Source organism: Desulfosporosinus metallidurans (assembly GCF_001936615.1).
Classification (GTDB): Bacteria; Bacillota; Desulfitobacteriia; order Desulfitobacteriales; family Desulfitobacteriaceae; genus Desulfosporosinus; species Desulfosporosinus metallidurans.
The window spans coordinates 57672-114915 of record NZ_MLBF01000012.1; the positions used below are offsets into that span (position 1 = coordinate 57672).

At 43.7% G+C, this 57244-nt stretch carries 47 protein-coding genes and 3 pseudogenes (1 of these 50 running past the window's edge); 22 read left to right on the forward strand and 28 right to left on the reverse strand.

Features of this window, described 5'->3' with window-relative positions:
* Nucleotides 1-2492 carry the 5' portion of a hybrid sensor histidine kinase/response regulator gene (locus DSOL_RS10090; protein ID WP_235838763.1) on the reverse strand. The gene continues 202 nt to the left of window position 1, outside the view, so 2492 of the gene's 2694 nt are visible here — the first part of the coding sequence; its start codon is at nucleotides 2490-2492; its stop codon lies off the left edge, out of view.
* A gap of 239 nt (nucleotides 2493-2731) precedes the next feature.
* On the opposite strand from DSOL_RS10090, the gene DSOL_RS10095 reads away from it, so the two are divergent.
* Complete coding sequence (locus tag DSOL_RS10095; protein WP_235838764.1) at nucleotides 2732-3820, forward strand: response regulator; 1089 nt, start codon at nucleotides 2732-2734, stop codon at nucleotides 3818-3820.
* A 478-nt stretch (nucleotides 3821-4298) separates the two neighbouring features.
* Here DSOL_RS10095 and DSOL_RS10100 read toward each other — a convergent pair whose 3' ends face one another.
* The 3 genes from DSOL_RS10100 to DSOL_RS10110 are packed head-to-tail and all read right to left on the reverse strand — an operon-like array spanning nucleotide 4299 to nucleotide 8417.
* Complete coding sequence (locus DSOL_RS10100; protein ID WP_075364740.1) at nucleotides 4299-5603, reverse strand: hypothetical protein; 1305 nt, start codon at nucleotides 5601-5603, stop codon at nucleotides 4299-4301.
* Nucleotides 5604-5608: 5 nt separating this feature from the next.
* Nucleotides 5609-6730 (reverse strand): DUF917 domain-containing protein, encoded by a 1122-nt coding sequence (locus tag DSOL_RS10105; RefSeq protein ID WP_345788374.1) that lies wholly within the window; start codon nucleotides 6728-6730, stop codon nucleotides 5609-5611.
* A gap of 7 nt (nucleotides 6731-6737) precedes the next feature.
* A complete protein-coding gene (locus DSOL_RS10110; protein WP_075364742.1) occupies nucleotides 6738-8417 on the reverse strand; it encodes a sigma-54 interaction domain-containing protein in 1680 nt (559 codons plus the stop codon).
* 391 nt (nucleotides 8418-8808) lie between these two features.
* Between DSOL_RS10110 and DSOL_RS10115 the strand changes: the two genes are divergently transcribed.
* The 4 genes from DSOL_RS10115 to DSOL_RS10130 all read left to right on the forward strand — a co-directional run bounded on the left by DSOL_RS10115 (nucleotide 8809) and on the right by DSOL_RS10130 (nucleotide 13807).
* Complete coding sequence (locus tag DSOL_RS10115; protein WP_075364743.1) at nucleotides 8809-10128, forward strand: purine-cytosine permease family protein; 1320 nt, start codon at nucleotides 8809-8811, stop codon at nucleotides 10126-10128.
* A gap of 105 nt (nucleotides 10129-10233) precedes the next feature.
* Entirely contained in the window at nucleotides 10234-11337 is a 1104-nt protein-coding gene (locus DSOL_RS10120; protein ID WP_075364744.1) for an S-methyl thiohydantoin desulfurase family protein, read from the forward strand.
* The gene (locus DSOL_RS10125; protein ID WP_075364745.1) at nucleotides 11337-12887 is read left to right on the forward strand and encodes a hydantoinase/oxoprolinase family protein; all 1551 of its coding nucleotides are present in this window, start codon (nucleotides 11337-11339) and stop codon (nucleotides 12885-12887) included. Before DSOL_RS10120 ends, DSOL_RS10125 begins: the two co-directional genes overlap by 1 nt.
* 89 nt (nucleotides 12888-12976) lie before the next feature.
* Nucleotides 12977-13807, forward strand: coding sequence for a nitrilase-related carbon-nitrogen hydrolase (locus DSOL_RS10130; RefSeq protein ID WP_075364746.1), 831 nt, complete (start codon nucleotides 12977-12979; stop codon nucleotides 13805-13807).
* Between the two features lie 59 nt (nucleotides 13808-13866).
* Here DSOL_RS10130 and DSOL_RS10135 read toward each other — a convergent pair whose 3' ends face one another.
* Nucleotides 13867-14769, reverse strand: coding sequence for a DMT family transporter (locus tag DSOL_RS10135; RefSeq protein WP_075364747.1), 903 nt, complete (start codon nucleotides 14767-14769; stop codon nucleotides 13867-13869).
* A gap of 380 nt (nucleotides 14770-15149) precedes the next feature.
* On the reverse strand, nucleotides 15150-15329 hold the full coding sequence (locus tag DSOL_RS10140; protein ID WP_075364748.1) for a hypothetical protein: 180 nt from the start codon (nucleotides 15327-15329) through the stop codon (nucleotides 15150-15152).
* A gap of 167 nt (nucleotides 15330-15496) precedes the next feature.
* Between DSOL_RS10140 and DSOL_RS10145 the strand changes: the two are divergent.
* Nucleotides 15497-15649: pseudogene (locus DSOL_RS10145) on the forward strand (amino acid permease); the annotation flags it as partial.
* Nucleotides 15650-15879: 230 nt separating this feature from the next.
* On the opposite strand, the gene DSOL_RS10150 reads toward DSOL_RS10145, so the two are convergent.
* From DSOL_RS10150 to DSOL_RS10185, 8 genes are all read right to left on the reverse strand, one after another.
* A complete protein-coding gene (locus tag DSOL_RS10150) occupies nucleotides 15880-16134 on the reverse strand; it encodes a hypothetical protein (RefSeq protein WP_075364749.1) in 255 nt (84 codons plus the stop codon).
* A 46-nt stretch (nucleotides 16135-16180) separates the two neighbouring features.
* Entirely contained in the window at nucleotides 16181-17320 is a 1140-nt protein-coding gene (gene nspC / locus DSOL_RS10155; protein ID WP_075364750.1) for a carboxynorspermidine decarboxylase, read from the reverse strand.
* Between the two features lie 10 nt (nucleotides 17321-17330).
* Nucleotides 17331-18530: a saccharopine dehydrogenase family protein gene (locus DSOL_RS10160; protein WP_075364751.1), complete on the reverse strand. Its 1200-nt coding sequence runs from the start codon at nucleotides 18528-18530 to the stop codon at nucleotides 17331-17333.
* A gap of 164 nt (nucleotides 18531-18694) precedes the next feature.
* Nucleotides 18695-19186 carry an EamA family transporter gene (locus DSOL_RS10165; RefSeq protein WP_083642438.1) on the reverse strand — a complete coding sequence of 164 codons (492 nt, stop codon included), beginning with the start codon at nucleotides 19184-19186 and terminating at the stop codon, nucleotides 18695-18697.
* A 180-nt stretch (nucleotides 19187-19366) separates the two neighbouring features.
* Nucleotides 19367-23776 (reverse strand): coiled-coil domain-containing protein, encoded by a 4410-nt coding sequence (locus DSOL_RS10170; RefSeq protein WP_075364752.1) that lies wholly within the window; start codon nucleotides 23774-23776, stop codon nucleotides 19367-19369.
* Nucleotides 23769-24470, reverse strand: coding sequence for a DUF6063 family protein (locus tag DSOL_RS10175; RefSeq protein WP_075364753.1), 702 nt, complete (start codon nucleotides 24468-24470; stop codon nucleotides 23769-23771). The genes DSOL_RS10170 and DSOL_RS10175 overlap by 8 nt, the downstream gene beginning before the upstream one ends.
* Complete coding sequence (locus DSOL_RS10180; protein ID WP_075364754.1) at nucleotides 24467-26077, reverse strand: hypothetical protein; 1611 nt, start codon at nucleotides 26075-26077, stop codon at nucleotides 24467-24469. Before DSOL_RS10180 ends, DSOL_RS10175 begins: the two co-directional genes overlap by 4 nt.
* Nucleotides 26078-26098: 21 nt before the next feature.
* Nucleotides 26099-27145 carry a hypothetical protein gene (locus DSOL_RS10185; RefSeq protein WP_075364755.1) on the reverse strand — a complete coding sequence of 349 codons (1047 nt, stop codon included), beginning with the start codon at nucleotides 27143-27145 and terminating at the stop codon, nucleotides 26099-26101.
* A gap of 434 nt (nucleotides 27146-27579) precedes the next feature.
* On the opposite strand from DSOL_RS10185, the gene DSOL_RS28805 reads away from it, so the two are divergent.
* Complete coding sequence (locus DSOL_RS28805; protein WP_235838766.1) at nucleotides 27580-27750, forward strand: hypothetical protein; 171 nt, start codon at nucleotides 27580-27582, stop codon at nucleotides 27748-27750.
* Between the two features lie 134 nt (nucleotides 27751-27884).
* Here the strand turns inward: DSOL_RS28805 and DSOL_RS10195 are convergent, their stop codons facing one another.
* Both DSOL_RS10195 and acs read right to left on the reverse strand, forming a co-directional pair.
* Nucleotides 27885-28370 carry a flavodoxin family protein gene (locus DSOL_RS10195; RefSeq protein WP_075364756.1) on the reverse strand — a complete coding sequence of 162 codons (486 nt, stop codon included), beginning with the start codon at nucleotides 28368-28370 and terminating at the stop codon, nucleotides 27885-27887.
* Nucleotides 28371-28690: 320 nt separating this feature from the next.
* Nucleotides 28691-31003: an acetate--CoA ligase gene (gene acs / locus DSOL_RS10200; RefSeq protein WP_075364757.1), complete on the reverse strand. Its 2313-nt coding sequence runs from the start codon at nucleotides 31001-31003 to the stop codon at nucleotides 28691-28693.
* Between the two features lie 275 nt (nucleotides 31004-31278).
* Between acs and DSOL_RS10205 the strand changes: the two genes are divergently transcribed.
* The 4 genes from DSOL_RS10205 to DSOL_RS10220 all read left to right on the forward strand — a co-directional run bounded on the left by DSOL_RS10205 (nucleotide 31279) and on the right by DSOL_RS10220 (nucleotide 35946).
* On the forward strand, nucleotides 31279-31773 hold the full coding sequence (locus DSOL_RS10205; protein WP_075364758.1) for a 4Fe-4S dicluster domain-containing protein: 495 nt from the start codon (nucleotides 31279-31281) through the stop codon (nucleotides 31771-31773).
* 1 nt (nucleotide 31774) lies between these two features.
* The gene (gene cooS / locus DSOL_RS10210) at nucleotides 31775-33682 is read left to right on the forward strand and encodes an anaerobic carbon-monoxide dehydrogenase catalytic subunit (protein ID WP_075364759.1); all 1908 of its coding nucleotides are present in this window, start codon (nucleotides 31775-31777) and stop codon (nucleotides 33680-33682) included.
* A 15-nt stretch (nucleotides 33683-33697) separates the two neighbouring features.
* A complete protein-coding gene (locus DSOL_RS10215) occupies nucleotides 33698-34951 on the forward strand; it encodes an NAD(P)/FAD-dependent oxidoreductase (RefSeq protein ID WP_075364760.1) in 1254 nt (417 codons plus the stop codon).
* Between the two features lie 179 nt (nucleotides 34952-35130).
* Nucleotides 35131-35946 (forward strand): MBL fold metallo-hydrolase, encoded by an 816-nt coding sequence (locus tag DSOL_RS10220; RefSeq protein ID WP_075364761.1) that lies wholly within the window; start codon nucleotides 35131-35133, stop codon nucleotides 35944-35946.
* Nucleotides 35947-36119: 173 nt separating this feature from the next.
* Here DSOL_RS10220 and DSOL_RS10225 read toward each other — a convergent pair whose 3' ends face one another.
* The 3 genes and pseudogenes from DSOL_RS10225 to DSOL_RS29995 form a co-directional block, all read right to left on the reverse strand.
* The gene (locus DSOL_RS10225; protein ID WP_075364762.1) at nucleotides 36120-37691 is read right to left on the reverse strand and encodes an amidohydrolase; all 1572 of its coding nucleotides are present in this window, start codon (nucleotides 37689-37691) and stop codon (nucleotides 36120-36122) included.
* A gap of 389 nt (nucleotides 37692-38080) precedes the next feature.
* Nucleotides 38081-38194: pseudogene (locus DSOL_RS29990) on the reverse strand (MBL fold metallo-hydrolase); the annotation flags it as partial.
* A gap of 12 nt (nucleotides 38195-38206) precedes the next feature.
* Nucleotides 38207-38575, reverse strand: a pseudogene (locus tag DSOL_RS29995) (DUF1003 domain-containing protein); the annotation flags it as partial.
* Between the two features lie 176 nt (nucleotides 38576-38751).
* Between DSOL_RS29995 and DSOL_RS10235 the strand changes: the two are divergent.
* From DSOL_RS10235 to DSOL_RS10270, 8 genes are all read left to right on the forward strand, one after another.
* A complete protein-coding gene (locus DSOL_RS10235; protein WP_075364787.1) occupies nucleotides 38752-39447 on the forward strand; it encodes a corrinoid protein in 696 nt (231 codons plus the stop codon).
* Nucleotide 39448: 1 nt separating this feature from the next.
* Complete coding sequence (locus DSOL_RS10240; RefSeq protein WP_075364763.1) at nucleotides 39449-40504, forward strand: uroporphyrinogen decarboxylase family protein; 1056 nt, start codon at nucleotides 39449-39451, stop codon at nucleotides 40502-40504.
* A gap of 2 nt (nucleotides 40505-40506) precedes the next feature.
* Nucleotides 40507-41508, forward strand: coding sequence for a uroporphyrinogen decarboxylase family protein (locus DSOL_RS10245; protein WP_083642444.1), 1002 nt, complete (start codon nucleotides 40507-40509; stop codon nucleotides 41506-41508).
* 1 nt (nucleotide 41509) lies between these two features.
* Nucleotides 41510-43231, forward strand: a complete 1722-nt coding sequence (locus DSOL_RS10250; RefSeq protein ID WP_075364765.1) for an ASKHA domain-containing protein — start codon at nucleotides 41510-41512, stop codon at nucleotides 43229-43231.
* A 22-nt stretch (nucleotides 43232-43253) separates the two neighbouring features.
* Entirely contained in the window at nucleotides 43254-44198 is a 945-nt protein-coding gene (locus DSOL_RS10255) for a CobW family GTP-binding protein (protein ID WP_075364766.1), read from the forward strand.
* Entirely contained in the window at nucleotides 44183-44734 is a 552-nt protein-coding gene (locus tag DSOL_RS10260) for a putative manganese transporter (RefSeq protein ID WP_075364767.1), read from the forward strand. The genes DSOL_RS10255 and DSOL_RS10260 overlap by 16 nt, the downstream gene beginning before the upstream one ends.
* Nucleotides 44735-44737: 3 nt before the next feature.
* A complete protein-coding gene (locus tag DSOL_RS27220; RefSeq protein WP_139314434.1) occupies nucleotides 44738-45016 on the forward strand; it encodes a putative manganese transporter in 279 nt (92 codons plus the stop codon).
* 222 nt (nucleotides 45017-45238) lie between these two features.
* The gene (locus DSOL_RS10270) at nucleotides 45239-46105 is read left to right on the forward strand and encodes a uroporphyrinogen decarboxylase family protein (RefSeq protein WP_075364769.1); all 867 of its coding nucleotides are present in this window, start codon (nucleotides 45239-45241) and stop codon (nucleotides 46103-46105) included.
* Between the two features lie 53 nt (nucleotides 46106-46158).
* Here DSOL_RS10270 and DSOL_RS10275 read toward each other — a convergent pair whose 3' ends face one another.
* Both DSOL_RS10275 and DSOL_RS10280 read right to left on the reverse strand, forming a co-directional pair.
* Entirely contained in the window at nucleotides 46159-47421 is a 1263-nt protein-coding gene (locus DSOL_RS10275) for a DUF438 domain-containing protein (protein ID WP_075364770.1), read from the reverse strand.
* Between the two features lie 92 nt (nucleotides 47422-47513).
* Nucleotides 47514-47915 (reverse strand): DUF4405 domain-containing protein, encoded by a 402-nt coding sequence (locus DSOL_RS10280; protein ID WP_075364771.1) that lies wholly within the window; start codon nucleotides 47913-47915, stop codon nucleotides 47514-47516.
* 507 nt (nucleotides 47916-48422) lie between these two features.
* Here DSOL_RS10280 and DSOL_RS10285 point away from each other — a divergent pair.
* From DSOL_RS10285 to DSOL_RS10295, 3 genes are read left to right on the forward strand one after another with little or no spacing between them, the layout of a single operon-like run.
* Nucleotides 48423-49487, forward strand: a complete 1065-nt coding sequence (locus DSOL_RS10285; protein WP_075364772.1) for a M42 family metallopeptidase — start codon at nucleotides 48423-48425, stop codon at nucleotides 49485-49487.
* Complete coding sequence (locus DSOL_RS10290) at nucleotides 49478-50521, forward strand: M42 family metallopeptidase (protein WP_075364773.1); 1044 nt, start codon at nucleotides 49478-49480, stop codon at nucleotides 50519-50521. The genes DSOL_RS10285 and DSOL_RS10290 overlap by 10 nt, the downstream gene beginning before the upstream one ends.
* Complete coding sequence (locus tag DSOL_RS10295) at nucleotides 50521-51510, forward strand: M42 family metallopeptidase (protein WP_075364774.1); 990 nt, start codon at nucleotides 50521-50523, stop codon at nucleotides 51508-51510. Before DSOL_RS10290 ends, DSOL_RS10295 begins: the two co-directional genes overlap by 1 nt.
* A gap of 150 nt (nucleotides 51511-51660) precedes the next feature.
* Here DSOL_RS10295 and DSOL_RS10300 read toward each other — a convergent pair whose 3' ends face one another.
* The 7 genes from DSOL_RS10300 to DSOL_RS10330 form a co-directional block, all read right to left on the reverse strand.
* Entirely contained in the window at nucleotides 51661-52266 is a 606-nt protein-coding gene (locus DSOL_RS10300) for a hypothetical protein (RefSeq protein WP_075364775.1), read from the reverse strand.
* Nucleotides 52267-52284: 18 nt separating this feature from the next.
* Nucleotides 52285-52569 (reverse strand): hypothetical protein, encoded by a 285-nt coding sequence (locus DSOL_RS10305; protein ID WP_075364776.1) that lies wholly within the window; start codon nucleotides 52567-52569, stop codon nucleotides 52285-52287.
* 20 nt (nucleotides 52570-52589) lie between these two features.
* Nucleotides 52590-53099, reverse strand: coding sequence for a hypothetical protein (locus tag DSOL_RS10310; protein ID WP_075364777.1), 510 nt, complete (start codon nucleotides 53097-53099; stop codon nucleotides 52590-52592).
* A 12-nt stretch (nucleotides 53100-53111) separates the two neighbouring features.
* Entirely contained in the window at nucleotides 53112-53441 is a 330-nt protein-coding gene (locus DSOL_RS10315; RefSeq protein WP_075364778.1) for a hypothetical protein, read from the reverse strand.
* A 113-nt stretch (nucleotides 53442-53554) separates the two neighbouring features.
* Nucleotides 53555-54970, reverse strand: coding sequence for a sensor histidine kinase (locus DSOL_RS10320; protein ID WP_075364779.1), 1416 nt, complete (start codon nucleotides 54968-54970; stop codon nucleotides 53555-53557).
* The gene (locus DSOL_RS10325; protein WP_075364780.1) at nucleotides 54967-55653 is read right to left on the reverse strand and encodes a response regulator transcription factor; all 687 of its coding nucleotides are present in this window, start codon (nucleotides 55651-55653) and stop codon (nucleotides 54967-54969) included. Before DSOL_RS10325 ends, DSOL_RS10320 begins: the two co-directional genes overlap by 4 nt.
* Nucleotides 55654-55811: 158 nt before the next feature.
* Nucleotides 55812-57113, reverse strand: a complete 1302-nt coding sequence (locus DSOL_RS10330) for an amino acid permease (protein WP_427854388.1) — start codon at nucleotides 57111-57113, stop codon at nucleotides 55812-55814.
* Nucleotides 57114-57244: the final 131 nt, after the last annotated feature.

The window sequence follows — 57244 nt, forward strand, 5'->3', positions numbered from 1 at the left end:
AACTGATTTCGGATATTATGATTTTCTCCAATAATCACTTCAGGTTCTACTGGTAAGCCAGCTACAAACTGAGCCACACGGTTACAACTTTCTTTTAAGGCTATTTCAAACTGATGTTTCTCCTTATAGATCTCCTCTTCATCCCGGTAGTCTACAGCATTTTCTAGACGTAGCGACGCTTCATTAAGCTTGATTGCTCCAATGTTTGCTGAAATTCCCTTGAGCACATGTAATAGTTTCTTTGCTTCGTCAAAATTACCGATCGCTAAAAACTGATTTATAGTGTTATGGTCATTTTCGTGGTTTTCGATGAATCTTTCGAGAATATGTTTATATTTTTCTTGTTTGCCTCCCAAACGCTCGATACCGCTTTTATAATCGATCCACATTTTCTGATCGGGGGCTGGAACATTATCTTGTGGCAGGAGGTCGTCAGTCGTTTCAATGCCGAGACAACGTTTTAAAATTTCAATCAGTTTCAGAGGATCTAACGGTTTGGTTAAATACCCGCTCATTCCTGCCAATTTAGCCTTTTCAGCTACGCCTTCAACTGCATCCGCAGATAAGGCGATGATAGGCGGAGCCTCATGCCCTCTTATCTCTAAAATACGACGCGTTGTTTCATACCCATTCATTTCAGGCATACGAATATCCATCAAAATAGCGTCATAGCGTGTTCTGCCGGCCATTTGAACGGCAGCAAAACCGCGCTGGGCAGTGTCAGTATCAAACCCTAAATTTTCAAGAATCTCTTTGGTCATTTGTAAATTAATTTGATTATCTTCTACTAATAGAATTTTTTTAGCAGTAAACATGTACTGGTTCAGTTTGTCTTCTTTCAGAGGTACCAATGCTTGATCGACAATTCCCAAGTTCGCAGTAAAACTAAAGGTTGACCCCGTCCCTACGACACTACTAACACTAATTTCCCCTGCCATAAGTCCTACAATTTTTTTACAGATAGCAAGCCCTAAGCCGGTTCCCCCATATTTTCGTGAAGTTGAGGCATCACCCTGTGTAAATACCTCAAACAGACGCTTCATTTGCTCCTCAGATATGCCTATCCCAGTATCTGAAACGTTAAAGCGAAGTTGAGCCTGATTGCCATCTTTTCTTAAAACTTCAACTAAAACCTCAAGTTCACCCTTATCCGTGAATTTAATCCCGTTAGCTAAGAGATTTAAAAGGACTTGCTTTAATCTTGTCGTATCCCCTTTTACATAAAGTGGAACATCCGCACGGATTTCATAGCGTAAATCCAGCCCTTTGCGCCGGGCTTCTATTTGAACCATACTGCAGAGCTCCTTGATTGTCTCGTAGAGATTAAATTCAACAGCCTCTAGGGTCATCCGGCCAGCTTCAATTTTCGAAAAATCAAGGATCTCATTGATGATTCCTAATAGACTTTTAGCTGCCATACCTACATTTTGCATATATTGTTTTTGTTTAGGTGCAAATTCAGTGCTATTAAGTAAATAGTGATAGCCAATGATTGTATTTAAGGGGGTTCTTATCTCATGACTCATATTGGCTAGAAATTCACTTTTGGCTTCATTAGCCTTCTCTGCCTCTTCTTTAGCAACTTTCATCTTATCTTCAGCACATTTCCTTTTGACTAATTCCTCCTGAAACGACTGATATAAGTCATTGAATGTCTTGGCAAGTAACCTGAGTTCCAGAGAGCCCTCCGGCACCAGACTAAAATTTTCCTTGCTAAATGAAAACACCTTCATCAACAGTTCCGTATAATTCTTGATCGGATACGTTACTTGGGTAAATAGAATGCGCAGTAATCCCGCAACCGCGCAGATGATAATTGCAGCAAGGACTGCTTGCAAGATCGCTGCCCTATTAGTAGCATTTCGAGCAATCTCCAGTTCTGCTTCCAAGCGGACATTCATGATTTGTTGGAATTTTGCTATGGGGTTCATGATACTCCGCTTGTCAAAGTCATACTTTTCATCAAACATGATGTTCCGCGCTTTGGTAAGTTTATCCTCAGTACTTAACTTTTGATCTTCCACACTCAACCGGAAGGAAGCCACTTCAGGCGGCATTTGCTCCTCCTGCACCCCTAAAGCATCAAGTACCAGCCTCATCGAACGCCTTTCAGTATCCACTAGCGCATCTGAGTTCTTTTTCGCCTCAGCTAACAGTGCCATTTCTTCACTCGGAGAATTTAGCTCCCCAAGTCGTGATATCACATTATCCCGCGTTTTGGTAACGTTGATTTCCTTCCAGTATTTATTCATATGAATCTCATCTCTTGTTACCGCAAACTTACGCGCTTCATCTGTTAAATAATCCGAAGCATTTGCTAAAACGATGCCAAGTTGTTTGAATTCAGTCCTTCTCTTTTCAGCAGTCTGTTCATCTTTAATACTTGAACTCATGTATAAAATACTACTGCCCAGCAGTATGGAAATAAAAAAAAAGATTCCTAACATCAAGGCACTAATCGTAGATTGTTTAATTAAGATTTTTGAGGGCAATTAAATCACCTCCGTAAAAAAAAGGCAGCGGAGTCAGTTTGACGCTTCAAACCGGCTCCGCTGCCTTGTCGATCAAGATTATTAATTTATTATAGGATAAATATTAGTCCTTTACAACGGTTACTCTACAGTTATACAAAACACAAGACGAGTTTCATTTGTTATACTTGTTTTAGAATAGGTACTCATATACAATTTATACGTTATGCGCTACAAAAAGATTTATGGAGTTGGTCTCTTTGAATTTCACCCAGTCACTAAACCAGCCTGAAATACTACTCGTGGATGATACACCAGAGCACATTGAAACTGCTGTAACTGTCTTACGTGAAAATAACTTTCGTGTCCGGATTGCCACCAAAGGAAGCACTGCTTTTAAATTAATCGAGCAACATCAACCTGACCTCATCCTTTTAGATGTCTATATGCCAGAGATGGATGGCTTTGAAATCTGTCGAATTATTAAAACCGAAAGTGATTTTAGCAGCATTCCGATAATATTTTTAACATCTAGTAATGATGCAGAAAGTATTAAAAAAGGATTTGATCTAGGGGCCCAAGATTATGTGGTTAAGCCCTTTAATACCTCGGAACTGCTTGCCCGCGTTCATACCCATATCAAGCTTAAAAAGCAGACAGAATCCTTATTAAAAGCCAATCACGAGCTTGATAGCTTTTGTTATACGGTTGCCCATGACCTAAAAGCCCCATTACTATCTCTTAGTAAACTCACAGAATATCTTGATTTGGATTACTCAGACAGGTTGAATAATGAAGGACGGGAATTGATAGATAACATTCAGGATAAGTCAAAGGAAATTATTCAGCTTGTTGACCACTTGCTCGAACTTTCGAGAATGAGTGAAATGCCAATGAATATAGAACCCATAAATTTAGAACAGTTATTTTGGGAAGTATATGCTGAACTTATTAAGCTTGAACCTCAAAGAGATGTCAAATTTACGATTCAGCATCTCCCCACTATCCAAGGTGACTCTGTCATGATCAAACTACTCGTTATGAATGTCCTCTCTAATGCTTTAAAATACACACGCAATCGAAAGGAAGCATCTATCGAAGCCACGGCCATGGAAAATGAAGCTGAATTCATTATCTCAATAAAAGATAATGGTGCAGGATTTGATATGCGTTACGCCTCTAGGTTATTTAGCGTCTTTCAAAGGCTTCATTCTCAAAATGAATTCGAAGGTTCCGGTGTCGGACTGGCAATAGTCCAAAAGATTTTAAAAAGACATCATGGTTTAGCTTGGATGACAGGAAAGGTCGATGAAGGGGCAACGTTCTACTTCAGTTTCCGCAAGGATTAATATATCTTTATGAACCGCACCACCTTATACTCATAGTTAAGAAAGAAATTCGTTTTATGAACATCTTCTTTAACGATGACTCCCTCTCCAAAAATTCTATGTTATACCACTAACCCGACGACCAAATCGCTCTGGAGGGTTGACGCTTCCTTGAGGATAATTTCATTCGGATTTTTACCTTGCATAACAAGAGCGACTCGCGAACAAAACGGGAAGCTTTGTTAACCGAACCGTCCTTTTGCATGGTTCCTGATTAGGCAAACCCGTCATACGATGCCTGTGCTAATTTTTTCCAGACAACTCACGCAAAGGAAATTACTGGTATAATAATCTTAGTCCATATGAGAATATCTTTTGCTTTCTGCTAATATAACCGCTTAAAATCCCCCTCTACTACGAATAGCCCTTATTACTTCTACAAATAAACGCCAATATTTTCTAATTTATTACATTTCTCGACAAACCTTTGGAATTCCTTTTACCCCTTCCTATAATACCCCAACCGAATCAATGAAGCTTCTCCGGGTAAATATCGTATCGGTCGTTCCTCCCAGAATGTCTTCCAATTCTCATCGAATACAAAACCCTCTGCTTCTGCCTCTTTACTAAGCTGTGTCCACATTTTCTGGATCAATTGATTCCGGCTCTGATTTCCCTCCTGTGGGGCATAAGAAACAAACACTTCACATTCAAAGCAGATCGGCGCATAGCGAAACCAGAGGGGGTCGGGACTTAAGAAGATGGGTTTTGGCGTGCTCTTCCAGTTCGCTAAAAGTCTGTACCTCCACTCCTCGCTCAGGCCTGAAATGATTACGGGTAAATTTTCTTTCTCAGAATTAAAGTGGCTTAGATCCTTCCGCAGCTCTTCTAGCGGATCTCGAGCATTATCCCGGACAAAGTGATAGCTCCCGAGAATCGGATGCGGCACACGAATTGACATCTGAAGAATATTCAAGGACGTTTGAGATAACTCCGGACGATACTTCTCCAGCTTCCCCAAATAGAGCTTATCCCGTTTGCGTACGAGTCCTAAAGCGTTTTGAACCTTCAGCCTCCCACTTAGGCTTAGTAAATCTGCTATAAACTGAACTTCCACCGTGTAAAGAGGAAATTGTCTTGCCCAGGCTTCACTCATCAACATCCCGTTATTACGCAGGGTAAAAATCCTGGCCTGAATCTTCTCTTCTTCGATGAGCCTTTTCAATCCATCATAGAAGAAATTCACTCCCGGAAGGAGCAAGGTGTTGAGAAGGAGAATATTCTCACGAGCTTTATACCCAATTTGATTGAAGGCAGAGCCCAGACTGAGAATTGTACCTTCCCCAAGAAGCTCATGAAAAATCGGTTTAATCGACCCTTCGGTGACATCAAACCAAGAGGAGATCTCAGGATTGACCGCAAAGGTGGAAAGTACCCCCTTATACTTACACAAGACATCCTTAAGTTCTCTAAAGTCCTTTACCGTCTCCGTTTGAACCCAATTCTTAAGAGAGGAGCGTCTCTTGGATTCTACCTCTCCATTCGGAAGATAGCGGATATAACCGATTTGCTCTCTCTGAAGTTTTTTCCGAGTGAACAATTCCGGAAAATCTGCTGCAAGATAAATCTCATGAATCTGTTCCCCCGTAAGGTGCGCCTGACTCAGCAATTCTCTAATGACCTGACGCAAACTCAAGGTAATATCCTTCTCCACTTTGACGCTCGCCTCAGTAGCAACCATACCTGCGGCGGATAGCACCCCTTGAATAGAATCTCCCAGGCGAAGGCTCAGGGAAAAGCCCATCTCTTTCAGCTCCCTTCCCCAAAATAATAAGAAGCATGAAGCTGTTCGAGAGACTGGTACTCCATATTGTACTCAAAGGATTGAGGCCCGACCACACTTAATGCCCGCCGAGTACGCAGAATCGTGGGACACGGAACCCCGATGACAGCGATCTCCATGTCTGGCTGAATCTCATTGTTGTTGAGCGGTCTTCCTGTAGCATACTCGAGAAAAATAATAAGATCAGGAACCATTGCTACGAGCTTGTTATTCCGATAGGCAAAAACATTCTCATATTGCAGCAGAACGTTAAATTGCTGTGCTTCGTAGGCCTTGGAGCCTTTTAAACTGATTGAGCGAAGTTTCAATCCCTCAAACTGTCCCAGTTCCTCCACGCAGCCTATAAAAAGCTCGATTGCTTCACCATAGAGAGAATTTCTCGTGACCTGAAGAAGTTCCTCCTTCATCTCTTCATAACTGCCCTTCTGCAGGACTTCGCCAAGCCGCAAGGCGAAGGATAAGGTTCCGGAGATTAGACTCTCTTTTGCAGCCCGCCCATTCATAGCAAACCCACTAAAGAATCCAACCCCTCCATACTTCATTAAGGCCTTCCGCGTATTCAGTTCGAGCTTAAAATTATCTTCATCTGTAAATAGTTCATCATTTCCTTCATAGTTCACCAAGGCAAAGGGGGTTCCCATTTGACCAAAGATGTGGCAAGTGGTCATTTGAAGTTTAGGAAAAGACCGACCCATTCCATCCGCATCAAGGAGCGGTAATCCCGTTTTCAAAGATACCAAAAGAGGATAGACATTATTCACCCCACCTCCCTCTAAAGAAAAAAGAGCATCCACCTTTCGTCCGAGGGCTTGTTCCAGCCTGTGTAGCGCTCTTAGCCCCTCATCACCATCTGGGGGATTTTCCTCTAGGAGTTCTGGAGAACCCAAGAACCCGACTGCGGCAACGAGAAAGTCATCTGGCAGCTGATGAAAAGAGATGATGGGCACTTTGAGCTTATGCTTGAGCAACCTTTCTTCGAGGAAGGGTCTTAAAAGAAGTGCATTTCCACCCCCTCCGGAACCGAGAAAAATACTTCCAAGAGCAAGCGCTTCGATGTTTGTTCCTTCGATGATACGTAACAGAGTAATCCCCCCTTTAACTCTCTATCTTATATTTCTTTAACCAACGATAAAGCGTGGCGATACTAATTCCAAGCTTCATTGCCGCTTGTCTTTTTCCTTCGGTATCCCATCCCCATTGATTGAGCAGCGTGATAATATTTTCCTTATTAACCTTCCCTTGGGTTACAACACGAGAATTAGAGACTTCAGGCTGGTGCTGTGAGAACGCTTGGGGCTGAACAAGCCTGATAGAGGAATGAATCGGCAAATCCTCTATTGTAATTAGATCCTCATCATGAATATTAACTAAATACTCCACCATATTTTCTAATTCACGAATATTTCCCGACCAAGCGTACCCCCTTAGTTTTTCCAGCGCGGTATAGGAAAATTTCTTATAGCTTTTTTGAAGGAGGGTGCAATACTTCCTGAGATAAAAATTAAGCAAGAGCTCGATATCTCCCAACCGTTCTCTTAAAGGCGGAATGTGGATTGGAATAACATTCAAACGAAAATACAAATCTTCTCTGAATTTTGCTTGCGCAATCATCTCCTCGAGATTTCGGTGAGTTGCTGCCACGAGTCGAATATTAACAGCAATGGACTTCGAACCCCCAATCCGATCAATCCGCTTTTCTTGAATGACCCGTAAGAGCTTTGCTTGCAGGGATAGAGGCATATCCCCTATCTCATCTAAAAAAAGAGTCCCCTGATTCGCCAGCTCGATTTTCCCTGTTTTCCCACCTTTTTTTGCTCCGGTAAATGAACCCTCTTCATATCCAAAAAGTTCACTTTCGAGTAGTCCTTCTGGGATGGCTGCACAATTAATCGCAATAAAAGGCCCCGAAGAACGAGGGCTTGTATCATGAATCATTCGAGCAAACATCTCTTTTCCTGTTCCACTTTCTCCGCGGATCAGGATCGTGGAATCCGAACGTGCAGCCTGTTTAGCGATGTCGATTGCCTTTTGCAGCGTGGGCGAAGTCCCGATCAGCTTGGGTAAAGGAGATCTATCTTGTTCATAATTTTCGGTGGAGCGTAGGCTCATAGTGGCTGGTAACATATGAACACAAGAACCGAGCCGTTCCTTATCAAAGTAAAAATCCTTACGCTTGATCAAGTTATTAAATTTCCCCAGGACTAAGGTTGAGGTTTTCTTCTTCTGATCAAACTGAACTAGTCCGTATTTCTTCGCCGCTTCATTCATATGGGTCACCTGATCTTTTTCATCCAACAAAACCAATCCAGTTGGAAATAACTCGGCCATATAACTTGCTTGCTGCTCAAGTAGAATCTCTTTTTGCTGACTTTGACTTTTCTCAATTAAATTTTCAAGAAGGTAGACATAATCCTGAAGGATGCCCAGCCCTTTTTCCTGCCCCATCCTTTCAAACCATACGACACTTTTCTGCCAGAACTGAAAACAAACCCCACTTCCTTTAAGAAAGGGTTCTGAAAAAGGAACGTAATATTCCCTCTCATAAGAACAGGACTCTACGTCTAAGCAGACCTGGCAGCACGGATGTTCCTTAGTTTTAAAGATGGCATAAGGATATTTTCCCGCATAGTTGATGATAGGCCAGTCTTTGGGATACGGAGAGTAATGCTTTCTTGTCGTACAAAGGATTGTTTGGTTGCTCCAAACAGTTAGATTGCATTCGAGAAGTCGTGCAAAATTTCTAATGATCTCATCAAATCCACTTTGGTTGAACATTTGTCTCCCCTCCAAGCCCAACTATTACCAACATATTCATATACTTTAACTATATTATATAACACTTTATCACTCTTGACCATTGTCTTGAGTGGTTTTGAGAATCTATGAGAATATTTAAGAAAATGAAAGATTATTCGTAAAATCTAGTCAAAAACAGTTGATAAAAAATGATATAAATGAGAAAAATCCTTAACGAGCAAGTAAATTCACCCCTTTTTCTACGTTCTAGACCTGGCATACAATTTGCATTAAATAACACCGTACTCATTATTCCTTGTGTGTTACATCAGGAACAGCTACGGAAGGGGGTTTAATTTCAAACTCTGTTATTCGGGCAACTAAGGGTACTCATACGGTAAAACGGTAGGAAATAAGGAGGAAAAAATCTATGTCAAGTTCTCATGATGATTATTCATTGTCTCGGGTGCCCATGAGTGCCCGACGCCCCATGTGGCAAGTGCTCGTAATTCGCATCGGATCTCTTGCTTGTGTATCACAGCTCATGCTGGGTGCAGCCCTCGGTTATGGTATGACCTTCTGGGGAGCACTTTCAGCTACCTTTCTTGGAAGCGTCTTACTCCAAGTGGTCAGTTTTGCTCTTGGCGCAGCGGCAGCCAAGGAAGGACTCTCCACAAGCTTGCTTTCGCGTTGGGCAGGGTTTGGTAATATGGGCTCTTCCATCATTGGTGGGGTGATTGCAATTGCCCTCATGGGATGGTTTGGTATTCAGAATTCCGTGTTTGCCGAAGGCTTATACAAGGCCACCGGAATATTCAACACCCAGATTTGGGCTCTCATCGCCGGATTGGCCGTCACGCTCATTGTTGTTTTCGGCTTTAAAGTCCTGAGCTTAACCGCCAACATTTCTTTACCCCTTTTCTTAGGTGCTGTAGGTTATGCGACCATACATATGCTTTCCGGCAAAAACGTCGGTGAACTCATGGTTGCAGCCCCATCTGGCCCACCCCTTACACTTGCCGTTGCAACCACCATGGTAGCCGGAGGCTTCATGATCGGAGCAATCATAACGCCCGATTTAAGCCGGTTCATGAAAAGTGGTAAAGATGTTTTTTGGATGACTCTCATTGGCACGTTCGTAGGTGAACTCGGTATGAACCTCCTCGCAGTGCTCATGGCCGCTGCGGTTCACTCCAATGATATCGTCACGATCATGCTTTCCCTGGCCGGCTGGCTCGGAGCAGGAATCGTTGTCTTCTCGACGATTAAATTGAACGATTTAAACCTCTATTCCTCAAGCTTGGGAATTACAAATATGCTCAACGCCATCTTTAATATCAAACTCAGTCGTGTTACCGCTACCTGGGCGATTGGAATTATCGGAACAGTACTTTCCCTTATGGGAATCCTGAACTATTTTGTAAACTTCCTTGTCATTCTTGGAGTAGCGGTTCCCCCGGTGGCTGGCATTATGTTTGTTGATTATTACATCTTAAAACGCCATCGTAAGGTTCTTGATGAAACCCGGGCCAAAGAAACCTTACCCAGCGAGTGTGAGCAGTGGAATCCGGTCACGATGGTTACCTGGGTAATTTCCTTCTTAATTGGTTACTTCGTCAAAGATTTTGGAATCCCGGCGATCAATTCGCTTCTCGCTGCAGCCATCCTTTACTATGCCGGCATGAAGGTCTATGCCTTCTCCACGAAGCAACAGATCGTAGAATTTGCCAAGACAACTCAAACTCTCTAATACTCTTTAAGCTTTATCGTGCTGTGCACATTTTTCAAGGGAGCACCTTGCTCCCTTTGTCATTTATATTTCATATTCCATCAACGTGACGAAAGGAAGGTATGTATGCGTATTCTTGACAGTCAAGCTATCGAAGACATAGCTATTGGGGCAGCCGTATTGGGCACCGGGGGCGGCGGCGACCCTTACGTCGGTAAACTTATGGCCCTGCAAGCCGTGGAGGAATTCGGCCCGATCCAACTCCTTGATGCGGATGAAGTTCCCGATGACGCTTTAGTCGTACCAAGCGCAATGATGGGGGCACCAACCGTCCTTGTCGAAAAAATACCCAATGGGCAAGAAGTCCTCGGGGCTTTCGATTCTTTAAAAAATTACATGGGTCGAGAAGTCTTTGCGACTATGCCAATCGAAGCAGGTGGGATTAACTCGATGATTCCCCTCGCCTTAGCCGCACGGCTCGGTATCCCCGTTATTGATGCCGATGGTATGGGACGAGCCTTTCCCGAACTCCAGATGGTTACCTTTCATCTCAATAAAGTCTCTGCGACACCCATGATGCTTTGTGACGAAAAAGGAAACAGTCTCATGTTACGGACCGTTGACAATGTCTGGACCGAACGTTTAGCCCGCACAGCAACCGTACAAATGGGTGGCTCCGTCATGCTCGCCATCTATCCGATGAGTGGTACTCAACTGAAAACCGCTGGGATTCGAGGAATTATCACCCTGACCGAGAAAATCGGGCGAGCAATACGTGAAGCCAAAGGGCAAAAACAAGACCCCATTACGAACGTTCTCTCCCTCACCGGGGGGTATGAACTCTTCCGAGGTAAAGTCATTGACGTATCGCGGAAGACCATCGGCGGCTTTGCCCGTGGCGAAAGCCAAATTGAAGGGCTTGATGCTTATAAAGGACAAACATTAACTCTGAATTTCCAGAACGAGCATCTCATGGCCCGCACTGAGAAGGAAGTCCTTGCGACGACTCCCGATCTTATCGCAGTATTGGATATGGAAACAGCCCACCCGATTACGACCGAAAGTTTACGTTACGGTGCCCGCGCCGTGGTGATTGGAATGCCTTGCAATCCGCAGTGGCGTACGGAAAATGGTATCGCCAACGTAGGACCCCGTTATTTCGGTTATGACCTTGACTATATCCCAATAGAAGAACGCATAAAAAGCTTCCGGAGAGGAGGACAAAAATAATGCCATACCGGATTGGAATTGATGTCGGAGGAACCAATACTGATGCCGTCATCCTTGATGACCAGCTTACTCCGATTGCCAAAATTAAGACCCCGACCACAGCTGATGTCACGACAGGAATCTACCAAGCCATGTCCCTCGTCCTAAACCAAACCACGCTGGATCGCAGTCAGATAAAATATGCCATGCTAGGTACTACACATGCGACTAATGCAGTCGTTGAACGTAAGCGTCTGAATCAAGTGGCAGTCATTCGGATTGGACTACCCGCAACTTCTGCGATTAAACCCCTGACTGGCTGGCCGGAAGATTTGAAAAACGCTATCGGCAATATGCAGTATCTTATTCACGGGGGACATGAATTTGATGGCCGCGAAATAGCCAGCCTTGATGAGGAAGCAATCCGTTCGATTGCTCAGAAAGTCAAGGGCAAAGCAACCTCCATTGCTGTCATCTCTGTTTTTTCTCCTGTATCGAATGAACACGAACTACGCACTGCCGAAATCCTTCGTGAAGAACTTGGGGAGATCCCAATTTCCCTCTCACATGAAATCGGAAGCATGGGACTTCTTGAACGTGAAAATGCAACCGTGCTCAATGCAGCGTTGGTCGATGTTGCTAAAACCACCGCGCAAGGATTTATCGAAGCACTCGCCCGGGAAGGGATTCAAGCTAAAGTTTATTTTGGACAAAACGACGGAACCTTGATGGCTGTGGAATATGCTGTTCGCTATCCCATCTTAACCATCGCCTGCGGCCCGACGAATAGTATTCGAGGTGCCTCCTTCCTCGCCAAAACACGGAACGCCTTAGTCGTAGACGTAGGTGGAACCACGACCGATGTCGGGGTTTTAGTGAATGGATTTCCTCGGGAGTCCTCTATGGCAGTTGAAATAGGGGGCGTCCGTACGAACTTCCGGATGCCGGACTTAATCTCCATTGGTTTAGGAGGCGGCTCCGTCATTCGCCTTACAGAATCCGAGGTCACGATAGGCCCTGATAGTGTAGGTTACCGAATCACCGAAGAGGCCCGCGTGTTCGGCGGGAATACGTTAACGACATCGGATATCGTTACTGCTTTAGGTAAAGCACAGATAGGTGATCCTCAAAAGGTTAGAGATCTTGATCGAAAACAGCTTGAGCCTGTGTATGCGCAAATGATAGCTCTAGCTGAAGATGTCATCGACCGGATGAAGACCAGCGCCGAACCGATGCCGGTCATATTAGTCGGTGGTGGGAGCGTCCTTCTTCCGGATGAACTCCGAGGTGCGTCAGAAGTCTTAAAACCTGAACACCTTGAGGTCGCGAACGCAATCGGTTCCGCTATCGCTCAGGTCAGCGGGCAAATAGAACGCATCTTCTCGATTGATGAGTACGGGCGTGAAGGGGCGTTGAACCTCGCTAAAGAGATGGCCGTTCAGGAAGCAATCAAAGCAGGAGCTAACCCTGAAACGATTGAAATCGTGGAAGTCGATGACGTGCCACTGGCTTATCTACCCGGAAATGCCACGAAAATCCGCATAAAAGCTGCAGGGGATCTCGCCCTGTAACCGAAATCATGCACAACAGAAGAGAAATTTATGTTAACGTTATAAAAAACACTTAATTTAGAAGTCTAAATTAGAAAGGAGGAAAAATTATGAGTAGAAACGTAACGATCGCCCTCGCTCAGACGGATTCTGTCTTAGGAGACGTTACCGCAAGTTGTGCTAAAGCGGAAGCTTTAATCCGCAAAGCTGCTTCCCAAGGTGCCCAGATTGTCTGTCTTCCCGAACTCTGCACCACTGGTTATCGCCAAGACTTGCTCGGTGATAAACTTTGGGAGCTCGCCGAACCGGTTGAACCGACCCCCGGCCCCACTGTTACGCATTTTTCCTCCTTAGCGAAAGAGCTTGGACTCTATATTATTCTCCCTATGATTGAGCAAGGCACGATGCCTGGGATTGTTCACAATAGTGCCGTCTTTATTAACAAGAACGGCACGGTTCAAGGGGTATTCCGAAAGGTCCACGCGTTTGCGACGGAGCGCTATTACTTCACCGATGGAAACTCCTATCCGGTCTTTGAGACCGAGTTTGGCAAAGTCGGGATCATGATTTGTTATGACATGGGTTTCCCGGAAGTGGCCCGAGTCCTCACCCTCCAGGGAGCAGAAATCATTTTTGCCCCTTCGGCTTGGTGTCAGGAAGATGAAGATGTTTGGGATATAAACATCCCCGCTCGTGCCCTCGAAAACCGGGTTTTCCTAGCTGCTGTCAACCGGGTTGGCAGCGAAGAGGATCTGGTCATGCACGGAAAAAGCAAGGTCGTCGATACCCGTGGCCGAACCTTGGTCGAAGCCGCCCGTTTCCAAGAGGACCTCGTTTGTGCTACCGTGGATCTCAATACTCTGCGTCAGGCCCGCCACCAGACACCGTACCTAAAGGATCGTAAACCTCACACCTATGAACTAATCACAAAGTGTCTGTAAAGGTATCACCTTTATGGCATGCGACCAAAGTAGGTCTCGAGTGCGCCAAGTTGCCTTTATTACTGCTGGCGATGGCAAGAGCCATAACTACTAATCACTTCTTTAGTTGAAGACGGCAATGCTGCTATGCCACACCGTACAGTAATCGCTGAAAGCACGATGAAGCCACCTATCATGGCCAATAGTCCTGGGGCTTCGCCTAACATCAAAAATACCCAGACTGGATTCAAGAGAGGTTCAATAACGGGTATAAGGATTGCTTCCAAGGCTGTTACATGCTTTATGGCCCGTGAATATAAAATGTAGGGGATCCCCAGCTGAACGACCCCCAGGATCACTAAGTATAACCATCCGGATGCATCCGGTACAGATTGGGACAAAAATGGGAGCCCGATTGCTGCAGTGAGAATATTTCCTAGTAAAATAGATTCTAACGGAGACCCATCCTTTTGCATCCGCATGAAAATAGTAAAAAATGCGAAGGTTACACCGCTTGCAGCACCAATTCCATTCCCTAAAATACTCTTAGTACTTAGATTATCTAGAAAAAATAAGACCATACCGCCCATAACGAGGAAAACGGTTATCCAGTCCAGTAACTTTGTCTTTTCCTTTAACAGCCATGCGCTAAATAAAGCAACATAGATTGGTGCGGTAAATTGAAGCAGAACTGCGTTTGCGGCAGTCGTTGTTTTGGTCGCTGTAACAAACAAAAGCGAGGTAGCGGCATAGGCCAAAGCAGCCCCGACTTGGGCAAAAGACCATGTCATCTTGGGTTTTTTAAGTACTAGTAGTAATAACACCACTGCGATGGCGCTTCTTGAACCTGCAATTGCAAGTGGATTAGCATTTACAGATTTTATAAGTAATCCCCCGAGACTCCACATCGTCGCTATACCTGCTAAAAGTAGTAAGGCTCTAGGTCTTTCTTTCGAAAGATTTGAACTGTCTGTGACAATCATAATAAACCTCCCCGATAAAGTATACCTAAACTAAATCGCTATTAGCTTCCGGATAGAATTATACTATATAAATCCTGATAAGATTCAATAATTTTGAAAGAATCTTCACAACACGAAAGGATATTGGCCAATCAGACTATGATAAAAGGAGCGAACCCTAAATTCCCTTAGGGTTCGCTCCTTAACGTTGTTGTCCGACAATGCCAAAGCCAAAATACTTGCAGCCAGTCTTCTCATTTGCCAGTCCTACTCATTCATTTATTTGCCGGAAACACTCTTATAATGCCCAAGTACCTTGTTTCTATTATATGATTAAACATTTTTCAGTTTCTTCTTTAGGTCAATTTCTTTTCTTGCTCGATTTGTTCATATTTTAATTCCTAATGTACGAGAAACGGTTTGACATCTTCAAGGGCCTTTTTTAAGCCTTCAATGGCTTGTTCATCCATTTTCCCAGAGTTACGCATCCTTTGGAGTAGTTCGTCAGGGGTAATACCCTGTGTCTTCATCGTTGTAATGATCTCTTTCTCATCTTTGGTTAATTCTTTCCATTCTCGCACAACTATGCACCTCCGCTAATACTTAAAACAGCTACCTGTTTAGTCTATAGCTTTTGAATTGTGGTATTTTTCTATGCATACGATCTTCTATTACGAAAACTATTTGCTCTATATAATGAATAAATTGCAATCCTCTGCGGTATGATGTATCTACGGGTTTCGACAACTTGATGGGCTATGGTGCTATTCCATGGTATTTGATATCAGGGCTGACGTTTTTTATTCCATTTGCGTTTATGTTGGCTGAATTTGGCTCAGCCTTTCAAAAAGAAAAGGGCGGAATCTATTCATGGATGTCGAAGTCCGTAGGACCTAAGTATCCATGGCAACTTCTAATTCTGCTCTTACGCAATTACCATTTTTGCTGGCTGTTTCTCCTGCAATTCGGTAGGCCGAAGTTTTGGCCATATCAAATTATTCAATAAATAAATACTATAATGTCGGTTGATAAACTTTGAGCATAACAAAAGATACCCAAAAAAGGGTTCAGACTGCGCATGAGCACAGCCTAAACCCTGAAACACGAATGAAATCAATTAACCGATTTCGGTTAAATTCCTTGAGCCGAATATTTTCTCGTTAAATTCATTCTTTGAATATGACTTCCGTAGGAATTTCTCGACTTTGTCAATATGTCTATCCATTCTTCATTTGAAAATAATGTTGTTATCCGGGTTTGACCCTCTAACATCAAAGAATATTTACCCGGATAATCCGTCTCAATCACATCTAAAATCCCTTCCGGAAAATCCTGAACATATTTCTTTTCATTTTTTGTTCTTCTATAATCCGCTAAATCATTCATAAAATACCTCACCAGCAGGTTGTCTATTTATCATAGCACTAAATTCTCAAGATAAACGGGTTTTAAAATCTTGATAACCAAATTGTCTAATGATGTGGATACCTCCCTCTTCGCTGAAAAGTGCGATCGAAGGGAGATTTACACCATTAAACATATTGTTCTTCACCATAGTATAGTGTGCCATGTCACAAAATACAAGCCTGTCAGCTGGTTTTATCGGCTTTCTGAAAGAATAGTCGCCAATGATGTCTCCAGCGAGACAAGTATGACCACCAAGTCTGTAGGTATATGGATATTCACCAGGCTTTCCTGCATCAATTATATTCGGCCTGTAAGGCATTTCGAGCACATCCGGCATGTGACAAGCTGCTGAAGTATCCAAAATAGCAATTTCCATGCCATTGTCCACGATGTCAAGAACCGTAGCAACTAGAAATCCAGTGTTCAAAGCCACAGCCTCACCCGGTTCCAGGTATATATCCACTCCATATTTGTCCTGTAGAAACGTTATTGTACGGACCAAGGTTTCAATATCGTAATCAGGTCTGGTAATATGATGCCCTCCACCTAAATTGAGCCATTTCATGGTTTTTATAAACTCACCAAATTTTTGATCAACCACTTGAATCGTTCGCTCAAGGGTATCCGAATTCTGCTCGCACATTGTATGAAAATGAAGTCCTTCAATGCCCTCAAGCTCTGCAGGCCGGAAATTGGGCAACGTCACACCAAGTCTTGAATACTGATAGCAGGGATCATAAATAGGCGTCTCTATCTCCGAATATTCCGGATTGATACGGATGCCACAGCTTATCTTTTTTGTTTTAAAGTTTTTTACTTTGTCTTTGAATCTTTTCCATTGATCAAACGAATTAAAGGTAATATGATCACAATTGCCGAGGATTTCATCAAAGTCCTCCTCAACGTAAGCCGGCGCATAAATATGAACTTCTTTCCCCATTTCTTCATAACCCAGCCTAGCTTCAAACAATGAGCTTGCGGTTACACCTTTAAGATAGTTGCCTACGAGAGGAAATACCGAATGCATTGAAAATCCTTTTAAAGCAAGAAGAATGCTGCATCCCGTACGTTGTTGTACGGAATGCAGTATTTCAAGATTTCTTAATAAAAGTCTTTCATCCACAATATAGCAGGGTGATGGAAGGGCGCTGATATCAATGTCCATTAATTTCACCTCAGTCAAGGAGAGTTGGCGAGAAACTTTCCTGCCACGGTAGACCACATTTATTTAACGCTTCCATAAACGGATCGGGATCAAATTCTTCAACATTGAATACACCAGGTTTTTTCCAAATACCTTTGAGCATTAACATTGCCCCAATCATGGCCGGAACCCCTGTTGTATACGAAATGGCTTGCGACCCCACCTCAGCATAACATTCTTGATGATCACAAATATTATAAACATAATAGGTTCTGGGCTTTCCGTCTTTAGTCCCTTGCATAATACAACCGATATTCGTTTTTCCTTTAGTTCTCGACCCGAGGGATGCTGGGTCGGGAAGCATAGCCTTTAGAAATTGCAAAGGAATGATCTGTTGCCCCTCATAATTAATGGGCTCAATCGCAGTCATACCAACATTTTCGAGCACATGTAAATGATTAAGATAATTGTCCGAAAAAGTCATCCAAAATCTTATCCGCTTAATTCCCTTGATATGAATGGCTAGAGATTCTAGCTCTTCATGGTACATAAGATAAATGTTTTTTGGGCCTATCTCCGGAAGATCATAAACTTTTTTCAAAGAAAGAGGGTCAGTTTCGACCCACGAACCGTTTTCATAGTACCTTCCATTCGCGGTGATTTCACGAATATTAATTTCAGGGTTAAAATTTGTGGCAAAGGGATATCCATGATCGCCAGCATTGGCATCCACAATATCAATAGAATGAATTTCATCAAAATAATGTTTCTGGGCATAGGCACAAAAAACGCCGGTAACCCCAGGGTCAAAACCGCTTCCTAGCAGCGCAGTTAAACCTGCCTGAGCGAATTTTTCCCGATACGCCCACTGCCATTTGTATTCAAATTTTGCAATATCAGGAGGTTCATAATTCGCAGTATCTAGATAATCAACACCGGCAGCCAGGCAGGCATCCATAATCGTCAAGTCCTGATAAGGGAGCGCAAGGTTAATGACAATATCCGGTTTAAAGCTCTTTATCAAGTCAATGACCATGTCGGTATTATCAGCATCAAGCTGAGCCGTATGAATTCTTGTGCGACTTCCAGCCAATTTGTTCTTGATAGCTTCACATTTTTCGACAGTTCTGCTCGCTATACAAATTTCTTCAAATACATCTGGATTCTGGCAACATTTATGAATAGCAACACTGGCAACTCCGCCAGCGCCGATAATCAAAGCTTTTCCCATTTCAACACCCTCCCAATCACTTTTACAACAATGCAAATTATACATAAACCACTCCAAATAATCAATAATACAACAAAAAATGAGTCCTATTACGTATTAGGTTTAATTTTCGCAACCATCAATTATGCTGAGCGAGTTTCACGAAGCGGGAACAGGTCTGACATTTATCTTTTTGTTTCCAGTCTCTCACTTAAAAAAGTTGAACCTAATATTAGGATACCTCCAATAATTTGAATAAAAATCATGCTTTCTCCCAAGACTACTGCTGCGATTATTACTGCCGAAATTGGGTCAATATAGCTTAAAACAGCTATGATTTGTCCCTCTAGTTCCTTGATTGCCGTGAAATATAGGAAATAAGCAATTCCCGTGTGAAAAATACCCAGGATAAGAATGTAGATTATTGAATGTGAGTTTACACCTGAGAAATTCATAGGGTCTATCATTAAAATATAGGGTATAAGCACCAAACTCGATACCATTAATTGAACTAATGTTGTTTCAAAACCAGACAGGTTTTTTATGAATTTGTTCATTAGAATTACACTAGCATATAGAACCGCTGCTAATAGACCATAAAGTATACCGACTACATGATTATACGAACCACTTGGACTACTACCCCCAGTATTAATTAGAGGAAAACAGAGGGACAGGTACGTTGTTTCAGATAATGGAAGAAGAAACTAAAATCACCCACTCCAGACTCTCGTCATGTATTCTGGTAAGGAGTAACCCTACCAAAATATCATTGAGAGTGGTGTGGGTGATGATGAAAAACTGTCTGCCCCGCGGTGGCCGTGTCTTTCCCTTTCATAAAGGTGATGTTCTTTTCCTTACTCAAATAAGTTGATCTGCTTATTCTCGGAAACCCTGAATATCGCTTTTTCCAGTTTTTCATCGTTCTGAATCGCGTTTTCGTCACGAATTAGTTCTTCTAATTTTAAATACTCGTTGCTTCCGATGGCACTGGACCTTACTTTCAGCATGTAGATTAAGTTGAAACAATTCATGATGGAGTTCTGTTTTAGATCGGAAAGGCAGATGAGCTGTGTACGGTGTTTTTTGGCGATTTCAAAGAGTGGATTGAGTAGGTGTTCCGAGGATATTGGGCCAAACGGATTATCCATCACCAGTACACTAGAATCCTTTTCTTCGTCTGCCCCAGCAGCCTCTAGGGTACGAGATCGGGTATAAGCCATTAACGCTGATAGTACGGAGAAGTAGACGACAAACTTCTCTCCACCTGAGTTCTCTCGTACTGCGTCCTCCCAGGTCTTAAGACTGCTATTTTGCATGTTCAGATCAATCTTAAAGACTTTAACTGGAATATTTGAATTACCCAAATAGACATTCAAGAGTTCGCGACTGTACATCAGCTTGGCTACTGCCTTTTTGACGTCGTCCTCACTTTTTTCCTGTCTGGTTTCCTCTCGCACTTTAAAAATACACTCTTCGATATATTCCTTCATCCGCATACCTGCGGCATCACTAGAATCTAAGGAGAGTTCAATCTTGAGCATTTGCACGGGTCTGCTTCTTCCTTGTAGGCGTACCTTGGAATGATCCGATATCCATTCTATTTCTTCATAAAACCTCATCCCATGGAGCAGACTCTGCTGAATCATGTCCTTTTTGTTCCTCTCTAGATTGGATAATTGGTTTTCGTGGAGTTTAATTAATTCCCTAAGTTTGTCTTTATGCAGGCTCATGCGTTCATAAAGATAGTAGTATCCGTCATAGTCCATATCCACCTTATCCCATAGCAGGTCAAGCCCTTTAAAGATATTGCTGATGTTCGTATTCTTTTCCCGATAGTTTGTTTTAAGTCCGGTATAGCTGTTTTTCAGTGTGTCTGCCTGGGTTCGGTTCTTAGCTTCGACCACACGGTAGCCTTCAGCTAACATATCGGTTTGAGTCTTAACATCCTGTTCCGGCAGGAACCCTTTTTCTGGCTCAATGTTCACTCCCTTGATATAGGAGCTAATTTGATCTATCAACTTGTTATAGTCGTTGATCTTTCGGGAGATTAGCTCGATCTCCTGAACCAATTTGGTATGCTGGGTTGATAGCTTATGACGCCGTCCTTGGAAATCTCCTTTGATATCTTCCTGACTTAGAGGGAATTCCGCCCCCAGTTTTTTCACTTCCTCCGCCGCGATACGACATGCTTCCTTGGCAGCGCCCTCAATTCCGGCAGCTTGGATCGTTTCCTGTTGCCGCTTCTTACTCAACTGTTCCAGTACGTTGATTTCCGCATTAATCTCCTCTACAGTTCCTTCATCATATACCACTCCACTATATTCGCTTTCCGTCAGGCCTAGTTTAACAATCTCTTTTTCCTTTTTCGCGCACTCCGACTGCAATTCATTTTTGCGGTTTTCCAGTAGCTCGATTTCTCCACTGTACGTCGACTTCAAGGCTTGCAGTCTTTCCTCTAGGTCTGCAAGATTACCCTCGACTATTTGGGCTTCCGGCGCATCCTGATAGGTGGTGTACTTTTTCTGGATATCTCTAGACTCTCTTTCTTTCCGCTCTATTTCTGACGATAATCTCCCGATCTCTTCCTGCAACTTATCCAAGCTCGTGGCTAGTTCTGACTTTCTCCCCTCAGCACCTGTGATAGCTTCACTTACTTCTGCCAGCCTTCTCCGGCAATTCTGGTAGTCCTTTTCTTGTTCGATCCAAGCGTCAAACGTCTCGACCGCTGCCTGCGCTTTTTGCTGGGACTCTTTCATTTCTTTGATCGTTTGCTCAAGTTCTCTCTGAGCCGAGCGCAGGCTTACTTTCTCCGTTTCCAGGAAGGGCATCCTATTCGAAATCGTTTGGAGCTGCTTTTCACTGGCAGTTTTTCGTTTCCCCAGGAGATATCGATGATCAGCCTTATAAATAAAACGCCCACAGATGGCTTGCTTAGCGACTACTTCATTGCGTTCCTCCGAGTAATGCTTATACCGTTCCATGGCTTCTGCTTGCATTTGTTTCAGTTCTTCTTCAAGTCTTACATGACCATCATTGTCAAAGACCCTGCCCTCATACAGACAAACCAGAGAAATCCCTTCACCGGCCTGAACCCATCTGTCCGTAATTGAAGTCAAGCTTATTCCCAAGTCTTCATAGGCTATAATGGGAATGATGCGCCGCATTGTCAGGCTATCCATCGCTTGGGCCAGGAGTTCAATATTCTCCCTTGCTAGAATCAGGGAATAGGGCAAGACTGGATTTCCGGCAAGCATCGTTTGCCGGATTTCTGGGGATTGGTTGCGCAAATACGATTCACCGGTGTCATATTGAATATCCTTATTGGCCAGTAAGGAGACTATTTCCTCTGGGATATGCAGTCTCCCGTTTTTGAGCGAAAAAAGAGACTCCGTAGCATCGTCACGGATCCGCACAGCTTCTTGTAGAGGATGATCAAGGTTTTTGAGCAGTTGGCTAAAGGTTGTGTGGAGACGTTCCCTGTCAAACCTGAGTTCAAAGTCAAACCCGAATTTTTGGAGAATCCCTTGAATTTCCTGTTCCTGTTGTTCGTATTCGGTAATCTCTCTCTCCAGGCCATTAAGGACATTTTTTTCGTTAGACTTTGCTTCCTGTAACTCTTGGAGCTCTTGTTCCGCCTCCCGTTGTTTTTGTTCTATCGATATTTTTTCCTCAGCCAGTTTTTGCCCCTCTTTGAGCAAGTTATCCTGGTTCTTCTCAAGCTCTTGTCTTGACTTCTCTATGTCTTTCTCCGACAATTCTCCGAGCAAATTCCTATTTAAGTTGAGTTTGAGCTTGGTTTTGACGCCCCGTTCATCCACCTCAAACTGTTTCTTCTGTTGTTGAAGACTGCCTTTCTCGCCCTCAAAGCTTCTTAAGTCTCGATCCAGATTATTGGAGTCACGTTTGACCTGATCCAGTGAGTTTCCCTGATCCGCTTTTTCTTCACTTAGACGCGACAAATCTAACTCAAGCGTCTGTAAGATTTCCTGAGTGCATTTTTTGAGGGAATACTCCAGATCACGCATCCTCTCATCCGTATCGTATTGTGACCTAGAAGCGTCCAGCTTTTCATTGATCCCGGAAAGATCGGCACTTTTTTGTCTTATTTCATCCCTTAATCCAGCAGCTTGCATTATTTTTCCGGATCGTTTAGCTGCTTCAAGCTGATCTTCGTTTTCTTGACTATTTTTTTCGGCCTCGGCAAGTCTTGAGGCAGCCAAAGCATGTTCGTCATTTCTTAACCAATACGTATAGGAGCGATCCTCCAGGTTGATTCGCTGCTGTTCTTGTTTAAGGGTTTCAATTTCCAGCTTATTTTCCTCATGGTTTTCTTGGAGCACGATGGTTTCAGAGTTCAAATAAGTGTTTAAGGCAGCAAGTTTACTTCCAATGCGTTTTTGTTCTTCCAATCCGTTGAGCAGTTCGACTAAAGCCTCCACCTGCTCTCCGTAGACCCCCAAGAATTCGTCGAGAACTTGTTTTTCTAAGATAAACCGTTCGTTCTCAATGACCTCCCGCACTAAACCTTCCAACATTTCCTCCAGTCGGTGAGCTTCGGAACGATCTTTGAAGATCACTTTCTCGATCGTCTTAATGATCCATTCGTTTAACAATTGGCTGGAGTTTTTATACTTTTGGAAAATCTCGTCTAAACCGCCTTCGTGATCATTGATTTTGGCGATAATATTTCTCCACTCATCTTGAGCGATCCCGAATTCAGCCAGGCGTTTTCTGTAGCTGTCCCCATCATCATCGTAAAAGCAGCTAAAAAGATAAGGATCTCTCTTCTCCTTATCGGCCATCATCTCCCTAGCTTCTTTAAAGGGCTTGATTTCTAGAAGATTACCGTTTTTTTTGACCAGCTCAATATTGGTCAGATCAAAGGTGTTCGCGCTGGTATAGTTTGACGTGAAGGTGAAATACTTTACTCTGTTTTTCTCATCCTCAACCCCGGAAACTTCTGCGGACACCATCCCGATACCCGTCAGTAAATAACCCCCGGCTCCGTCCAACTTCCACTCGATGAGGACATAGGCCGGTAATCGTTTCTTTCGAAAAAAAGCGTTGATTCGACGTCCTTGGATTTTTATTTCCGGGACGATGGGTTGAAATAACAGCTGAACTAGGACACTTTTCCCCCCGCCATTCGCCAGACTTAGCAGGGCGTTTTCTCCACCGTGAAAATTAAAGGTTTCATCCTGAATATGCCGCGAATCATTATTGTACGAAAAGTTAATAATTCGAATTCGGTTGATTCTAGGCATCCAGCACAGCTCCTTCGAAAAACTCTTTAATCTCTTCTACTCGGCTATCATCTAGGTAATAATTCAGCATTAAATCATCCAGTTTCCTGGTGGGACGTAGTTCACGATCGTCATCCACAAGTCTTAGCAGGTTTTCCCGTTCTAACAGTCGACAAGTGTTCAAAATCGTGCCTGTTTTTGTTTTACGGCCTCTTTCCTCGAAATCCTGTTTGCTTTCCCATAGCTCTGCAATCCTCGTAAAATTCAGGGCATATTTTTCCTCCAGCACCTTGGCCTGCTCACTATCCGCTAAAGCCATACTAAAGCGCCTGTCCAGTTCCTCAATTAACTTGCTGATTCTTAGGAATTCTCGTTGCTTTGGATTCCGATTCCGTCCACCATAAAACAAGTACAAAATGAACATAGAGATATAACTAAGCAGGTAGGCATCCACGAGTTTGGCGTCCGTTGCAACCCCTTCCCGTATGTCCTTCGTCGTAAAGCCAAGAACTCCGTTCCCACTGTTCGGGAGCAGATAGAGACTCCCCGCCACTTCGATGGTCTTAAAATCGAGTTCTTCCTCAAATTCCGCCAGAATTGCCCTGACCTCCACATTACGAAATTCCAGGAAGAGATCTCCCTCAGTTTCTCGATCCAGCTGTCCCTTTTCCAGCAATTTTCGATAGATTTTAAGCGCCGTTTTAATATCGCTCACCCAAAGCTCACCTCAATCCTAAAATCGCTGATAGCGATGCGCCTGCTAAACATCTCTTCCCCAATATGGGTTTCAATTTCCTGTTCAAATAATTGTTCGTCCGGTTTACTGATCTCAAGTTTTTTGATCCCAAATAAATCCGGCTGCGTATATTCAAGGCGATACAAACAATAGCTGACATCAAGTTCTCCGGTGGCATTAGCCACGACATCTTCCTGCTGCGTTTTCCATTTATTGATATCGATAACCTGAAGATCATAAAGCTTAAGCATGGTCTTAAAAATCAAATCATCAGCAGTTAATTCTTGAAATACGTTTTCGTTACTTTCCAGATCATGAAATAATTCGCCAAACCTGAAGGACTCTCTTTTGCGATCGGCAAACTCTAAAATGCTCCGGATAAACTCGATATTACTGTCATTTATTTTGCTAATTCTGCGCAGTTCCGTGTCTTCACTCAGCTCCTCCACAACAATACTCTGAGTGACCTCTTCTTCCTGTTTAAGCCTTGCTTGTCGATCAAATAAAGTTAATAAGTTGAGGGTGCGGTCCGGATTTGGCTTGAATAAGGGGTTCAATAATTGCCAGAGTGAGGAAATATTGTTTTCTTCACACTTTTCTAAGGGTTTTAAGATCATCTGTTCGAGGTCATAATAGCGAGCCCTAGAAAGAGCAAAGGAATCCGCAATCGTTTCCTTATAGATTCTCGACAAACTGAGACGTTCAAGAATCAGTTCTTTCTGTTCGCTAATGGTTAGATTGATATTTCGTCGGATGACGGCAATCTCTGAGCGTGCTTTTGTCATCTGTTCGTCTAAAGCTCCCCTGGTGTCTTCCTCTTCTTTTAGGCGTTCTTCTGAAAGCACGATCATAACGCGAATCTCATTCATCATGCCGTATTCTTCTTCTAGTAAGGTGTAAGTACTGGATACCAAGCGTTCAAATTCTTCAATGTTGACATCGTAGATGTTTTCTCGAACCTTCTGAACAAACTGCCTTATATCGTTCTTCTTTTGCCGAATCATCTGCACAAGGTTCGCACTTTGCCCGATCGCTTTTTTGTAGTTTTTGCGCTTAATCAGTTCTCGCAATTTTAGTTCTTCTATAGTAAAGCTGATTTCCTGTTCGACTTCTTTCGTTCTAAAGAGTAAATCATACCCCTGATCTGTCAGCTGATAATTCAAGACATAGCCACGCTGATCATCGATGAGCTTGTCATCAATCAGTCGGATCCGAAGTTGTTCCATTCCCTGCCCGTACTTCATAACCGGGTAGTATCTGGCCTCGCCCCCATTTTGCAGAATGTCCTTGATGATGTATTCTGTCAGCTTGCGAATGACTTCCGAGCTCAGGTTTAGAGAATATTCAGGAATGATCTGAGCAACAAAGTTGGCAATGCTATCCATCGTACAATCTTCGTCCTCGGTTAACGTCCTTTCCATGATGAACACTAGGATAGAAAGGATAATGTTATCTAACTGCCCAGGCCCAAACAATCTCTCAAACTCCATTTTTCGATTGAGACGATTGATAATGGAGTCAATGGCCGCGACAAGTTGCATCCTCTGTTCAAAGCCTTCTAGAAACTCAAGTTTTGTAATACCCACTCCATCTAACCCTCGTTTCTTTTACTTTAGAATTTTTGCTGCCACTTGATAATTGACAATCTCTTGGGGTATATACTTACCCTCTGCCAACAAGGCTCTGAGGCTCTCCTCATTAGGCAATCCCAATAACGAAAGAAATTCGGGAAGTGGACCAATAACTCCTCTTTGATCGAGTGACTTTGGCAATTTGACCGTTTCAGCCAGTTCTAGCATGAGACGATACAAAGAGGAGAAGGGTTTTAGCTCAAGTGACGGGTTGGCTTCTCTGGTTCGAAAAAACAGACGGATTCCTTCCCAGTCGAGATCGCCAAAGTAGAGAAAGCAGGCTGCTCGTCCTCCCTGGCCTTCTTGTCCACCCAACATAGTGGCACTGTAGTCTTCCAAGGCCCCTCGCTTCGTGATCTTATTCCCTTCACCATATAGGAGCACATTGACGGCAGTGCCTGCTATGCTATTTTTGCCCGTCTCTTGCATGAGCTTTCTGAACGTAAACCAAGTGTCTTTATTCTCGATCACTAAGACCGTCATAGGATCGCAACGCTTATGACGATATTCGAAAAATGGCTCGGGAGTATCATAATAATTAAGGAACTTCTCGTCTAAACGATTAAACGTAAGCACTTCCTTGACTAAGGCCATATGCACATCCAACAACTTTTCCCTGCCCCATACCGAAAATGACCGTTCCTTGCGTGACATAGGCCTTTTTAATAAATCTTGAGTATACCACAAATACCTGCTAATCCCTTCCACGATCTCCAAGTGTTTTTTATATAATTCTGGTCTTTGTAAATAGCCGGAAATGTTTAACATCGGATTGAGACGACGAACCGACTCAAGGTAAGCGGTATTATCTTCTTGCGGTTTGATGATTCGATATTTATTAAAGAGGGGCGGCAAGCGTCCATTCGTTTTAGAAGACTTCACCGGACTAAGAACTCCGCTCTCCACCAGCCTTTCAACTTCGGCGTGAAAGAGATCATAGTCTGATTCCTGGAAAATCTGTTGTAGTTCCTCATCAGAAATCGTTTTGTTGACGTTTTTGAATACTTTTTTGAGCCGTTCCATACTAATCTCCTCTATATCTCATCTTACAGTAGCCCTATCATTTGCAAATCTTGTATAATACTCACCTAAATATACCTTTTTCACATATCATTGACAACAACTAAGCTCGTTAGTCTCAGTCGTTTCGCGATGCCTTTTTGCCATTGAAGCGTAGCCACTGCCCTCTATTTTTTACACAGAATTCAGCGTTCCGCTAAGGTAACTACTGAAACCTACGCGGAACGACAATAACTGATAGCTCGCAAGCATTTCAAAAAAAGATTGCAGGATTTCTTGAAATTGCAAAGAATACTAATGAAATAGACAATCTCCTATAATGCTGACAGAGCCAAGATCTTTGATTTTTCAAAGCCCTACGCGACTATTGATGTCCCCATTTTTTTCAGAAGAATATTTCCGGGATTACCGATGTCAATTCTTTAAAGGGATTTACGGTGGCCGCGAAAAAAGGAGATAACAGTATCGATATTCTCAAGGAACATGGTATAACTAATATTGTAGAATATGATACGACAGAGGCTGTTGTCCAAGCAGCCAAGGATCACAAGGCCGTGATATTTACGATGGGGAGAAACAGGGGGACAGGTTCGTTGTTTCAAAATTGAAATTGAAATTCAAATAACTTTGAAAAGCTTCTAATTAATGATTCATTTTGGTAAGGGCTAAGCTAAATAATCTGAATTAAAATCCCACGGATTTTCAAGTCCGTGGGATTTTGAATTCAACAAGAATAGACTGTTTAGTTGAACAGTTCAACTGTCTTTTTAGCTATCCTTTCTCCAAATATTCTTGCCCTTTCTTTCTGGCCTTCGTCCCCCTCTTGAATGCACACAGGACCAAAGTGAATAAAAGGCTGTCCCTCAGCAACGCCTGACGAATAGACCAACATCCCTTTTACCAACAACTCTGCAATTAATGCTAACTCTGCCACCTCTCCACCACCACCGACATAATTTGCTGTAGCAAAAACGGCCCCTAGTTTTCCTCCAAACTTGACAGTCCTTGCCGTATCCAACCATTGCTTTATTTGCCATGAAAAAGTGCCAGTAATAGTTGGGGACCCAAAGATGACTGCTTTGGCCTCCGTTAAGAATTCATTATCAACTTCTTCAATGGACATGCTTTTCGCTTCGACATTTTCAATTATGTTCGCACCTTGCGCAATGAGTTCTGCTACCTTTTTGGTATTTCCAGTCTTGCTGTAATAAACGATCGCAATTTTCATAAAAATTCTCCTCCTTCAATACACTATTTTAACACTATTCATAATAGTGTTAAAATAGCTGGCGGAAAAATCTGCGGAACGTGAGATACTTAGGTACTAAATAGGCAATAGCTTAACTATCTGATAAAGGTGGCACCTGGACATTGGAGCAGTATACCGATTGGCTGGCCGATGCTGGTTTTCAAAATGTGAGGTTAAACGAAGTTGCTGGCCGGCAAATCGCTACCGCGGTGTACGACAGCCCCGCCCAAACATCCGGCAAATAATGATAGCAAATGCACAACCCACACCCGGTTAATCCCGGAAATTCCACCGCTTTCCTAGCCCGCTGAACCACAAAAACAGATTTGTCCTTCCTCTGCTAAGTCATCCTTAATATTACCCTCATTGATCAGCGCATGGCTAAAATCTGGTGTCCCGCTTCCGAATATTGCTTCGACAGCATTATTATTGTTTATCATTATATTTGAGATAGCCAAGGCAACTTCTGCCACCAAGTTCAGTCTTTCTATCCACTTAAAGCAATAAAAATTGGTAACTGGATGACGGGATCCATCCTTAGCAGGTGTAGAGAACCACACTGTATAACTGTACCCTTCATAGGACTCATCCTTACAACGATTAAACGTGGCAGTGTCAGGAATTGAAATCTTATTCCTCCCCAATTTTATTGAGGCATTCCGAGCTGCTAGGATTTTCTGGGCGTCAATATTCTTCTTCAGAAAATTTATGACCGCAACATCGGCAAGGGTGCTGGTATCCCCCATTGCCCGACCCTCGGCGATGTCCTTAAGAAGACGCCTCATAATCTTTCCGCTTCGAGTCTTAGGTAATTCAGCCGTCAAAAAAATGTCATCCGGTCGTGCAAGTGAACCGATTTTTAGTACAACATGTGCTTTTAGTTCATCAATTAGCTCATCGCCGATTACTATTCCTTCTTTTAAACTAACGAAGGCAAATACCGCTTGGCCCTTTACTTCGTGAGTTCTACCCACGCAGGCCGCTTCAGCAACCGATGGATGATCAACCAAAGCACCTTCTACTTCCGCCGTCCCAATCCGATGCCCCGAGACATTGATGACATCATCCACACGTCCAATCACCCAGAAATAACCATCTTCATCCCATTTCGCTTCGTCTCCAGTAAAATACACACCAGTAAACTGGCTCCAATACGTGTCCTCATAGCGTTTGTCATCACCATACACCGTTTTAAGCATCGCAGGCCAGGGCTCGCGAACCACTAAATACCCACCCTCACCTTTCGGTACTGGTGTGCCCATATGATCCACTATTTCTATATGGACACCTGGGAACGGAATCGTGCACGATCCTGGCTTTAGTGGAGTAATCCCTGGAACGGGTGTCATCATAATCATTCCCGTTTCCGTTTGCCACCAGGTATCTACTATGGGGCAGCGCTCTCCCCCAATATATTTGTAATACCACATCCAAGCTTCTGGGTTAATCGGTTCACCAACCGAACCCAATAGCCGTAAACTTGAAAGATCCCTGCCTAAAGGATAGCTTTCCCCCCATTTCATAAACGTGCGGATCGCGGTTGGTGCAGTATATAAAATTGTCACCTTATATCTCTCGATGATTTCCCAATACCGATCCTTTTCCGGATAATCCGGAGCTCCTTCATACATGAAAACTGTTGCACCATTCGATAATGGTCCATACACCAAATAACTATGTCCTGTTATCCAGCCAACATCCGCAGTACACCAATATACATCTTCTTCCTTGACGTCAAATACCCATTCGTGCGTTGTTGAAACCCCAACCATATAACCACCGACAGTATGAACCACTCCTTTGGGTTTTCCCGTTGTTCCGCTCGTGTAAAGAATAAAAAGCATATCATCCGCATCCATTGGTTCAGCTGGGCAGACGATTGAGACATTCTTGATGACCTCGTGATACCACATATCCCGTTCTTCTTGCATGTCCACAGGCTGACCCGTCCGTTGAACAACGATAACTTTTTTAACACACGTTACATTTTTCAGTGCTTGATCCACACTTTCTTTCAATGGGATAATATTTCCACGACGAAAACTACCATCTGATGTGACAACAACTTTTGCCTGAGCGTCTAGGACTCTGTCCCTTAAAGCTTCCGCACTAAACCCACCAAATACGACACAATGAGGAGCTCCAATCCTAGCACAAGCGAGCATCGCGATCACTGCCTCTGGTATCATAGGCATATAGATTGTCACGCGGTCTCCCTTTTCTACCCCAAAAGATTTAAGCACATTCGCAAACTGGGATACCTCACGATAAAGATCCTGATAGGTTAAGACTCTACGATCTCCCAGTTCTCCTTCAAATATAAGGGCCGCTTTATTTCGACGCGCCCCCTCTAAATGTCGATCTAAGCAATTATAAGCTGCATTTAATGTTCCGCCGACATACCACTTTGCAAAAGGATGACTCCATTCTAAAACGGTGTCCCACGGTTTAAACCAGTCCAACCGTTTTCCCTGTTCGTCCCAAAACTTCGTCCGATCTCGCCCTAGTTCGTGAATTTCAGGGTTTCGCATTACGGCTTTTGAACTAAACCCTGTAGGAGGGAAAAACAACCGTTTTTCCTCCATTAATCCCTCACGGTGTTTCTCTTTCATATATCACATCTCCTATCAATTATTTGTTATATAATACACCATTTGTATCAGAATGTTAAGAATATTTTATTTACAATTTTGGATAGTTGTCCCAGTTGCTAAGGGAAACAAGGGGACAGGTACGTTGTTTCAGATACTGGAAACAACGTACCTGTCCCCTTCTTTTCTCCCCTTCTTTCCAAATACCCCACCATAAAACGACATTAAAAATCGGAATAGTTTGGTAAAATATTATTACTATTAAATGCTAGGTCAAGTATTAAGGAGGGATAAATGTGAGACAGATTCTAGTCAGAAGCGAACATTGCCTAGGGTGTAAGAGCTGTGAGCTGGCTTGCGCGGTTGCCCACTCGACTAGCAAGACCTTGTTCGAGGCGATTGCAGAACCTAAAGCGCCACAAAAACGGATCTTTGTTGAGTCCAATGGGGGGCTTAATTTTCCATTGCAATGTCGGCAATGTTTAGATGCTCCTTGTGTTCATGCCTGTATGAGTGGAGCTATGCAGTATGACTTGAAAACTGGGCTAATTCAAGTCGATGAGCAAACGTGTGTTGGATGCATGATGTGCGTGATGGTCTGCCCGTTTGGAGTCATCGCGGAAATTCCTGCTACTCATAGAGTCGCCAAGTGTGACCGTTGTCAGGCCTTAGATTATGATCCGGCTTGTATCTCAGCCTGTCCGACGAAGGCTTTGGAATTTGTTGAGGTTCGAGAGTTTGCCCACAGTGGCCGGCAAACCTTCCTAGACCAAATGAAGGGAGTCAACTAATATGAAATCTCAAAAATCAATTGATCCTGCCGTCTTAGAATTATTACCTAAAGCGGCTTTAGATGGGGCAGAAACGGTTTGGGATCGTCATGAAGCACAACAACCCCAATGTGGTTTTGGAAGTTTAGGAGTCTGTTGCCGACATTGTGTTCAAGGTCCTTGTCGGATTGATCCCTTTGGTACCGGGCCGAAAAAAGGAATTTGCGGAGCAAATGCGGATACAATAGTTGCTCGCAATTTACTCAGGCAAGTGGCCGGCGGAGCTGCGGCCCATGTTGACCATGCCTATGAGGCTGTTGAAGCTTTAGAGTTGGCAGCTAATGGAGAAATTAATTACACCATCACTGACGAAACCAAATTGCAACAGATCGCCCGCGGGTTCGGCTTGGAGATCTCTGGCAAAAGCAAAGCAGAACTAGCCTTGGAAGTTGTCGAAGTTGCTTATGCTGATCTGGCTAACCATGGAAATAAGCCTGTGCAATGGTTGATGGCCAATGCACCCAAAGAGAGAATTGCCGTTTGGAAGAGTCTGGGAATTCTTCCTCGCAATCCTGATCGAGAAATCCGTGAAGCAATGCATCAGACAACCATGGGTATGGATGCTGATCCCGTGAATCTTGTCCTAGCTACCGCTAAACAAGGGCTAGTGGACGGCTATTCCGGTCTAAAACTGGCAACAGACATGCAAGATATCCTTTTTGGGACACCTACACCAGTTGTGACAGAAGCTAATTTAGGGGTTCTCAAGGAAGACTACGTTAATCTCATCGTACATGGGCATGTCCCCTTACTATCGGAAAAAATCGTCTATTGGGCTGGCAAACTCCAAGAGGAGGCAATCCTAGCCGGAGCAAAAGGAATCTTAGTTTCCGGGATTTGCTGTACAGGTAATGAAGTTTTAATGCGCAAAGGGATCCCGTTGGTTACTAACTTCTTGGCTCAAGAAATCGCCATTGTTACTGGAGCCGTTGACACTATGATCGTAGACGTACAATGTATTATGCCTTCTCTAACTCAAGTGGCTTCTTGTTATCATACTGAAATCGTCACAACTATGCCGATCGTCAAATTGCCTGGAGCTACCCATGTTCCCTTTACTTTAGAAAGCGCGGATGAAACGGCTCAGGAAATTGTGCGCAAGGCCATCACTTCTTACGGACGAAGGGACAGCAAGAAGATTAAAATTCCCAATTACAAACGTAAGATTATGGCGGGATTCAGTGTGGAAGCCATTATTGGGGCTCTATCAGCAGTGGACCCTGACCAACCTCTGAAGCCTCTAGTTGATAATATTGTCAATGGTAACATTTTAGGAGTCGTGGCAACGGTGGGGTGCAACAATGTCAAAGTGACTCAGGATTTCATGCATGTGGAATTGGTGAAAGAGCTTGTAAAAAATAATGTATTAGTCGTCGCTACGGGATGTTCCGCTCATGCACTGGCAAAGGCCGGTCTTATGAATTCCGAAGGAACTGAGACTTATGCTGGAGAGGGTTTGAAAGCAGTCTTGTGCGCTATTGGCCAGGCGGCAGGCCTCGGTGCTCCACTTCCACCAGTACTGCATATGGGAAGCTGTGTGGATAATTCAAGGATTGGAGATCTGGTCACAGCGATTGCTGCCTATCTCAATGTGGATACCTCCTTATTGCCGGTAGCGGCGAGTGCTCCAGAACTCCAGCATGAAAAAGCCCTGAGTATCGGAACTTGGGCTGTGACCATGGGGCTTACCACTCACCTTGGAGTTGTTCCACCCGTGCTAGGGAGCAAAGCGGTGACAGAGTTGCTTACCAATGGCCTTACTGATGTGATCGGGGGAAAATTCTATGTCGAAACCGATCCCTTGAAAGCAGCCCAAGGACTTCTTGAGGATATCCGAGCAAAACGAAAAAAACTCGGACTTCCTAATTAAGGGAAGGAAGAAATTATGACTTATATCGTTGTTGGCAATAGCGCAGCAGGATTGTTTGCGGTTGAAGAGATCCGAAGGCACGACACACAGTCAGAACTCATTGTCCTCACGGCAGAACAAGAACCTAGTTATTCTCGTTGCCTTACCACTTATTTCTTAGCAGGAGATATTCCTGCTTCCCACCTTTACTTGCGTAACACTGATTTCGCCAAACGACTGAATCTAAAGATTGTTTACGGAGTCAAGGTGAACGGGATCGATCCCACGCGTCAAGTTGTTCGAAGTGCTGATGGGTGGGAGTGGCGCTATAGCAAACTTTTGCTCGCCATGGGGTCTTCAGCGAATAAACTCACCATTCCAGGTGGAACTCTTCCGGAAGTTTTTACTCTACGCACGATAGAGGATGCTTTAGCCATTAATAAGGTCTTGGAGCAAGGAGCGCAAAAGGCCGTCGTCATCGGAGGAGGTTTGGTCAGTTTAAAGAGCGCTTATGCCTTGAGAAAACGTGGACTTGAGGTCACAGTTGTGGTCTCCTCCGGACAGATCCTCTCCCAAATGCTTGATCTAAAGGCTGCTGGCATGATTCAAGAGCACTTGAGAGTCAATGGACTTAAATTTCGTTTACAGACTGAGGCTATAACTATCACCGGAGAAGACCATGTTCAGGGCGTGCTGATCGCACCAAAAACAGAACTTGCCACTGAATTAGTGATTGTTGGCAAGGGAGTTCGTCCAAACATCGGTAAATTAAGAAATTTCGGTTTCAATATTGGGCAGGGCCTTCAGGTAGATTCTTCGTTAGCCACTAACCTTCCCAATATTTACGCGGCCGGGGATATTGCAGAAACTTGGGACCTTGTTCGCCAGAAATTCACTGTGAATGCCACTTGGCCGAATGCTACGACCCAAGGCAGAATTGCCGGAGCAAATATGTGCGGAAGACAAGAGGTTTATCCAGGATCCCTTGGCTTAAACTCTGTGGATTTTTTTGGGCTCTCGGCCATGTCCGTTGGAATCACGAAACTCCAAGACAACAATGATCCGGGAGATTGGGACCAAGAAGAAACCCTGAAAATGGTGGGAGATAAGCCCAACTATCGTAAACTGATTTGGCAGGGGGACATTTTAAAGGGATTTGTCCTGCTTGGTGACACATCTCAATGCGGTGTATTGACGGGCTTAATTAAAACAGGTCGCCCCCTAACCCAAGCCCAAAAGAATTTGACGTTGGGTAAAAGCGGAACCCTAGCGGTAGGACTGATGAAGTAGAAAAGTGGCGGCCTTGTACGTGAATTGCAGGCCGCCGTGATCGATTATGCCAATGTGACGTTGAATCTTAATATTTATCGTATAGTTTCGTTTCTCTGATCTGTCAAAGTTAGACTAATAACCGAATGCCGTTTTGGACATCGTTGAGGATTGAATTGGTAAAAAGGAGGATACGAAACATGATTATTCAAAGTAATTATGGAGAAGTGAGTCAGTTTCTCATGGGAAAAGAAATTAACGGAAACGTTCTGTATAGCATGGCAGTATATTATGTGGATGGCCTATTAATTGATACTGGTCCTAAAACGGTCATGAAGGAAGCGCGGAGCATTTTTCAAGATATTCAGGTTGAAAAAGTTGTTAACACCCATCACCATGAGGATCACATAGGCAATAATTTATATTTTCAGGAAAAAGGAATCCCTATTTTTGCGCATGAGCTTGCTGTACCACTCATTAATGATCCGTCGCAGTGGATTCCTAGGCTATTAGACTATCAAAAATTGGTATGGGGCACTCCTCCATCGTCCATCAGCAGCCCCTTAGGAGACAGTATTGAAGGCAACAACTATAGATTCAAGGTAATTCATACACCCGGTCATTCTCCCGATCATATTTCCTTGCTGGAGGAGAAAAACGGTTGGCTTTTTACTGGTGATATGTTTCTGGGAGAAAAGGTTAAACTGATGCGCAGTGATGAAGATGTTCACTTGAGTATGGTCTCCCTTACCAAACTGCTTGATTATGAGTTTGATACAATATTTTGCTGCTCTGGGCGAGTGTTTGATAATGCCAAACAGCGTGTAAACGACAAATTAAGCTGGTGGCAAGGTCTTTACCAACAGATTGTTCAGATGGTAGAACAAGGGTATGATACGACAGTTATTCGAGATAAATTACTAGGCGAAGAAAATGCATTCGCTCAATTGACAGGAGGAGACATATCGAAGCTTAATCTGATTCGATCGTTTTTGTCATCCCTTCCCACTGAATAATAGAACTCTGAACGAAGCAAGGGATTAAATTTCCCTTGCTTCGTTCTTGCTTCTCTTAAACACTAAACTTGCGAACAGCTTCCTGAAGATTCTGGGCCAGCGTGGCAAGGCTCTGGCTAGAGAATGCGATTTCTTCCTTTGATTATCCCCAAGGTAATGTTAATTTAAGCAGATTACTTACCAAGGATAAACTTGTTCTTGGCTGCTTCCATTAGAAGTCCCAGAGAATTGGCCGGGGGACCTTCGTATTTTCGTCCCTCGATGTAGAGATCTACAACTTGAATCTCTGTTAATTTTTCGGGCGGTACCGTTAGCGGATTCTTATCGAGCACCACAAGATCAGCCATTTTCCCCTCCGTCAAGGTACCTCTGGTTGCTTCGTCAAACGATAGACGTGCCGGCCAATTGGTATGCATCCGCAAGGCATCCAGCACCGATATTCGTTGTTCAGAGTTCGGATGCCGGCAAGCAGCAAATATTCCATGCATTGGATTGGGCAGTGTACAAGGGGCATCGGAGCTGCTGGCTATTGTTACGCCATACTCAAGCATGCTTTTGAGAGGGATTAGGTCATTCATCCGTTTTCCGAGGATTTGCTCCAGATAGCTAATGGGCTCCTGCTCCCAGTAAAGGAATGGGGATTGGACGGCGAAGTGCAGTCCAAGTTTGGCAGCCCTCTCCAGTAGAGACGGAGGGATCAGATCCGCATGAATGATGATATGCCGATGGTCAGTCCTAGGATGATCTTTCAGGACCTCTTCATAAGCCACGATGGCTTGTTCGACAGCAGCATCACCAATCGCGTGCATCGAAACCTGAAGTTCTTGGCGATTTGCCCTTTTGACGAAGTCATTGACTGTTTGCTGAGTGTAGACAAGTACCCCTTTGTTATTACTATTATTGCTATAAGGTTGAGAAAGGGCAGCATCCTCTGAACCGAAACAACCATCAAGGGCCGTAGCAAAACAGCCGCCGATGCGCGGCATTTTTCGTCTTAGAACCTTATCGACGTCCATGGTCTGAAAATAAATGCGGAAATTCAGGGGTAAACCGTGGGCCGCCACACGCATCATATCCACGTCAATATCCCGAGGGAATCCGACCCCTTCAACAGTATGAACCAAACCTATACCCCGTCTGGCTAAATAGTCTGCACCGTTGATTAGATTTTTAAGTACCTTGAATGGTGAGACAGACCCCGTTATGTAATTAACACCATCATAAAATGCTTGATGATAAAGCCACCCTGTTTCACGGTTAAATCCTAGGCTTCTTTGAATTGACTCAGGAAACTTGGCTTGTAAAGCGGTGTTCGCAACCGCCGCATGTCCATCGTACTTAACCAGCAGGAGGGGAATATTTGAGATTTTATCCAAATCAGCACGCTCTGGTAGCCGCTTCTCTTTGACAGTGTGAGCAGAGCAGCCAAACCCCAAAATGAGCTTTTCCTGAGGATAGCTGGTTCTGTACCCGTTAATGATGTCACCCATTTCGTTAAAGTCGCGAGCAGTACGGACATCTACAGTAGACTGGAACAAGGCAAACGAAGCAAAATGAAGATGGGTGTCCGCAAAAGCCGGCACAACGCATTTTCCGCCCAAATCTACTCGCTCCTTAATGCCAGCATACTCATCCGATATTCTGTCCCCAATATGAACGATCTTACCGTGGTCCTCAATCAAGACATGAAAGATCCTATTCTCGTCCTCACAAGAAATAAATTCCCCGTTTTCATAGATTCTCATCTTCTCACCCCTTTTCGGAACTTGTCAGATCATCTCACGAGTACCAGGTACATGTTTCGGTTATTCTAATTACGTCAATATCTATTACCATTAATTTGACGGATACCCTGTAATCTCCTGCACAGTCCAAAAAGTGATAAACAAATGCAAAAATCCCTAGACGCAGTAGCAATTGACGTTTTAGGGATTCTTTCTGTATAGAAAACTCTCTTGGTGCATTGTCCTACTCCATCCAGTTCCTTCTTTAGGGGTTTAATTCTCAACATTAACTTAGTAGTATCCTAGAAACTCCTGTTTCTTGGATAGCTACCTTTTCTATTTGACCTGATGCCGCTTGACGGAAACGGATAATGGGTTCTTCCATGGTCTCTTTGTATAGGTTGTAAGCTCCACAAGGGAAGGGTATTTTTGGCGGTAACGACAAGGATATTGCGTGATTGCAACTTCCGTAACGTTGGATAATCGAAATGGTCTGTATGAGCGTGCGATACGAGTAATAAATCGGCCTCTTGTCTATTTTGACTCATCATAATGACGGGTGCCTGGAACGCAGCAATAAAGGATAGCACTAAGTTTAACAGTATAAATGGTTGTGGATCAAAATGTTGAGTGCCAGAGATGGTATTCCACGTCATCCATGCAACTAAAAAAACGAAAAATATAATTATAAACCTCCAACTCCCACCAAAACCTGCCATCCGGTCAGCTAAACGATCTGACCATTTGGTATGCCTGATATAGTCCTCATTTAAATGTTGTGAAATGCTATTCTCATATTCGTTAACAATACGTTGAATACGTTTAGTGTAATCTTTTATATAAGGTCGACTATCGGTTAGGATTTCATTTTCGAGATCATTTCCCATCATTACCACCCCTGTCATGTTTTTTAACCTCGTTCTGCCCCCAATGCTTTGAGCTCATATCTGAGCTTTGGCTCACCTTTCTTTCTAAGGGTAAACATTATAACGTTATTTCTTTGAAATCAACAGGCACTATACACTCTGGTAACGAATCGAGCGTCAACCAAAATTATTCAGTATACTATACTATTCTACTTATGTTAATATATAACCAATTGATAATCTATTTTATTGGAGGGAACATCGTGGAAAAAGAAACATTGTTTCAGGAAATCTCTCACGCACTAGTAGAGTTTGAAGTTGAAAAGGTCGCAGAGCTTGCTGAGGAAACTCTGCAACAAAACATCCCCGCTTATGAAACTATTACAGAGGGTTTAATAACTGGCATGAAAGAGGTCAGCAGACTCTATGAGGAAGAGGAATATTTCCTTCCTGAAGTACTGATGTGTTCTGATGCATTCAATGCTGGTCTCGATGTAGTGAATCCACATCTAGATAAAAGCTCCCTAGAAAAGCCGATCAAGATCGTCATCGGGGTCGTCGAAGGGGATACCCATGACATTGGTAAAAACCTGGTTCGGATTTTAGCGGGTGCCTCCGGTTTCGAAGTCTACGATCTTGGACGTGATGTACCCCTCGACCAATTTATCGAAAAAGCTGAAGAAGTAGAAAGTGATATGATTTGCATGTCTACGCTGATGACCACTACTATGGACGGAATGAAAACCGTAATCGATCGCTTGAAAGAAAGAAATATCCGGGACAAATACAAAGTTCTCATCGGCGGTGGTCCTATTTCCCAGACGTTCTGCGATAAAATTGGTGCCGATCTTTACGCCAATGATGCCAGCTCAGCGGTGAGAAAAGCCAAAGAACTCATGGGGAGGGCCTAATATGTTAGTAAGGGAAGACATTTTAACCCCAAAAGAAAGAATGATGGCTCTTCTAACTGGAAAGCCCCTCGACAGAATGATCTGTATGCCCATTGTAACCACGAATACCGCTCAACTTATCGGCAAAACCGTGAAGGAATTTCAACTTAACGGTAAGGTCATGGCCGAAGCACATATTGCGGGGTTCAAGAAATTTGGTTATGATTTGATTTATCTCTTCACGAACTGTTCCTACGTGGCTGAAGCTATGGGGGCCGAACTGGATTATTCTGAGAATGAACCCGCTAATTGTGAAGTTCCCACAATTAACTCTAGGGAAGACTTAAGCAAACTTAAAGTTGCTGAAAAGAATGACGGACAATTTCCTGTTTACTACGAAGCACTGGAGATCCTGAACAAAGAAGTGGGCGACCAGGTTTTCATCTCCGTTTGTTTTTCTGGACCTGTTTCTACAGCTGCCACCCTACGAGGAGTTGAAGCTTTTGCGCGCGATACTTATACCGATCCAGAACTTTGCCATACCCTCTTGAGAATGGCTACCGATAGCTGCAAAAACTTTATTCGGGAAATAGCCAGTTATGGCGCTATGCCTATTATCCTGGAACCCATTGCTTCCGGCAGTCTTTTTAGCCCTAAGATGTTTGACAAAATTGCCTCCCCCTATATTAAAGAACTTGTGGACCTAGCCCACGAACTCAAAGCACTCATTCCCCTGCATATCTGCGGTAAAACTCACAAAATCGTGGGCAAGATGACAGATACCGGAGCTGATGTGATCAGTTTGGACAAATGTGATCTCGCTATCGCTCGGGAAAAGGTTGCTGGAAGAGCACTCATTCTCGGCAACATTGATCCTGCCAACGAACTTCTTTTCGGGCCCGTGGAAGAAATTCATAAAGTCTGTATAGAGGCCCTTGACACGATGAAAGGCTATACCCCTGCTTTTATTCTCTCCACTGGGTGCGAAACTGGTAATAAAGTACCTTTCGAGCATATTCAGGCTATGCTTGATGTGGTCCGGAGCCACGGCCTTTACGAATATAAAGTAGGTGAATAATCTTGGATGAGAAAGAACGCTTATTAAGTGTATTGAAGGGAGACCGGGTTGACCGGCCTCCCGTTATTTGCCCGGGTGGCATGATGAGTGCCTGCGTTACAAAGATATCCGATCTAGTGGGGGGCGGCCATCACTCCGATACTGGAGCCATGGTAAGTGCTGCTCGAAAAATTAATGAGCTCATCGGCTTTGAAAATTATGGAGTACCATTTTGCCTAACTGCTGAAGTTGAAGCCTTAGGGGCCAGTGTTAACCTAGGAGATAACCTTATCGAACCCAGAGTCACTCGGTATAATGATGAGCCCTTAGAAGCCATCATGGATAACTACCAGGTTGACGTTACCGCTGGCAGAATGGGGATCGTTTTAGAAGCGATCCGTGAACTCAGAAACAGCCGGGTTCCGGTTATTGGCAATGTTTCAGGCCATATCAGTACTGCGACCTCGGTTGTTGACCCTCTGGAAATATTTAAGATGCTGAGGCGGGAACCCGAACGAGCTGCCCGTTTTATGGCCTTCATTAATGACTATCTCGTCAGATATGCTTTAGAGATGGTCAAGGCCGGAGCTGACGTTATCTCCATATCGGATCCCACGGCTACAGGAGAAATTCTAGGGCCTCGCAATTTCCAAAAGTTCGCGGTTCCTTTCTATCAGAATATCATTAAAACTCTTCACAAGGAAGGAATCCCCGTCATCCTCCACATATGCGGCAATGCTCACAATATCGTCGAGTCTCTCAACGAAGTAAAAGCTAATGCTGTGAGCTTCGATTCGATCGTCAATATGAAATTCGCTCGAGAGGTGCTTAAAACAGGACTTATGGGTAATGTGAATACCCAACTTCTGCACACCGGAGAAAAAGAGAAGATTGTGTCCATAACTCGCAATGCTCTTCATTCCAAGGTGGATATCGTTGCTCCCGCTTGCGGTCTAAGTATGGCTACCCCTATAAGCAACCTCAAAGCCATGACAGATTACGTGAAAGAAGGGTCTTATAATTAACATGGGTATGGTGCATTTCACTATTGAAGATATTTCTATAGAAGTTAACGAAGGGGATCGGCTTGCGGAATGTATTCGCGCAGCGGGTCTGACCTTGGAGACTCCCTGCAATGGAATAGGACTTTGTGGCAAATGTCGTGTCAAGGCCTGGGGTGACCTTTACCCCCCAGAAGAATCGGAAAACGGCTTCATTAATACCCCGGGCATCCGTTTGGCCTGTCTGGCTCGGGTAAGGGGTGAAGTTTGGATCGAGCTTTCTCCAAAAGTCAACCAGCTCAAGACGATTAACCAAGGCTATACGATAGCGGTAGAGGTCGACAGCTCGGTGAAGCAGGTTTTCTTACCGGCTCCCGAAAAAACAGCTCAAGCCTACCTTGAAAGACTCTCTTATAACTCTAGCTCGGTGGACATTTATCAGAAGGCGGGTAGACTAGAGCAGGCCAAAACGCTCCAAATATACGGTGTTTTACTAGACAACTGTCTTATTGACCTTGAGTCTGAGCCAGGTGAAATCCTAGGAGTGGCTATAGACATAGGTACCACCGGCATTTCCGCTTATCTTCTAGACCTAGCCAATGGGGAAATCCTCAACAAAGAGTCCTGCCTAAACCCCCAGACAGAGTTCGGGGGAGACGTTTTGTCCAGAATAAGTTATTGTCTGGAAAATCCTCAAGGACCAGACCAACTTCGTGAGGCTATCCTTAGGAAAATAAATCAACTGGTGATAGACCTTACGGGCACCTTCGGAAGAGCGGAGCGTGTTTACCAGGTAGTTATAGCAGGAAACACGACCATGCTCCACTTTGTTCTGGGTGTTTATTCTGGGTCTATAGCCAAGTCCCCTTACCGTCCGGTTTTTCTTGAACAGGTTGACCTGAAAGCCAGGGAGGCCGGTATCCTGATTTGCCCGGAAGGAAGGATTACTCTTTTGCCTTCAGCCTCAGGGTATGTTGGGGCTGATATCCTTGCTGGTGTCGTGGCCACAGCGTTTGATAAAAAGGGCTACCCCGCTGTCTTTTTAGATATTGGAACCAACGGTGAAATCGTGGCTAATCTCGGAGGTAGGCTCATTGCTACCTCTACTGCAGCCGGCCCGGCCTTGGAAGGAATGAACATTTCCTGCGGTTGCCGTGCCGAAGAAGGAGCCATAGACACCTTTTTAATCGATGATAATTTTGATCTACATTTTACAACCATCGGCGCTACATCCCCTAAGGGAATCTGCGGTAGCGGCCTTATTGATATCACTGCGGCTATGGTAAAACGAAACTTAGTCCTTGCCAGCGGGCGCTTTAACCCTAACCTTGACCCCCGTATAAAAGCTAGGGTGAGGGATAAGAAGTTTTATCTGACAGAAGAAATTTATATTTCCCAGACGGATATTCGCCAGATTCAGTTGGCCAAGGGGGCTATTGCCGCAGGGGTAACCCTGCTCCTCGAAGAAGCAGGCATTCCTCTCGAAGCCATAGAGGAAGCGGTCATTGCTGGGGCCTTCGGGTATCATATTAATCCAGATAGTATTAGGGATATCGGCCTCCTGCCCAAAGGTTTTCATGGGAAGATAACCTTTGTCGGTAATTCCTCGATTGAAGGAGCCCGATTGGCCCTGATCAATAAGGGTGTGGTGGCCCAGATCAAGGAATTGAAGGAACGGATAGAGGTTCTGGAGCTTTCCACAAATTCCTGCTTTCAGGACTACTTTGTTAAAGCGTTGGGCTTTTAATCGAGGATCGAGGGGTGTAACAATGATTAAAGTAGATGTTATCTCAGGATTCCTGGGTTCTGGTAAGACTACTCTGGTCAAGAAACTTCTTCAAATTCACCAAAAGGAAAAGGTTGTCCTGATTGAAAACGAATTTGGGGACATCGGCATCGATGGAGAACTGATTGAGCGGGAAGGCTTTGAAGTTTTCGAAATCTCTAGTGGGTGTATCTGTTGTATTATGCAGAAGGATTTCGTCCAGATGCTGGTCCGGATTATCAAAGAATTCCACCCTCAAAGGATCATCATTGAGCCTACCGGCATCAGTATCCTAAGTGAAATCATCGATATCCTGCGCAAACCTGATTTCGCTTCCCTTCTCCAGATTAACTCCCTAGTGACGGTTGTCGACGGCGTTAATTACCTGCAGCAGTGCGAAGTCTTTGGGGAATTTTTCGAAGACCAGATAACGAATGCCTCTGTCCTAACCTTAAGTAAAAGCCAGCACATCGACAGTGAAACCATAAGTAGGATCATTACGTCCCTCAGGGAATTTAACCAAGATGGTGAGATTATCAGCAAACCCTGGGATTCTCTGGGGTCAAGCGAATTCGAAAACCTCCTTGATGGTCAAGGGTACATGGATCTGAGTGATATTCTTCATACCGACTATAAGCCTTGCAGTGAAAATGAATTTGAAGCCTTAGCAATTAAACCTTCCCGGGCTTACAGCCAAGAGGAACTGGAGCAAATTCTTGCTCATCTCAACCAGCCCCGATATGGGCAGGTCTTGAGAGGCAAAGGTTTCCTCAAAAGTCCTCAGGGTTACTGGGATTTCAGTTATACAAACGGTCTGTTTACAGTATCGAAAAGTCACTTTAAGGCCAGTGGCAAGCTGTGTCTGATCGGGAAAAGCCTCCGGGAAAAAGAAATTAAGGAATTGTTTAAGGTTAAAAGCGGGGGGGTGTTTAGTTGGCTGAAATTCTGATAGGCAGCTTCCAGGATGTCATCAAGATTGTTCCCGTTTTATTCTTGGTCATTCTTTTGACGAATTGGATTACCGGTAAGGTCAACAAAGGAACGCATTTTTTCAGTCGTCTAGCCAAGCTTGATGTTGTTGGCGGAGCTCTACTGGGAACAATCCCCCAGTGCGGCATATCAGTTGCTTTAGCTAAGCTTTATGACAATGGGTATATCTCCTTAGGTATGCTCATGGCCGTTTTCCTGGCTGGTTCGGATGAAGCCCTGATTGTCGTCGGAGCCCATCCTGATAAGTTGCCTCTGATGTTGGAGATTATCGGGATCAAGGTCTTGATTGGGATAGGTGCGGGCTGGCTAATAAACTTGGCGATCAAAGAGAAGCGCAACCGCCTCAAAGGGTGCGGTATTGACTGTGATTGTCCCAAATGTGGTAAACATAAAAATATTCTGGTTAATAGCCTGGTTCATACGTTGAAGCTTACTCTCTTCTTGTACGTTACTGTTCTGATTATCGGGATCGGGGCGGATCGGTTTGGTGAATAGGAAATCTACGCTCTTCTTGGCCGTAATGCCTTTCTTCAGCCAGTACTGGCTTCTTTGATCGGCATGATTCCAAGCTGTTTTTCTTCCGTGCTCATTGCCGAGGGTTTTCTCAAAGGGGCCTTGGGTTTCGGATCCATGATTGCTGGATTACTGGCTAATACGGGCTTTGGTATCCTAGTTCTCTTCAGGGAACTTCCCTTGAAGAAAACCCTGTTGCTTATCTTGCTCTTACAGGCCATCAGTATCTTAGTCGGTGAGATATTTCATTTTACTATCGGATAAAGAAAACTTGGCTAGCGCCAAACCTTAGCGAAGGCGGTCGCCTAGTTGCACTAATGCGCTGGCCAAGGATGGCCGAGTGTCCCTGTAGCCAAGGATGGCGAGAAGGGACCCACCCGAACCTTATACTTTCTGACTAGTATAGGGTCTGTGCGCCATCATCGAAGTGCGAAGTACGAAGTATGAAAAGCGAACCTCGAACTTCGAATATAGGGGGAATGACGAGTGGACTTTATATGTACGGGAGACGATCTGGAGCAGATTCCGGAAGAGGTGATTAAAAAAACAGGCATCTCCTTCCCGGGAGCTCATTCCGATAAAAATAGCATGGCGACCCTTGCCGGGGAACTCAGGAAACACCGAGGCGATGTCTTAACTAGGGTGCCTTTCTGCGTGACGGTAGAAGCGGAAGCTTACGGGGCACACATCAAGCTGGGCAACGCCTTAGCCGGACCCAGGGTAGAGAGTTACCGTTTTGCGTCACTTGAAGAAATGTCCAATCTCCAGGGTTTGGATTTGACTAGAGGTCGCATTAAGGAAGTCCTAGATGCTGTGGAAATTTTGGTTGAAGCTGGTGAGAAAGTAGCTCTAAGTGTCGAGGGCCCCTTCACGATCCTATCGTCCCTTATTGACCCCATGAATTTTTATAAAGGCCTGCGCAAGAACCCCCAGCGATTCCAAGAAATTCTGGCTGTTGTTGAAGAGAGTATCATCCGTTATAGCCTTGAAGGTGTGAATAGAGGTGCCTCAATTATTTCCTACGGAGACCCGGTTGGAGCCATGGGCATCATAGGACCCAAAGTTTATCGGGAATATAGCGGCCCCTCAAGCTGGCGAATTATTAAGGGGATAAAAGAAGCCGGTGGGAAAGTGCTTCTCCATCTCTGCGGTAAAACCTCAACGGCACTTGAAAAAATCGAGATGGCTAGGTCTTATCCTATCGAAACAGACGGAGCTTCGATTTATGGACAGGCCTTGTTGTGGCAGCTTGACAAGGCGACCGATACCATTGTGATAGGCCATAGATGTATTAAAGGGAGCTTAAACAGGATGGTTAACTCTATCCTTTGTGGGATCGAATTAATCAAGTAAAGAAGTACTCGCCATTGTGTTTGTTCTCTTTGTCTGCGGAATGAAAAAGGAGTCTATTCCTCAGAATAAATGCGTTTATCCCCTTTAAGGTTTTGCATTTCTTGGATATCTTGAGTTACCTCAATTGTTCCTCGATAAGTCCCGTCTAGATCATGGAGGGCAAAATATTGAATAAAGACGAACTTACCGTTCATATGAATCCAGAACTCAGCAGAATTTCGTTTGCCACTTTTAAAATCACCAACGATTTTGGTAACAATATGAACGCTATCCGGAGGATGACAATCCTTGACATTGCGTCCGATAATAGCCTTGCTCCGTTGGAAAATACGTTCTTTACCGTAGGAAAAATAACGCACGTTATCTTTTTCATCGACAAAGGTGATATCAACGGGCAGATGGTTAAAAATTAGACTAATCTGCTCAAGTGTCAGGGCACCAGTTTGAAAAGGCAGGAGCCCCTGAAAGCTATCTTTTCCTCGATCAGTAGTTGCTGGAAATGATTCAGGATCGACAGGTAGTTCGGGTGGTACGGAAGGAATCCAACCAAAGTCAGGTTCAATTAAAGTAAAGCCAATTTCTCCGCTCTGCTCGGCCATAGCAGCCCATTCTCCCTCAGTCAAAGTCTCCATACTCATGGGAAACATGATGTTTTCCTCTTTGTAGATAAGATCCTCAATAGCCTTAAGAACAGGAAGCGCTGTCTTTTGGATGAGTTCTGTCAAATATAATAGGTCGACTTTTGTGTGCAAAAGTGCTTGAGAAACTTGTTTAAGTTGAGCCCGTATCTCATCTTGAATGGCCCACATGACTTTCGGAGGGCCGCTTACTCCATGCTTTTCCAAATATGCAAAGAGGATATTTTCCTTACGACTATAGTGTTTCTCGATTTCCAGCAACTGTTGATGCAAGGATTTCCAGACCTTGAGCTTATCTTCTAAGTTTACGTCGGGATGCATGTTTTGGATTTGTTCTAGAAGCGGGCGGATCGCTTGGACTACACGTTCGATCGCTTTATTTTCTTTGCGAAACGTATGAATTGGATGTCCCCCTTGCTCCTGAGACTTTGGTTGGTTGTCCAAACTATCTTTGAAGACTGAAACATGAACATCGCAGAGACTCTTGACTTCTGTTGCAGGTAATCCTTCTTGGATTAACTCTTGTTCAAGGGCTGCAATTTCCGTAGCTCCGACATCTGATAAAAGCTCTCGAAATCGCATTTTGAGTTCATGTGGATTAACATTTTGGTGAATATCGCGAATAATTTGTTTAAGAGTTTCTCTGCGTTGTTTATGGTTGTCAATAAGTTCGCTCATAATTGGTCTCCTTTAATAAAAATTCTTCTTTATCATTAAAGGATGTACAATAAGAAGTTTATCATACATATCGAATAACTCGCGTTCGGGTGTTATTGGGTGTTATTGGAATTTAGTTGATCCTGATTAAATTGATTCGTGCTTTGATTTTGGCCCCTTGCGAAATGTCCTTGCTCATTACCTTTTAGACCTAATATGCCAGAAGCATAGCAGATACCCAATGAAACAAGAACCGTGGTAACTAGTGAGATAACCTTGAGTCTGTTTTTGAAAATACCTATAGTTATGTTTTTGATCCATTTTACGTGCATTAGTAGGTGTAACCCAATTAGACCAGTCATAATGTACCCGGTCCAAATATGAAGGCTCTTTAGGTTAATCCCTCCAAAGGACATTGATTTGTCTCCAATTAAGAAACCACTAATCACACAAGCAAATCCTACGATGGTCAAGGGAATATTAAGGTAGTAATTTTTTTCAGCCTTTGAGATCACGTTATTGTTCCTCCTAAATAATTGATTTGAGCTAATAACTCATCTGAGATTTTTTATTGCCCATTGCCTTACTCAATTGAGTATAACCCGATGAACTGAGTTGATCCTGAATATAGGCTGAGAGTATGCTGAAAAATAGACTACGTGGACCAATGATAATAAAAAGATCTCGGGACAATTAAAATGTACCCGAGATTTTTTATGTGTCGGCAAGAATGCTAAAAATGCCAACCTCTATGAAATTGGAGAGGAAACTATTTGAAAGAACCTGACGCGAGACGGAAAATTTATGTACCTACAAACGGCAATAATTATAATTCTTTTTATCTGTTCCACACTATAACCCCTACCTATCAACCAGTCCAAGTCCTTTTGTGCGAACCTAAATAAATTAGGGCTCAAGAAAACACTCTAAAGTATTTTCCAGAACTAGAAGGAGTATTTATATGACAACGCGAAGTATTAAATTTCGAGTCCTGAAACATTTTTCGAGAGAAGGTGAACGGTTTGATGAACGCGCAAATGCAAAGCGCCAGTGAATTCTTAGGTCTTTTATCCACTAGCTCTGGCGTTTCCGGACATGAGTCTTCAATTGCTTCTTTAGTAATGGAACGATTTAAAACGATAACCGATGAGGTGCATTGCGATACGTTTGGAAATGTTTATGGCCTAAAAAAAGGCAGCGGCCAACGCACCAAACTGATGTTAGCGGCTCATATGGACGAAATCGGACTTATTGTGAATAAAATCGATCCTCGTGGTTTCCTGAGTTTCACCTCCATTGGGGGAGTAGACCCAAGAACCCTCTTATCCCAAGAAGTGCTCGTTCATGGCCGCCGGACAATCCCAGGCATTATCGGTTCCTTGCCTCCTCATCTAATACAGAACGGCGACTTGGACATAGCCGTTAAAATGGAGGATATGACCATTGATGTTGGACTTTCCTTCGAGAAACTAAAAGAGGTCATTCAGATTGGGGATATCATCACATTGCAACGAGATACCTATCCCCTGCTCAACAACGTAATAGCCGGAAAATCCTTGGATGACCGAGCTGGAGTGGTTGTCATGATGATCTGCCTCGAAGAGCTCTCCCATCTAAAACATAGCCACGATGTCATTGCGGTGGCTACAACACAAGAAGAAGTCGGAATTCGGGGAGCGTTTACCAGTGCTTATACGCTAAACCCTGACCTAGCCGTAGCGATTGATGTTACCCATGCTAGTACTCCGGATTCTAAGGGACAAACAACTCTTGATTTTGGCAAAGGCCCAGCGGTTGCTCTTGGACCCAACATTCATCCCGCTATCTACCGTCATTTCTCAGAAACTGCCCAAGAACACCGTTTACCGATCCAACTTGAACCGATTCCTGGAGCCTCGGGAACGGATGCCTGGGCAATACAAGTATCCCAAGCAGGTATTCCCACCGGGCTTCTCTCTATCCCCCTGCGTTATATGCACACGTCAGTTGAAACTCTGGACTTGCAAGACGTGCTCAACTCTGGCAAACTACTTGCTCATTTCATCTCCTCCTTGCCGGACGATTTGGAGGGATTTCTATGTTATTAAAGACTCTGAGCGAATTAAATGGCACATCAGGGGCTGAAGGCTCCGTCCGGGATTTCTTGCGTCAACAACTTGAACCTTTCGTGGATACGATCGTCGTTGATAAAATGGGCAATTTAATTGCGACAAAAAATGCTCATCTGCCCGGTCCTAAAATTATGCTTGCCGCTCATATGGATGAAGTGGCGCTGATGATCACAGAGATTACCAGCGACGGGTACCTCAAATTCCAGCCTGTTGGAGGGATTGACGCTCGAATCCTCGTCTCCAAGCCCGTACAAATTAATGATACCCTCGTCGGAGTGATTGGGGCCAAAGCCATTCATCTGCAAAAATCGTCCGAACGGAAAAGAGCTTTACCCTTTGACAAACTTTATATTGATATCGGGGCCAAATCAAAAGAAGACGCTGCTGGCAAGGTCAAGCTGGGGGATTACGCTTATTTTATGACGAAATGCGAGCCTTTCGGAGAGAATCTATATAAAGGAAAAGCGTTTGATGACCGAGTAGGGTGTGCCCTCTTAGTTGAACTTCTCAAGAAGGACTATGCTTTCCCCTTAGTTGCGGCGTTTACAGTCCAAGAGGAGGTCGGGCTCCGTGGCGCCAAGGTCGCAGCTTACCACGTTGACCCTGATTTTGCGATTGTTCTCGAGGGAACCGTGGCAGCTGATGTATCCGATCGTGAAGAAGATGGGTGGGTTACAGAATTAGGCAAAGGGCCAGCTTGCTCATTGATGGACAGAACAACCCTCTACTCCCCAAAGCTGGTCCAGTGGGTTGTGAACTTAGCCCGTGAAAAGGGAATTCCACTCCAGTTTCGGCGCGGAACAAGTGGTGGTAATGACGCAGGCTCAATTCATATCAGCAAAGCAGGCATCCCAACCATTGTTTTAAGCGTCCCTTGTCGCTACATCCATTCCTTCGTCTCGGTTATTTCCGAACACGACTATACCGCGTGCTTCAAGCTAGTAGAAGAACTTTTAGCTGATCTCCCGCGCAAACTTAGAATTAGCCCGATGGCTAAGGAGGACTTGTAATGGATTTTGAGCTGTTAGGACAGTTAACCCAGTTATTTGGCCCGTCGGGTTCTGAAGAGCGGGTCGTGGAATTTATCTCGACCCAAGTGCGTCCTTACTGTGACAAACTAACGATCGATACCTTAGGAAACCTTATTGTCCAACGTCATGGGACGGGTAAACGAATTATGATCGCTGCTCATATGGACGAAATTGGTTTAATGATCACCCATATTAATAAAGAAGGATTTCTACGCTTCACTCCCCTCGGTGGAGTGCGCATCCAAAACCTGATTGGACAAAGAGTCCAGTTTGCCCAAGGAAGGATCGGAACAATCGGGGTAGAATCGTTAGATAGCCCTAAAGATTTTAAACTTGACAAACTCTATCTTGATATTGGAGTCTCGTCGCGAGAAGACGCCGAGCAGTATGTCCATATAGGGGAAACGGCAGTGTTCGTCGGGAATTTCGCAGAATCCGAAACTCGAATTATCTCCAAGGCTCTTGATGACCGAGTAGGGTGTTTTGTAGCGATTGAAGCTCTCAAGCAGACTAAGTCCACTCACGAATTAGCGTTTGTCTTTACCGCCCAAGAGGAAATCGGGACCCGTGGCGCCCAAACTGCTGCCTATGCTCTCGAACCAGACTTGGCCATTGCCGTGGATGTCACCTCTACCGGAGATACTCCCAAAGCACACCCTATGTCTGTAGAGTTAGGAAAAGGGGTTGGAATTAAGGTACTCGACCACTCCATGGTAACCTCACCACAAATCAAACGTTGGATGGCGGATGTGGCCACGGATCGTCAGATTCCCTTCCAGTGGGAGATTCTAGAGTATGGGGGAACGGATTCCGGAGCGATTCATTTGTCCCGGGGAGGAGTACCCTCAGGGGTCCTTTCGATTCCCACACGTTACGTCCACAGTCCCGCCGAAATGCTTGACAAACATGACGTAGAAGCAGCCGTGGAACTACTAGTGGCACTTTTAGAGAGCACTACCGAACTATAAAACCAAACCGAAACAAACCCCCATGAAAATTAGGGGAAAACAAGACTGAAATACCCCCGCAGCATGTCTAAGTGTTGCGGGGGTATTTGGGAATTACTAGGAAATTGTTGTTATTGTGCCTAGAGTTGAGGCTGGAACAATAGTGGTGGATTAAGTTGTTGAAGGGGTGGTTGCAGGGGTAGCTGCAGGTGCGGGTGTGTTTAGATCTTGACTAACTTTCTGAAGGTCTGCTAACACTTTTTGCATAGCGGGAATTTTGGTTTGAATGTCACCTTGGAGTTTCTGTAAATCAGCTTGGATTCCTTGGACGTTTTTAGTTTGGCGATCACTATGGTATTGCTGCCAATCAGTTAGACATGTCTTGGTAATAGTCTCCACACCTGCGATGTCATCTTGCATAGGAATCATATCACTAAGAGCTGCCGAAAGAGCGGTGTAGTTTTTTGCCTGTCTGTCAGATTTGAGCTGTTGCCGAACCTGGTCTCTTGTGGTATGGATCTGCTCGCGGATCTGTACTTCGTGTTTTTGCAGATCGCGAACAGGCCCCATATATTGCTGGAACTGTTCTTGATTCTGGAGCTTGGTAACTTCATTTTGAAGTCGTTCCTTGGCTTTCGTTGCCTTGTCTGTAGGGGAAGATTGGCTGGCCGGTGCTGGGTTTGTATTTGTAGTTGACGTGTTATCATCAGCAAGTACAGGAATTGCAAACGTTAAGAGTAAAGTTAAGGTTGTAGCCACAGCTAATAATTTTTTCATGGTATACCCTCCTGCTAATTAAAGATTTCCTAAGCTTTTGTCGAGAGAATCTAACGCTTTGTCCAAAGATTGAAGATGCTGATCAATCTTCTGGTCAACTTCAGCCTGACCTTGAGCGGTTTTAGTGTTAATACTTTGAACTTGGGCTTGTTGCTGTGAGGCACTTTGTTGATTTGAGGACTGAGCCACCGACGAATTTACAGTTTGGCTTGACTTGGAAACATTACTTTTGGTTCCACATCCCGCAAGTACAACTGCGAGTAAAACGGTCATTCCCGCAACAATTATTCGCTTGATGCTCATAACCCCCTCTTAATTTCCGTTTATAAGGTAGCTGCTTTATTTATGTCACTAATTATTCTTTGGAGGTCTTCAAGCCTTGTATTCTGCACGGCTATAATACTGTTCAAAGAATTTTTGACTCCGTCAAAGTTCTTTTCCATCTTGGCAGTTCTTAAATCAAGTGTTTCCTTTTGAATTCCACCTATGGTACCGGCCAGGGATTGTTTATCTTGTATGATAATGTCTAATGATTCCTTCAGTGATTTAATCTGTGCAGGAGTCAAGTTATCCTTGTTTTTGAGAAGTCCCTTTATGTGGCTCTTGGCCTTGTTATAGGCATCGTTTGCTTCCTTTTTCAGGCGCAGGAGTTCGGTGCGATTCGTGCGCACCTTTTCCTGTAAAGGGGCTATTTCTGCAAGTTTTGCTCTATAATCAGCGGTGGCCTGTGTGATCTTACTTTTGGCATTAGCAAGTGTCGATCCCTGAGCGAATGCAATATTTCCAGTAAGTAATATTGCGGATAATAAAATTGCGGAAACGATTTTTTTCATATTATCTGCTCCTTACTTTTGATTCAGATCAAGGTCGGCATCTTGGGCATCTTCAAGGTTATTTATGTTGCTGAATAGTGAATCTAATTCCTTGTTAACTTGGTTTAGTAGTTCTTCTTTATCACTGCTGGACATAATATTTTCCGATTTGGCAACGATTGCGGCACCTCCGGCCTTTGTAGACGAATCATTAGTATTCAATTGCTGATTGGTAGCATTACCGGCTTGCTGGGTAGTATTTGTGCTTGGTTGATTAGATTTCGATGCTATATTTCCATTTCCGCATCCCGTAAGTACCAGGGCTAAAATAATAATTGCTGTAAGAACAATTATCTTCCGCAATTCGATCCTCCTTTCATTTTGTTTTCCAGCAAGCTCATCTCCAATGACCATGATTTGATTATAAGAGCCATCTGTAAAACAAAAATACCTTTATTGTGAACTGAATGTAAACATTATTGGGGGAGTTCGAAAATTATCTCAGTACCTGCTCCCAATTCGCTAATAACCCATATTTTTCCTCCATGAAGCTCAATTAGACTTCTTGTAATGTTAAGCCCAAGGCCTGTACCACCTGGTGACGATCGGGACTTATCCACCCGGTAAAATTTCTCGAATATCAATGGAAGCTCTTCGGCAGGAATTCCTATCCCTGTATCTCTAATCCTAAATTCTGTTACGGACGGCTTATATCGTAAACTAACATTAATGCCTATTTCCCCGCCATATCTGGTATATTTAACCGCATTATCGATGATATTGATCAATATTTGCTTTAGTTTGTCGCTGTCGGCATATACCGTGATTGTGTTATCACACTCAAGAGCTAATTCAATGGATTTTTTTTCCACAAGAGCTCTGGTACTGCTTATTACAGAATCAAGTATAGTCTTAACAATGAGATTCTCTCGGAATAGCCTTATGCTGCCCGACTGAATTTTGGCTAGATGAAGAATATCATTGGTCAGCTTGGTCAGTCGTAGCGTTTCATCTTTGATGATGGTCAGATACTTGTTGTAGTCCTCGGGTTTAACAATACCGTCCAGCATTCCGCTAACAAAACCATTGATGGACGTTAAAGGAGTTCTCATATCGTGGGAAACATTAGCGATGAACTCACTGCGCATTTTTTCAATGCCGACCAACTGTTGTTTCATATAGTTGAAAGATTTAGCGAGTTTTCCGATCTCGTCTGCACTATTAACAACAACTAGGTCGTCAGAGCGCTCACCTGAAGCCAACTTGCCAGCGGCAATTTCCATTTGTTTGATGGGCTTAGATATCCTCAGAGAATTAAAATAGATTACTATAGCACTTAATATTATAAGTACTAAGGCCATAATCCATATAACAAGGTTTAGTTTGGTTATGTTGCTACTAATCTGGCTAATCGGTGAAAATAGAAGAATTGCTCCAGAAATACCGGAATTTGTTTTCCATGGGATGCCAGAAAAAACTACATACATATCAAACTTCTGTGAATATTGCTTTTTCCGGAAAACATTCTCTCCGTTCAAGATCTTTTGTAAATCACTGAACAAATAGCTTTCTTCAAGATTTTCACCAAGTTGTATACTTTTAGGGTTTTCAAGTGCTTTTTTATCGATTCTTATAGCATAGATCGACGAATCAGAAATATACCCCATTGAATCAAGCGACGAATTAAGTTCCGTTTGAGATATCTCTTTTCTTTCCAGCTTGTTAACCAGCTCATTTACATAATACCCGGTTTTCTCCAGTTCCTGCTGCTTTTGATCAAAAACATACCAACTATAAGCCATGCTGATAAAAAGTGATAGAACTGCAATTACGGATATAATAATTGCCAGATAAGTTACAAGAAGTTTTACAAAGATACTTTTAAACATCATCTTACCTCAAGTTTGTAGCCGACACCCCGGAGTGTTTTTATGCTCCAGGATGTACTGTGATCGCCTAACTTTTCTCTTAATCGTTTAATATGTACATCTACCGTACGAGTATCCACCATAAAATCATAGTTCCAAACCATATCCAGTAGCTGCTCTCTAGAAAAAACAATATTCTTGTTGTTCAGCAGAAAGTAAAGGAGTTGGACCTCTTTAGGCTTTAAGTCTATTACGCTGTCTCCCTGCCATACTTCATATTTGGATATGTCCACTATAAGATCTTCTGCCTTAAGTAGGCCATCTTCTCCAATGGATTTTGTCTGGTTCGCCTTCAATCGGGCTTTTATCCGGGCTATCACTTCTTTAGGCTCAAAGGGCTTAACGATATAGTCATCTGCCCCTATGTCAAAACCTTGGATTTTATCTTCCAGCATATCCCGTGCTGTCAGCATAATGATGGGTATTGAGCTTGTACGTCTAACAATCTTGCACACTTCCCACCCATTAATGATAGGCAACATGATGTCAAGCAAGATAAGATCTATTTTTTGATCTTTTAGCAAGTTAAGTGCCGTACTACCATCATAGCAAAATAGAAGCGAAAATCCGGCGATAGAAAGATAAAGATCCAGAAGTTCACAGATATTTTTATCATCATCAACTACCAAAATGGTTTTGTCCTTCAATGCATTTCACCTCCGCGTCGATGTATGTATATCTTACCCTATTGAACACAAAAAAAGAAACATAAAAAGTCTCTCAATAGAAAAGCAGGAAACGCTGAGACAATTTACGTCTCAGCGTTTCCCTTACATAAGGCCTACCACAGGCTTGATTTATACTTTTATGACGTACCGCGTAATTTATACCCAATGAATATAATCAAAAGCCAAATAGGTCCGATATAAAGAGAATAAGCCATATCGGGTATATACGCCATCAAAGCGATAACCATTACTAAGAATGCTAACGTCACATAGTTCGAAACGGGGTAGAGTGGAAGCTTGAACGTTAGAGTTCCCGCTTCGCCTATTTCTTGCTTCCTCCGCCTGAATTTCAAGTGGGTAATTATGATCATGATCCAGTTAAAAATGGCCGCGATCGTCGCTACGGAGATGATATACAAGAATACTTTCCCAGGGACAAGAAAGTTGAGGACGACCGCGATTAAGGTAAAGGCAGAAGAGAACAAAATACCAGTTACCGGTGTTCCCGCTTTACTTAGACGGGCAAAGATTTTTGGCGCGCTTCCATGAAGTGCCAGGCTATGAAGCATCCGGCCATTACTGTACAAACCGCTATTATAGGTTGAAAGAGCTGCGGTTAAAACAACCACATTAAGAATCCCTGCAGCAGCTGGAATCCCGATTTTAGAAAAAATCTCTACAAAGGGGCTGCCTGTCGTCCCGACTAAGTTCCAGGGATAAATAATGGTCAAAACCAATAAAGCCCCAACATAAAAAAGGAGTATCCTCCATACGACTTGGTTGATCGCTTTAGGAATCGTTTTAGTTGGATTATCCGCCTCTCCGGCAGTGATTCCAATGAGTTCAACCCCTCCGAAGGAAAACATGACGATCACAAGGGATAACAGTAACCCCCATAGTCCGTTTGGTAAATACCCTCCGTGAGCCCATAAGTTACTTAGTCCGATTGGCTGGCCGTTATTTCCGAGCCCAAAGAAAATAATTAAAAGCCCAAACAAAATCATCGCGATAATGGCCACGACTTTAATTAGGGAAAACCAAAATTCCAATTCACCGAAGGCTTTAACATTAATCAAGTTAACTAACGTAATAATAATTAAAAACACTAAGGCTGAAAGCCACGTTGGAACAGTCGGAAACCAATAGTTTATGTATACTCCTACCGCAGAAAGTTCAGCCATACTCACGACAACATAACAAAACCAGTAGTTCCAACCTGAAAAAAAGCCTGCAAAATCTCCCCAATAACGATAAGCGTAGTGGCTAAAGGAACCTGAAACTGGTTCATCAACGGACATTTCCCCAAGAGCCCGCATGATAAAGAAGATGGCAATTCCTCCGATAATATACGATAAACTGATTCCTGGTCCAACTAATTTAATCGTGGTTCCTGACCCATAGAATAACCCTGTTCCGATGGCTCCACCCAAAGCAATCATTTGGATATGCCGGTTTTTTAGTGAGCGCTGTAATTCATCCGGCCTTTCTTTGTCTGTCTTCAATAATTTTCTCCTTCTGTTTTTTTCTTCTGCGGAATTCAATTCTGACTTAGATCTCTTTTAATTATTCA

Coding starts and splice junctions, on each gene's coding strand:
- DSOL_RS10100 (WP_075364740.1), bottom strand. CDS start 5,603: ATGGGCTTTTCCCTGAGCCTTCGCCTGGGAGATTCTATTCAAGGGGTG.
- DSOL_RS10110 (WP_075364742.1), bottom strand. CDS start 8,417: ATGTTCAACCAAAGTGGATTTGATGAGATCATTAGAAATTTTGCACGA.
- DSOL_RS10115 (WP_075364743.1), top strand. CDS start 8,809: ATGTCAAGTTCTCATGATGATTATTCATTGTCTCGGGTGCCCATGAGT.
- DSOL_RS10120 (WP_075364744.1), top strand. CDS start 10,234: ATGCGTATTCTTGACAGTCAAGCTATCGAAGACATAGCTATTGGGGCA.
- DSOL_RS10125 (WP_075364745.1), top strand. CDS start 11,337: ATGCCATACCGGATTGGAATTGATGTCGGAGGAACCAATACTGATGCC.
- DSOL_RS10130 (WP_075364746.1), top strand. CDS start 12,977: ATGAGTAGAAACGTAACGATCGCCCTCGCTCAGACGGATTCTGTCTTA.
- DSOL_RS10135 (WP_075364747.1), bottom strand. CDS start 14,769: ATGATTGTCACAGACAGTTCAAATCTTTCGAAAGAAAGACCTAGAGCC.
- DSOL_RS10150 (WP_075364749.1), bottom strand. CDS start 16,134: ATGAATGATTTAGCGGATTATAGAAGAACAAAAAATGAAAAGAAATAT.
- nspC (WP_075364750.1), bottom strand. CDS start 17,320: ATGGACATTGATATCAGCGCCCTTCCATCACCCTGCTATATTGTGGAT.
- DSOL_RS10160 (WP_075364751.1), bottom strand. CDS start 18,530: ATGGGAAAAGCTTTGATTATCGGCGCTGGCGGAGTTGCCAGTGTTGCT.
- DSOL_RS10170 (WP_075364752.1), bottom strand. CDS start 23,776: ATGCCTAGAATCAACCGAATTCGAATTATTAACTTTTCGTACAATAAT.
- DSOL_RS10185 (WP_075364755.1), bottom strand. CDS start 27,145: ATGGAACGGCTCAAAAAAGTATTCAAAAACGTCAACAAAACGATTTCT.
- DSOL_RS10195 (WP_075364756.1), bottom strand. CDS start 28,370: ATGAAAATTGCGATCGTTTATTACAGCAAGACTGGAAATACCAAAAAG.
- acs (WP_075364757.1), bottom strand. CDS start 31,003: ATGAAAGAGAAACACCGTGAGGGATTAATGGAGGAAAAACGGTTGTTT.
- cooS (WP_075364759.1), top strand. CDS start 31,775: ATGAAATCTCAAAAATCAATTGATCCTGCCGTCTTAGAATTATTACCT.
- DSOL_RS10215 (WP_075364760.1), top strand. CDS start 33,698: ATGACTTATATCGTTGTTGGCAATAGCGCAGCAGGATTGTTTGCGGTT.
- DSOL_RS10220 (WP_075364761.1), top strand. CDS start 35,131: ATGATTATTCAAAGTAATTATGGAGAAGTGAGTCAGTTTCTCATGGGA.
- DSOL_RS10225 (WP_075364762.1), bottom strand. CDS start 37,691: ATGAGAATCTATGAAAACGGGGAATTTATTTCTTGTGAGGACGAGAAT.
- DSOL_RS10235 (WP_075364787.1), top strand. CDS start 38,752: ATGTTAATATATAACCAATTGATAATCTATTTTATTGGAGGGAACATC.
- DSOL_RS10240 (WP_075364763.1), top strand. CDS start 39,449: ATGTTAGTAAGGGAAGACATTTTAACCCCAAAAGAAAGAATGATGGCT.
- DSOL_RS10250 (WP_075364765.1), top strand. CDS start 41,510: ATGGGTATGGTGCATTTCACTATTGAAGATATTTCTATAGAAGTTAAC.
- DSOL_RS10255 (WP_075364766.1), top strand. CDS start 43,254: ATGATTAAAGTAGATGTTATCTCAGGATTCCTGGGTTCTGGTAAGACT.
- DSOL_RS10275 (WP_075364770.1), bottom strand. CDS start 47,421: ATGAGCGAACTTATTGACAACCATAAACAACGCAGAGAAACTCTTAAA.
- DSOL_RS10290 (WP_075364773.1), top strand. CDS start 49,478: ATGTTATTAAAGACTCTGAGCGAATTAAATGGCACATCAGGGGCTGAA.
- DSOL_RS10295 (WP_075364774.1), top strand. CDS start 50,521: ATGGATTTTGAGCTGTTAGGACAGTTAACCCAGTTATTTGGCCCGTCG.
- DSOL_RS10300 (WP_075364775.1), bottom strand. CDS start 52,266: ATGAAAAAATTATTAGCTGTGGCTACAACCTTAACTTTACTCTTAACG.
- DSOL_RS10305 (WP_075364776.1), bottom strand. CDS start 52,569: ATGAGCATCAAGCGAATAATTGTTGCGGGAATGACCGTTTTACTCGCA.
- DSOL_RS10310 (WP_075364777.1), bottom strand. CDS start 53,099: ATGAAAAAAATCGTTTCCGCAATTTTATTATCCGCAATATTACTTACT.
- DSOL_RS10320 (WP_075364779.1), bottom strand. CDS start 54,970: ATGATGTTTAAAAGTATCTTTGTAAAACTTCTTGTAACTTATCTGGCA.
- DSOL_RS10330 (WP_427854388.1), bottom strand. CDS start 57,113: ATGATTGCTTTGGGTGGAGCCATCGGAACAGGGTTATTCTATGGGTCA.